The sequence below is a fragment of the Thioalkalivibrio sp. ALJ3 genome (assembly GCF_000377205.1).
Lineage (GTDB): Bacteria > Pseudomonadota > Gammaproteobacteria > Ectothiorhodospirales > Ectothiorhodospiraceae > Thioalkalivibrio.
On record NZ_KB897912.1, the window covers coordinates 1 to 54783 of the forward strand.

General features: G+C 65.9%; 58 protein-coding genes (1 of these 58 only partly in view). 26 read left to right on the plus strand and 32 right to left on the minus strand.

Going from position 1 to position 54783, the window contains the following annotated elements:
* The first annotated feature begins 194 nt into the window (after positions 1-194).
* Both C935_RS0111890 and C935_RS0111895 read left to right on the plus strand, forming a co-directional pair.
* Positions 195-1577, plus strand: a complete 1383-nt coding sequence (locus tag C935_RS0111890) for a sodium-dependent transporter (protein ID WP_018862718.1) — start codon at positions 195-197, stop codon at positions 1575-1577.
* Between the two features lie 101 nt (positions 1578-1678).
* The gene (locus C935_RS0111895; RefSeq protein WP_018862719.1) at positions 1679-3349 is read left to right on the plus strand and encodes a Na/Pi cotransporter family protein; all 1671 of its coding nucleotides are present in this window, start codon (positions 1679-1681) and stop codon (positions 3347-3349) included.
* 670 nt (positions 3350-4019) lie between these two features.
* Here the strand turns inward: C935_RS0111895 and scpB are convergent.
* The 5 genes from scpB to C935_RS0111920 are packed head-to-tail and all read right to left on the minus strand — an operon-like array spanning position 4020 to position 8863.
* Positions 4020-4706, minus strand: a complete 687-nt coding sequence (gene scpB / locus C935_RS0111900; RefSeq protein ID WP_018862720.1) for an SMC-Scp complex subunit ScpB — start codon at positions 4704-4706, stop codon at positions 4020-4022.
* On the minus strand, positions 4703-5560 hold the full coding sequence (locus C935_RS0111905; RefSeq protein WP_018862721.1) for a ScpA family protein: 858 nt from the start codon (positions 5558-5560) through the stop codon (positions 4703-4705). The genes scpB and C935_RS0111905 overlap by 4 nt, the downstream gene beginning before the upstream one ends.
* Before the next feature lie 32 nt (positions 5561-5592).
* Positions 5593-6813 (minus strand): tryptophan--tRNA ligase, encoded by a 1221-nt coding sequence (locus C935_RS0111910; RefSeq protein WP_018862722.1) that lies wholly within the window; start codon positions 6811-6813, stop codon positions 5593-5595.
* A 44-nt stretch (positions 6814-6857) separates the two neighbouring features.
* Positions 6858-8219, minus strand: a complete 1362-nt coding sequence (locus C935_RS0111915; RefSeq protein WP_018862723.1) for a DUF945 family protein — start codon at positions 8217-8219, stop codon at positions 6858-6860.
* A gap of 26 nt (positions 8220-8245) precedes the next feature.
* Positions 8246-8863: an L-threonylcarbamoyladenylate synthase gene (locus tag C935_RS0111920; RefSeq protein ID WP_018862724.1), complete on the minus strand. Its 618-nt coding sequence runs from the start codon at positions 8861-8863 to the stop codon at positions 8246-8248.
* A gap of 111 nt (positions 8864-8974) precedes the next feature.
* On the opposite strand from C935_RS0111920, the gene C935_RS0111925 reads away from it, so the two are divergent.
* Positions 8975-9271 (plus strand): YciI family protein, encoded by a 297-nt coding sequence (locus tag C935_RS0111925; protein ID WP_018862725.1) that lies wholly within the window; start codon positions 8975-8977, stop codon positions 9269-9271.
* 2 nt (positions 9272-9273) lie between these two features.
* Positions 9274-10143, plus strand: a complete 870-nt coding sequence (locus tag C935_RS0111930) for a peptidylprolyl isomerase (RefSeq protein ID WP_018862726.1) — start codon at positions 9274-9276, stop codon at positions 10141-10143.
* A 23-nt stretch (positions 10144-10166) separates the two neighbouring features.
* Here the strand turns inward: C935_RS0111930 and C935_RS0111935 are convergent, their stop codons facing one another.
* Positions 10167-10715, minus strand: coding sequence for a copper chaperone PCu(A)C (locus tag C935_RS0111935; RefSeq protein WP_018862727.1), 549 nt, complete (start codon positions 10713-10715; stop codon positions 10167-10169).
* Between the two features lie 437 nt (positions 10716-11152).
* Here C935_RS0111935 and C935_RS0111940 point away from each other — a divergent pair, with 437 nt between their 5' ends.
* From C935_RS0111940 to C935_RS0111960, 5 genes are all read left to right on the plus strand, one after another.
* Positions 11153-12472, plus strand: a complete 1320-nt coding sequence (locus C935_RS0111940; RefSeq protein ID WP_018862728.1) for an efflux RND transporter periplasmic adaptor subunit — start codon at positions 11153-11155, stop codon at positions 12470-12472.
* Positions 12465-15659, plus strand: a complete 3195-nt coding sequence (locus C935_RS0111945) for an efflux RND transporter permease subunit (RefSeq protein WP_018862729.1) — start codon at positions 12465-12467, stop codon at positions 15657-15659. The genes C935_RS0111940 and C935_RS0111945 overlap by 8 nt, the downstream gene beginning before the upstream one ends.
* Before the next feature lie 91 nt (positions 15660-15750).
* Positions 15751-16188: a hypothetical protein gene (locus C935_RS0111950; protein WP_018862730.1), complete on the plus strand. Its 438-nt coding sequence runs from the start codon at positions 15751-15753 to the stop codon at positions 16186-16188.
* Positions 16189-16254: 66 nt separating this feature from the next.
* Complete coding sequence (nth, locus tag C935_RS0111955; RefSeq protein WP_018862731.1) at positions 16255-16902, plus strand: endonuclease III; 648 nt, start codon at positions 16255-16257, stop codon at positions 16900-16902.
* Between the two features lie 28 nt (positions 16903-16930).
* On the plus strand, positions 16931-17356 hold the full coding sequence (locus C935_RS0111960) for a DUF1841 family protein (RefSeq protein WP_018862732.1): 426 nt from the start codon (positions 16931-16933) through the stop codon (positions 17354-17356).
* Between the two features lie 8 nt (positions 17357-17364).
* On the opposite strand, the gene C935_RS0111965 is transcribed toward C935_RS0111960, so the two are convergent.
* Positions 17365-17814 carry a hypothetical protein gene (locus C935_RS0111965; RefSeq protein WP_018862733.1) on the minus strand — a complete coding sequence of 150 codons (450 nt, stop codon included), beginning with the start codon at positions 17812-17814 and terminating at the stop codon, positions 17365-17367.
* A 122-nt stretch (positions 17815-17936) separates the two neighbouring features.
* Here C935_RS0111965 and C935_RS0111970 point away from each other — a divergent pair, with 122 nt between their 5' ends.
* Positions 17937-18371, plus strand: coding sequence for an SRPBCC family protein (locus tag C935_RS0111970; RefSeq protein ID WP_018862734.1), 435 nt, complete (start codon positions 17937-17939; stop codon positions 18369-18371).
* Positions 18372-18389: 18 nt separating this feature from the next.
* Here C935_RS0111970 and C935_RS0111975 read toward each other — a convergent pair whose 3' ends face one another.
* On the minus strand, positions 18390-19547 hold the full coding sequence (locus C935_RS0111975; protein WP_018862735.1) for an MFS transporter: 1158 nt from the start codon (positions 19545-19547) through the stop codon (positions 18390-18392).
* 45 nt (positions 19548-19592) lie between these two features.
* The gene (aroC, locus tag C935_RS0111980; protein ID WP_018862736.1) at positions 19593-20699 is read right to left on the minus strand and encodes a chorismate synthase; all 1107 of its coding nucleotides are present in this window, start codon (positions 20697-20699) and stop codon (positions 19593-19595) included.
* A gap of 122 nt (positions 20700-20821) precedes the next feature.
* Here aroC and C935_RS0111985 point away from each other — a divergent pair, with 122 nt between their 5' ends.
* Together C935_RS0111985 and C935_RS0111990 are read left to right on the plus strand one after the other, a co-directional pair.
* Positions 20822-21328, plus strand: coding sequence for a heme-binding protein (locus C935_RS0111985; protein WP_026278787.1), 507 nt, complete (start codon positions 20822-20824; stop codon positions 21326-21328).
* A gap of 46 nt (positions 21329-21374) precedes the next feature.
* A complete protein-coding gene (locus tag C935_RS0111990; protein WP_018862738.1) occupies positions 21375-21830 on the plus strand; it encodes a rhodanese-like domain-containing protein in 456 nt (151 codons plus the stop codon).
* 30 nt (positions 21831-21860) lie between these two features.
* Here C935_RS0111990 and rnk read toward each other — a convergent pair whose 3' ends face one another.
* The 5 genes from rnk to C935_RS0112015 form a co-directional block, all read right to left on the minus strand.
* Positions 21861-22271 (minus strand): nucleoside diphosphate kinase regulator, encoded by a 411-nt coding sequence (gene rnk / locus C935_RS0111995; RefSeq protein WP_018862739.1) that lies wholly within the window; start codon positions 22269-22271, stop codon positions 21861-21863.
* Between the two features lie 150 nt (positions 22272-22421).
* On the minus strand, positions 22422-22769 hold the full coding sequence (locus tag C935_RS0112000; protein WP_018862740.1) for a rhodanese-like domain-containing protein: 348 nt from the start codon (positions 22767-22769) through the stop codon (positions 22422-22424).
* Positions 22770-22831: 62 nt separating this feature from the next.
* Positions 22832-23500 carry a thioredoxin family protein gene (locus C935_RS0112005; protein ID WP_018862741.1) on the minus strand — a complete coding sequence of 223 codons (669 nt, stop codon included), beginning with the start codon at positions 23498-23500 and terminating at the stop codon, positions 22832-22834.
* Between the two features lie 14 nt (positions 23501-23514).
* A complete protein-coding gene (locus C935_RS0112010) occupies positions 23515-23967 on the minus strand; it encodes a glycine cleavage system protein H (protein ID WP_012983113.1) in 453 nt (150 codons plus the stop codon).
* The gene (locus C935_RS0112015) at positions 23967-24365 is read right to left on the minus strand and encodes a hypothetical protein (RefSeq protein WP_026278788.1); all 399 of its coding nucleotides are present in this window, start codon (positions 24363-24365) and stop codon (positions 23967-23969) included. Before C935_RS0112015 ends, C935_RS0112010 begins: the two co-directional genes overlap by 1 nt.
* A gap of 169 nt (positions 24366-24534) precedes the next feature.
* On the opposite strand from C935_RS0112015, the gene C935_RS0112020 reads away from it, so the two are divergent.
* The 3 genes from C935_RS0112020 to C935_RS0112030 all read left to right on the plus strand — a co-directional run bounded on the left by C935_RS0112020 (position 24535) and on the right by C935_RS0112030 (position 28598).
* Positions 24535-25092: a hemerythrin domain-containing protein gene (locus tag C935_RS0112020; protein WP_018862743.1), complete on the plus strand. Its 558-nt coding sequence runs from the start codon at positions 24535-24537 to the stop codon at positions 25090-25092.
* Positions 25085-25792: a hemerythrin domain-containing protein gene (locus tag C935_RS0112025; RefSeq protein ID WP_018862744.1), complete on the plus strand. Its 708-nt coding sequence runs from the start codon at positions 25085-25087 to the stop codon at positions 25790-25792. The genes C935_RS0112020 and C935_RS0112025 overlap by 8 nt, the downstream gene beginning before the upstream one ends.
* Before the next feature lie 151 nt (positions 25793-25943).
* Positions 25944-28598: a diguanylate cyclase gene (locus C935_RS0112030; RefSeq protein WP_196800540.1), complete on the plus strand. Its 2655-nt coding sequence runs from the start codon at positions 25944-25946 to the stop codon at positions 28596-28598.
* Here the strand turns inward: C935_RS0112030 and C935_RS0112035 are convergent, their stop codons facing one another.
* Together C935_RS0112035 and rluB are read right to left on the minus strand one after the other, a co-directional pair.
* Entirely contained in the window at positions 28599-29258 is a 660-nt protein-coding gene (locus C935_RS0112035; RefSeq protein ID WP_018862746.1) for an endonuclease III domain-containing protein, read from the minus strand.
* Positions 29258-30214, minus strand: a complete 957-nt coding sequence (gene rluB / locus C935_RS0112040; RefSeq protein WP_018862747.1) for a 23S rRNA pseudouridine(2605) synthase RluB — start codon at positions 30212-30214, stop codon at positions 29258-29260. The genes C935_RS0112035 and rluB overlap by 1 nt, the downstream gene beginning before the upstream one ends.
* Before the next feature lie 98 nt (positions 30215-30312).
* On the opposite strand from rluB, the gene moaB reads away from it, so the two are divergent.
* Positions 30313-30849 carry a molybdenum cofactor biosynthesis protein B gene (moaB, locus tag C935_RS0112045; RefSeq protein ID WP_018862748.1) on the plus strand — a complete coding sequence of 179 codons (537 nt, stop codon included), beginning with the start codon at positions 30313-30315 and terminating at the stop codon, positions 30847-30849.
* 4 nt (positions 30850-30853) lie between these two features.
* On the opposite strand, the gene C935_RS0112050 is transcribed toward moaB, so the two are convergent.
* The 4 genes from C935_RS0112050 to C935_RS0112065 all read right to left on the minus strand — a co-directional run bounded on the left by C935_RS0112050 (position 30854) and on the right by C935_RS0112065 (position 34861).
* Positions 30854-31282, minus strand: coding sequence for a DUF488 domain-containing protein (locus tag C935_RS0112050; RefSeq protein WP_018862749.1), 429 nt, complete (start codon positions 31280-31282; stop codon positions 30854-30856).
* A gap of 7 nt (positions 31283-31289) precedes the next feature.
* The gene (locus C935_RS0112055; protein ID WP_018862750.1) at positions 31290-33074 is read right to left on the minus strand and encodes an N-acetylglutaminylglutamine amidotransferase; all 1785 of its coding nucleotides are present in this window, start codon (positions 33072-33074) and stop codon (positions 31290-31292) included.
* An 82-nt stretch (positions 33075-33156) separates the two neighbouring features.
* Positions 33157-34089, minus strand: a complete 933-nt coding sequence (locus C935_RS0112060) for a LysR family transcriptional regulator (RefSeq protein ID WP_018862751.1) — start codon at positions 34087-34089, stop codon at positions 33157-33159.
* A 382-nt stretch (positions 34090-34471) separates the two neighbouring features.
* A complete protein-coding gene (locus C935_RS0112065; protein WP_018862752.1) occupies positions 34472-34861 on the minus strand; it encodes a hypothetical protein in 390 nt (129 codons plus the stop codon).
* A gap of 50 nt (positions 34862-34911) precedes the next feature.
* On the opposite strand from C935_RS0112065, the gene sohB reads away from it, so the two are divergent.
* The 3 genes from sohB to C935_RS0112080 all read left to right on the plus strand — a co-directional run bounded on the left by sohB (position 34912) and on the right by C935_RS0112080 (position 38038).
* A complete protein-coding gene (sohB, locus tag C935_RS0112070) occupies positions 34912-35994 on the plus strand; it encodes a protease SohB (RefSeq protein ID WP_018862753.1) in 1083 nt (360 codons plus the stop codon).
* A gap of 71 nt (positions 35995-36065) precedes the next feature.
* The gene (locus tag C935_RS0112075) at positions 36066-36572 is read left to right on the plus strand and encodes a DsrE family protein (protein ID WP_018862754.1); all 507 of its coding nucleotides are present in this window, start codon (positions 36066-36068) and stop codon (positions 36570-36572) included.
* A gap of 119 nt (positions 36573-36691) precedes the next feature.
* A complete protein-coding gene (locus tag C935_RS0112080; RefSeq protein WP_018862755.1) occupies positions 36692-38038 on the plus strand; it encodes an ethylbenzene dehydrogenase-related protein in 1347 nt (448 codons plus the stop codon).
* 17 nt (positions 38039-38055) lie between these two features.
* Here C935_RS0112080 and C935_RS0112085 read toward each other — a convergent pair whose 3' ends face one another.
* A complete protein-coding gene (locus C935_RS0112085) occupies positions 38056-39030 on the minus strand; it encodes an arsenic resistance protein (protein ID WP_018862756.1) in 975 nt (324 codons plus the stop codon).
* Positions 39031-39150: 120 nt separating this feature from the next.
* Between C935_RS0112085 and arsS the strand changes: the two genes are divergently transcribed.
* The 6 genes from arsS to C935_RS0112115 all read left to right on the plus strand — a co-directional run bounded on the left by arsS (position 39151) and on the right by C935_RS0112115 (position 44573).
* Positions 39151-40110: an arsenosugar biosynthesis radical SAM (seleno)protein ArsS gene (gene arsS, locus C935_RS0112090; protein ID WP_018862757.1), complete on the plus strand. Its 960-nt coding sequence runs from the start codon at positions 39151-39153 to the stop codon at positions 40108-40110.
* Positions 40111-40159: 49 nt separating this feature from the next.
* Positions 40160-40624 (plus strand): DUF302 domain-containing protein, encoded by a 465-nt coding sequence (locus C935_RS0112095; RefSeq protein WP_018862758.1) that lies wholly within the window; start codon positions 40160-40162, stop codon positions 40622-40624.
* 62 nt (positions 40625-40686) lie between these two features.
* Positions 40687-41184, plus strand: a complete 498-nt coding sequence (locus tag C935_RS0112100; RefSeq protein WP_018862759.1) for an ATP-dependent zinc protease — start codon at positions 40687-40689, stop codon at positions 41182-41184.
* Positions 41181-42086 (plus strand): 30S ribosomal protein S6--L-glutamate ligase, encoded by a 906-nt coding sequence (rimK, locus tag C935_RS0112105; protein WP_018862760.1) that lies wholly within the window; start codon positions 41181-41183, stop codon positions 42084-42086. The genes C935_RS0112100 and rimK overlap by 4 nt, the downstream gene beginning before the upstream one ends.
* Complete coding sequence (locus C935_RS0112110; RefSeq protein ID WP_018862761.1) at positions 42086-43156, plus strand: succinylglutamate desuccinylase/aspartoacylase family protein; 1071 nt, start codon at positions 42086-42088, stop codon at positions 43154-43156. The genes rimK and C935_RS0112110 overlap by 1 nt, the downstream gene beginning before the upstream one ends.
* A 76-nt stretch (positions 43157-43232) precedes the next feature.
* A complete protein-coding gene (locus C935_RS0112115; protein WP_018862762.1) occupies positions 43233-44573 on the plus strand; it encodes a TlpA disulfide reductase family protein in 1341 nt (446 codons plus the stop codon).
* On the opposite strand, the gene C935_RS0112120 is transcribed toward C935_RS0112115, so the two are convergent.
* Positions 44570-46165: a hypothetical protein gene (locus tag C935_RS0112120; protein ID WP_018862763.1), complete on the minus strand. Its 1596-nt coding sequence runs from the start codon at positions 46163-46165 to the stop codon at positions 44570-44572. The two genes, C935_RS0112115 and C935_RS0112120, sit on opposite strands and share 4 nt — an antisense overlap.
* Positions 46166-46462: 297 nt before the next feature.
* Positions 46463-47044, minus strand: coding sequence for a cytochrome b (locus C935_RS0112125; protein WP_018862764.1), 582 nt, complete (start codon positions 47042-47044; stop codon positions 46463-46465).
* A 123-nt stretch (positions 47045-47167) separates the two neighbouring features.
* Between C935_RS0112125 and C935_RS0112130 the strand changes: the two genes are divergently transcribed.
* The gene (locus C935_RS0112130) at positions 47168-47893 is read left to right on the plus strand and encodes an HAD family hydrolase (protein WP_026278790.1); all 726 of its coding nucleotides are present in this window, start codon (positions 47168-47170) and stop codon (positions 47891-47893) included.
* 296 nt (positions 47894-48189) lie between these two features.
* Here the strand turns inward: C935_RS0112130 and arfB are convergent, their stop codons facing one another.
* The 9 genes from arfB to ilvC form a co-directional block, all read right to left on the minus strand.
* Complete coding sequence (arfB, locus tag C935_RS0112135; protein WP_018862766.1) at positions 48190-48609, minus strand: alternative ribosome rescue aminoacyl-tRNA hydrolase ArfB; 420 nt, start codon at positions 48607-48609, stop codon at positions 48190-48192.
* Positions 48610-48921 carry a hypothetical protein gene (locus tag C935_RS0112140; protein ID WP_231367716.1) on the minus strand — a complete coding sequence of 104 codons (312 nt, stop codon included), beginning with the start codon at positions 48919-48921 and terminating at the stop codon, positions 48610-48612. It abuts the gene before it with no gap.
* 109 nt (positions 48922-49030) lie between these two features.
* The gene (locus tag C935_RS0112145; protein WP_018862768.1) at positions 49031-50623 is read right to left on the minus strand and encodes a peptide chain release factor 3; all 1593 of its coding nucleotides are present in this window, start codon (positions 50621-50623) and stop codon (positions 49031-49033) included.
* A gap of 144 nt (positions 50624-50767) precedes the next feature.
* The gene (locus tag C935_RS0112150) at positions 50768-51571 is read right to left on the minus strand and encodes a tetratricopeptide repeat protein (protein ID WP_018868740.1); all 804 of its coding nucleotides are present in this window, start codon (positions 51569-51571) and stop codon (positions 50768-50770) included.
* A gap of 157 nt (positions 51572-51728) precedes the next feature.
* Positions 51729-52208: a ribosomal protein S18-alanine N-acetyltransferase gene (rimI, locus tag C935_RS0112155; RefSeq protein WP_026278791.1), complete on the minus strand. Its 480-nt coding sequence runs from the start codon at positions 52206-52208 to the stop codon at positions 51729-51731.
* A 93-nt stretch (positions 52209-52301) separates the two neighbouring features.
* A complete protein-coding gene (locus C935_RS0112160) occupies positions 52302-53093 on the minus strand; it encodes a uracil-DNA glycosylase (RefSeq protein WP_081616611.1) in 792 nt (263 codons plus the stop codon).
* A gap of 3 nt (positions 53094-53096) precedes the next feature.
* Positions 53097-53906: a CDP-diacylglycerol--serine O-phosphatidyltransferase gene (gene pssA / locus C935_RS0112165; RefSeq protein ID WP_018862772.1), complete on the minus strand. Its 810-nt coding sequence runs from the start codon at positions 53904-53906 to the stop codon at positions 53097-53099.
* Positions 53903-54571 carry a phosphatidylserine decarboxylase gene (locus C935_RS0112170; RefSeq protein ID WP_018862773.1) on the minus strand — a complete coding sequence of 223 codons (669 nt, stop codon included), beginning with the start codon at positions 54569-54571 and terminating at the stop codon, positions 53903-53905. The genes pssA and C935_RS0112170 overlap by 4 nt, the downstream gene beginning before the upstream one ends.
* A gap of 64 nt (positions 54572-54635) precedes the next feature.
* A protein-coding gene (gene ilvC, locus C935_RS0112175) for a ketol-acid reductoisomerase (RefSeq protein WP_018862774.1) crosses the window boundary here: on the minus strand, positions 54636-54783 show its final stretch. The gene runs 869 nt beyond the window's last position; the window shows 148 of its 1017 coding nt (coding positions 870-1017); its start codon lies off the right edge, out of view; the stop codon is at positions 54636-54638.

Genomic DNA, 54783 nt, shown 5'->3' on the forward strand with positions numbered 1-54783 from the left:
ATTGAAAGCAGGGGCTCGGCCGCTTTTGCGCGGGAACGGCGTTGCGGCTCCCTTGTGCAGAATGACTGCACGGCAGTCACCGCGCCTTGTTCCCACGCAAAAGCGACTCGAGCGCGGACGCGCGATTAAATCAGCGTCTCCCTAGGCTGTGCCCCACGGGCACCCTTCGCGACAACCCCGCAGCCGAGACGCCCATGGAACCCGCCGCCACCGAACAGCGCTGGGGTCACCGCTACGCCTTTCTCCTCGCCGCCACGGCCTCGGCGGTCGGGCTCGGCAACATCTGGAAGTTTCCCTATGTCCTCGGGGAGAACGGGGGAGGGGCGTTCCTGCTCGTCTATCTGGCCGCGATCGCCGCCATCGGCGTCCCGGTGATGATGGCCGAGGTCATGATCGGGCGACGGGGACGCCACTCGCCCGGCTATGCCGCGCGCCGGGTCGCGCGCGAAACCGGTGCGCGCGAGGCCTGGCAGGTCGTGGGCTGGCTGGGTCTCGCCTCCGCCTTCCTGATTATGAGCTTCTACGTGGTCATCGCCGGCTGGTCACTGGCCTATGTCGGCAAGGCCGCGAGTGGCCAGTTCGCCGGAGCGGACGCCGACCAGGTCGCGGCCATCTTCGCCTCAATGACCGCCAATCCCGGAGAGATGATCCTGTGGACAAGTGTCGCCGTGATCGGGGCCTTCGTGATTGTCGGGTTCGGGCTGCGCCGGGGACTGGAGCGCGGCGTTCGTATCCTGATGCCGCTGTTGCTGTTATTGCTGCTGGTCACCACGCTGATCTCGCTGGCCGTCGGCGATCCGTCCAAGGCGTTCGCCTTCATGTTCCGGCCGGATTTTTCGGCACTGGACATGGGTGCCGTGCTGATCGCCATTGGCCAGGCCTTCTTCACCCTGACGCTCGCCGCCGGCGTGCTGATGATGTTCGGTGCCTATCTGCCGAGCGACAGTTCGATTGCACGCACCGCCGTCGGCGTAGCCCTGGCCGACACCCTGATCGCGATCATCGCCGGGATCGCGATCTTCCCGGTCGTGTTCGGCTTCGGGCTGGACCCGGCCGAGGGCCCGGGCCTGATGTTCCAGACCCTGCCCCTGTCACTGTCCGCGGTCCCGGCTGGTGTCTTGCTGGCCACCCTGTTCTTCGTGATGCTGAGCGTCGCCGGCTTCAGCACCATGATTACGAACGTGCAGGCCTTCGTACACCTGCTGGAGGAACGCCTGCACCTGAATCGCTGGGTCGCGGCGAGCGGGTGCGGGGTCGCCATCTGGCTGCTCAGCCTGGCGACCGTGTTCTCCTTCACCGGTGCTGGCTGGGCGCAACTCGAATGGTCGATCCTCGGGCGCGAGGTCACGAATGTCTTCGAGCTTGTCGAACACCTGTCCATCAACGTCCTGCTGCCACTGGGCGGACTGCTGATCGCGGTGTTCGTCGGCTGGGTAATCAAGCCGGACATCTCCCGCGAGGAGATCGCCACGGGCCCCGTCGCCTACCACGTCTGGCGCCTCTTCCTGCGCTATGTCGCGCCGCTGGCCATTGCCCTGGTCTTTCTCCAGCTCACCGGCCTGATTCCCGGCGCGTGAGGCAACTGGAGGCGCCGATGCGCCGCTGCCGCGGTGCTGCCTGTCACGGGCACCTAACAGGCAAGGACGCAGACCGCACAAGGCCCCGTTAGAATGCGCGGATGAACGGCGAGTGGATGATCACCTTCGAGATCGCGGCGACGCTGTTTGCCGGGCTCGGGCTGTTCTTCGTCGGCATTCGCCTGATCAGCGAGCACCTGCGCCAGCTCGCGGACCAGCGGCTGCGCGCCCTGGTGGGGCGCGCGACAGGCTCCAACCGCGCCGCCGCCTTCCTGGGTCTTGTGGGCGGGGCCATCACACAAAGCATCCACGCGGTCATCTTCGTGCTGATCTCGCTGGTCACCGCCGGTGTACTCGATACCCGGCGTGCCCAGCCGGTGATCAACTACGCCAATCTCGGGACCTCGCTGCTGGTCCTGATCGCCGCGCTCGACCTGACGCTGATGGTCTTTATCCTGGTCGGGATCACCGGGCTGCTGTTCTACTTCGACCGCGACCAGTCCGCCCGTGTACGCCACCTGATCCGCGCCATGCTCGGTATCGGGTTGCTGTTCCTCGGCCTGATGTTCATCAAGGAGGGCGCCAAACCACTGAGCGAGCTCACCTGGATGACCGGCCTGATGTCGCTATCGGCGCAATCCTTGCTGATCGCGTTCGCCACCGGCCTGATCTTTGCGGTCGTCGCGCACTCCGCGTCCAGCATCACCATCGTCACGATGGCACTCGCCGCCAGTGGCGTCATCGACCTCGAGTACGGCCTGATGGTGGTGTATGGAGCAAGCTTCGGGACGGGTGTGTCCACGCTGATCCTCGCCGCCTCGCACAAGGGACTGGGCCGCCAACTGGCGCTTTATCAGTTCATCCTCAAGGGGCTGGGTCTTCTCCTGCTGCTGCCGCTGTTCTGGATCGAGTTCTACGGCGGCGTCCCGCTGATCACCTCGGGCCTGGAAGCGCTCGCGATCGGCATCAGCCTGCAGATCGCGCTTGCCTACATCCTCTACCAGGTCGTCTGCGATCTGGCGATGCACCCGGTCCACGGGCCCGTTGCCCGCTTCCTGGAGCGCACCGCGCCCCCAACGGAGGAAGAGGCCCTGGGCAAGCCGCATTACATTTACGCAGGAGCCCAAAAAGACGCCGGGTCCGCACTGGTCCTGGTGGAGAAGGAGCAGTTGCGCCTGCTCAAGCGACTGCCCGACTATCTCGACAGCGTGCGCGACGACAGCGACGGCGCCCGCCACGAGCGCCTGGCGTTGCATCGCGGCAACCTGCAGGTCACCGAGGCCGTGGAACAGTTTCTCGACGAGATCCTCTCCGGCGCGCTGAGTGGCGCCACCCTCGATCATGCGATCGTGCTGAAGAACCGCAATCAGCTGCTGCTGCAGCTGGAAGACACGCTGAACGACCTCGCCACGGAGATCGAGCGTTCCCTCAATGCCGATGCCTCCGCGGAGGCCCGTGCCCTGACCCACAACCTGGTCGAGACCCTCCACATGATGCTGCTGACGCTGACCGACGCGGCGCGCAGCGGAGATGCCGACGACATCGCCCTGCTGCAGTCGCTGACCCACGACCGCTCAGAACTCATGGACTCGATCCGCCGACGGCTGCTCGCCTCCAGCGATCTCGAGGGCAGCGTACGCGACGCTGTGTTCGGCGCGACCAGCCTGTTCGAGCGAGGCATCTGGGTCCTGCGGCGCTATGCGCTGTTGTTGACGCCGCCGGAGGGGGCCTCCTACGAGGCCGAACCCGCCACCGCCCCCACCAAGTCTTAACGCCATATTTTTGATCACACGGCGAAGCTCATTGCCACGTGAGGCTGGGCCTGGTTCGTCATCCGATGTTTACGTGCCTTCGGTCCACATACTGCCGAGCGCTCACTCGCGAGCGCGCCGCGAGGTACTTTCTTGCTTGCCCAAGAAAGTACCCAAAGAAGGGCACCCGGATTCCGCCCGGGAACCTTGCTCCAGGGCCCTCGGGCCGGCGGCGCTGAAACTCGCTTCGCTCAGACAGTCAGCGCCTCTCTTCCGTCCCGAGGACCCTTCCGCAAGGGGCTGCATACGGGGGGATAAGGTCAAGACAACGGCGATCCAGACGTTCGTGGCAATGGTTGAAGACTAGGTGTTCCGACATCCTGGGCACGCGCGGCCTGCGGCCCTGGCGTGCCGCGCCCGCCAGCGGGCGCCAGACCCCATCGTAGGATGCTGATGAGCGTAGCGAATCGCATCAGGGTTGCCCCGACGTTGGCATGGTGCGTTTCGCTGCGCTCAACGCACCCTACAGCTCGGGACTTTAGGACAGGTGCGGGAACACCGTCGGTTTTGACCTTCCCTCCCGATATGAGCCCCTTGTGGAGGGCGGGACAGGCCGGACGATTCAAAATAGAAACGAGGGCGCTGATTGTCTGAGCGCAGCCGAAGGCGTAGCGAGTTCCAGCGCCGCCGGCTAGCGGGATTCGCCGTCGGATTCGGGGGAAGACTCGAGGCGGAGCTGACCATTGCCGTCGTCCTCGGGCGGTGCCAGCGTGAAGCCTGCGTCGGAGGCAACATCCGCCAGATCGCGGATCGCATCGAGCGGCGGCAGCTCCTCCAGCCGCTTCAGGCCGAGGTCGTCGAGGAACGTCCGCGTCGTCGCATACAGCGCAGGCCGGCCGGGCACCTCCTTGTGCCCCACCACGCGTACCCATTCGCGCTCCTGCAGGGTACGCATGATCCCGGAGCTGACCGCCACGCCACGTACTGCCTCGATCTCGGCGCGCGTCACCGGCTGGCGATAGGCAATGATCGCAAGCGTCTCCAGAAGTGCACGCGACAGCCGCGCGGGGCGCTCGGGCTGCGCCGCCTGCACCGTGGCCGAAAAACGCGTCCGCACGCGGAAGCGGTAGCCGCCAGCGGTGCGCACCAGCTCGATGGCCCGATCCGCATACCGGTCCTGCAGCCGGGCAATCGCCTGATCCAGCGTCTGCTGGTCGATCTCGCCCAGGTCCTCGCAGGCGGCCTTCAGGTCGCGCGGTGCGACCGGCTCGGCGGCGGCGAACAGGACCGCCTCGATCGCGAGTTCGATGGCGCCGAGCGTGTCGGTGTCGATCTCGGTAGCGGCCTGCGGGGCGTCAGGGCTGGTGACGTCGTTCATGCATCCTCCGTGTCCGGCCGGCCACCACGGCGGCGCAGGCGAATCGGGCTGTAGGGTTCGCTCTGGCCCCACTCCACCAGGCCGGACTTGGTCAGTTCCAGCACGGCGAGAAACGAAACCACCACGCCCTGGCGCCCTTCGGAGGCTAACAGGAGCGTGACGAAGTCGGTAAACCGCTCCGGGTGCAGGACCTCGAGGATACTGCTCATGCGCTCGCGCACCGACAACTGCTCGGTGGAGATGTGATGGTGTGCGGAGAGGCTGGCCCGATGCATCACCGCGGCCAGGGCTTCCATCAGCTCGTCCATCGTCGGGGCCGGGGGTGGCGGCCCTTCCAAAGCCTCGACGCTGGCAGCGGCGGCGTACACGTCGCGGTCCATGCGCGGGATCTCGTCCAGCCGCTCGGCCGCGGTCTTGAACTGTTCGTATTCCTGCAACTGCCGGATCAGCGCCATGCGCGGATCCGTGTCCTCGTCCGCGTCGGCCTGCACCGGGCGCGGCAGCAGCATGCGTGACTTGATCTCGGCGAGCAGGGCCGCCATCACCAGATACTCGCCGGCCAGCTCCAGGCGCAGTGCACGCATGACCTCTATATACGCCATGTACTGACGGGTGATCTCGGCGATCGGGATGGCGAGGATGTCGAGGTTCTGCCGCCGGATCAGGTACAGCAGCAGATCCAGCGGGCCCTCGAACGATTCGAGAAAGACCTCCAGCGCATCCGGGGGGATATACAAATCGGCTGGCAGCTCGGCCACCGGCTCGCCATGCACGCGATAGACAAACTCGCCTTCCGCTCCGGTCTCGACCGTCGCGGGGTTGTCCAGGTCCGTCAGCTCATCGCGCGGGTCCATGGCTCATCTCGGTGGGAGCTTCCCGAATGGGGTCATCGGAGGTAGTCCAGGCCCATCACACGGCGCACCTCTTCCAACGTCTCGCGCGCCTCTTCACGCGCGGCCTCGGAGCCCTCAACAATGATCGAGCGCACCAGCGCCGGGTCCTCGGCATACTCCTTGGCACGTTGCTGGATCGGCTCCAGTTCCGCCTGCACCTCTTCGATCAACGGCCGCTTGCAGTCGATGCAGCCGATCCCGGCCGAGGTGCAGCCCTCGTGCAGCTCGGCACGCTTAGCCTCGTCGGTGTAGACCAGATGCAGGTCCCAAACCGGGCATTTTTCCGGCGTGCCGGGATCGGTACGGCGCACGCGCGCCGGATCCGTCGGCATGGTCCGGATCAGCTTTTCCACCTCGGCCGGCTCGGTGCGCAGGCTGATGGTGTTGCCGTAGCTCTTGGACATCTTGCGCCCGTCCAGCCCCGGCATCTTCGCGGTCGGCGTGAGCCTGGCCTGAGGCTCCGGCAGGATGATCTTGCCACCACCTTCAAGGTAGCCGAACAGTCGTTCGCGATCCCCCAGCGAGATATTCTGCTGCGACTCGAGCATCGCCCGGGCGACTTCCAGCGCCTCGTCCTCGCCGTGCTCCTGGAAACGCTTGCGCAGGTCGCGGTAGCGCTTGGCGGCCTTCTTGCCCATCTTATCGATCGCGGCCTCGGCCTTCTCCGCAAACCCCGGCTCGCGACCATAGAGATGGTTGAAGCGACGCGCGATCTCGCGCGTCACCTCCAGATGCGAGACCTGATCCTCGCCGACCGGGACCATGCCGGCACGATAGGCAAGCACATCCGCACTTTGCAGCACGGGGTAGCCCAGAAAACCGTAGGTCGCCAGATCCTTCTCGCGCAGCTGTTCCTGCTGGTCCTTGTACGTGGGCACGCGCTCCAGCCAGCCGAGCGGGGTAATCATCGACAGCAACAGGTGCAGCTCCGCATGCTCCGGCACACGCGACTGCACGAACAGCGTCGCGGAGCCGGGGCTCACCCCGGCCGCCAGCCAGTCGATCACCATCTCGGTCACATGCTGCTGCAGATCGCCCGGGTCTTCGTAGTGCGTGGTCAGCGCGTGCCAGTCGGCGACGAAGAAGAAGCACTCGTAGTTGTGCTGCAGCTCGATCCAGTTTTTCAGGACGCCGTGATAATGGCCCAGATGCAGACGGCCGGTCGGGCGCATGCCCGAGATCACGCGCTGGTTCGTTCCCTGGTTGCTGGTCACGAGTGGTTCCTTCTCCGTTATTCGTGGGGTTCGTTGGGCACGATTCAGAACATTCCACCCGACAAGGCAAACAGCATGCCCAGCAGGGCTGCTGTGCGATCACGTTCATTCACGTACACGCGACCATCCTCCATCGTCAGGTGTCCGCGCCAGAGCTCAGCATCGGCGTCACGCTGCAACCAGCCCTGGGCCGCCAGGGCATGGAGACGCTGGTCCAGCTCCGCGTCGGGATAGGCCGCGTCGAACTCGCGCACCCATTCCAGCCCGAGCCGCAGTTCGCTGTCCAGTACCACCGTCTCCAGCGGCCGGGTGCGGAAGCCGCGCGCATCACCGCGCAGGCCCAGCTCGGTGTCCAGGGCCACCTGATGTGCGGCGGACTCATTGAACGAGGCCTTCAGCTCGACCGCTGGGCTGTGTTCGATCATGCGCTCGATCGCGTCGGTGATCACCGACCCGCCGAGCGCCAGGCGCTGCCCGCGTTCGAGTTCACGCTCCTGCAGCGCCTCCAGGTCCTGGATCATCTGCAACAGTGCCGGGCGATCCCAGCGCAGCACCGCCAACTGGAGATCTACGGTCTCGAGTTCCAGCACGTCGGCATCCGCCTCGCGCAGGCGGACTTCGTCGATCTCCAGACGGAGGCGGCTGTCCAGGCGATCGTTGTTGGTCTTCTGGAAGGCGTTCACCCGCGGCCGGGTCAGCTCCATTTCGCCCTGCTCGTCGCGAAAGTGCAGCTGCGCGGCCGCCAGGCCGCCCTCGTAATCCGGCAGGCGGCCGTAGATGCCATCCGCGTCCGGTTCGAACACGGTCGCAAAACGGGCCTGCTCGATCCGCAGGTCCGCCTCGTCGTCATGCAGACGCAGTGCCGGCAGGTCCAGGCTCAGCAGCAGTTGCTCCGCCGACCAGGCAAAGCGCCCCTGGCCTGCATCCAGCTCGAGCCACAGCGGCCCTTCGCTATCAACACGGTCGGCCACATCCGGAACCTCCATCAGGTCCAGCGTCAGGGGCTCGAACTGCACACGCGTGGTCAGACGCCCACCCATGCCGGCGTGCGTCTGCACAACCAGATCGAGCTCACGCAGCAGATGGGCCGCGAGCGAGCCCTCCGGGGCCTCGAGCGCATCCAGGTCCACGTTCGATTCGCCACGCGCGCCGAGCACCCCGTGGCGCACCCGGTGTTCCAGGGGGATAACCAGCTCGGCCTCGCCGTCGTCGAGCGTCAGCTCGCTGCGCGCGGTGGCAGTGCGATAGCTGCGCCGGTACTCGACCATCTCGTGGCGCAGATCCACCTCGCCGATACGTGCCTGCTGGGCCTCGGTCACGTTGCGCTCGACCTGCCCGCCGACAAACACCGGCCAGGCGGCGACCACGATCAACAGCACCAGTACCAGCACAACCCACTTACGCATCACGCCTCTCCCGAGTCTCCATGCCCTCACGCTTCCTCAAGAAACGCCACGTCGCCGACCCCGTGACGGATGATCTCCGGCACATCACCGGTAAGGTCGATCACGCTCGTCGGCTCCAGGGTACCGGCCCCACCATCAACGACCTCGTCCACGACCTTCGACAACCGCTCGTCGATCACCCAGGGCTCGCTCAGCGGCAGATCCTCGCCCGGAAGCTGCAGGGTCGCGGTCATCAACGGCGACCCCAGCTCCTCCAGCAGCGACGAGACAATGCGGCTGTCCGGAACGCGCAGACCAATGGTGCGTCGCTTGGGGTGCTGCAGGCGGCGTGGGACCTCGCGCGTAGCGGGCAAAATGAAGGTATAGGGCCCGGGTGTCAGCCCCTTCATCAGGCGAAAGGCCGTGTTGTCCACCTTGGCATAGACGCCGAGCTCCGAGAGATCCCGGCACAGCAGCGTGAGGTGATGGGTCTCGTCGACCTGGCGGATGCGGCGGATACGGTCGGCGCCCGCCTTGTCGCCTGGCAGACAGGCCAGGGCATAGCAGGCATCGGTCGGGATCGCGATCACGGCACCCTCGTGCAGCCGCTCCAGGACTTGCCGGATCAGCCGGGGCTGCGGGTTTTCGGGGTGTATCGCGATCATGAAGTCGGGCCACTGATGACAAGGCGCGCAGTGTAGCGCATGGTGGGCGCCGCTTATAAGGCGCCCCGGCTGCGTTAGAATTCACGTTCCAACCCACGGAGACCTCGCTTCATGCTCTACATGATCCAGGGCCAGGATGCCCCCGACTCGCTGGATGCCCGCCTGGCCGCACGGCCGGAACACGTAGCCCGCCTGCAGGCACTGCACGAGGCCGGCCGCCTGGTCCTGGCCGGCCCGTTACCGGCGATCGACAGCAACGACCCGGGCCCCGCCGGCTTCACCGGCAGCCTGATCGTGGCCGAGTTTCCGTCGCTTGAGGCCGCCCACGAGTGGGCCGACGCCGATCCCTATGTCGCCTCGGGGGTCTATGCCTCGGTGGATGTTCGCCCCTTCAAGCAGGTGTTTTGAGCATGCGTACCCGTTCCGCCACGTTCGTTGCCGCCCTCGCCCTCGCGGGCCTTCTGGCCGCCTGCGGGAATGGCGACGAGGGCCTGCCGCTGCCCGACGAAGAGGCCAGCGAGAACGACGAAGTCATCACCGATACCGATGACGAGGACACCGTCGCCATCGTCAACGGCCGCGCGATCACCCGCGCCGACCTGTTCACCTATGCCGGCATGGACGAGGATCCGGGGCTGGCCGCGCAGGGCGAAGGCGTACTGGACGAGGTCATCAGCCTGGAGCTGCTGCGCCAGGAGGCATTGGAACGCGGGCTGGGCGACGACCCCGAGATCCAGCGCATCCTGAAGATGGTCGAGACCAACCTGCTGGCTTCCACGCTGATGGAACGCATCGCCGAGGAACTGGACATCACCGACGAGGACGTGGAAGCGGAATACGAGCGCCAGGTCGAGTACCTGCGCGGCACCGAGTACCGCGCCCGTCACATCCTGGTCGAGGACGAGGACAGCGCCCGTGAGCTGCTGGCACAACTGGACGACGGGGCCGATTTTGCGGAGCTGGCCGAGGAGCACTCCATCGACCCGGGGTCCGCCGCACGGGGCGGAGACCTGGGCTGGTTCACGCCCGATGGCATGGTGCCGGAATTCGCGGCCGCCACCGAGGCCCTGGAACCCGGCGAGACGACCGACGCGCCCGTGCAGTCACAGTTTGGCTGGCACCTGATCCGTCTGGACGACACCCGCGAGGCTGAAGTCCCGCCGCTGGACGAGGTGCGCGCCGAGATCATCGAGATCCTGGAAAGCCGCGCCATTCAGGAAAAGCTGGAGGCCCTGCGCGCCGAGGCGACGATCGAGATCCCGAACCGGCCGGAGAACTGATTCGGCCCGTTCGGGCGGGCTCGTCAGTGCCCGTGACCGCCGTGCCCGTGACCCGCGTCATCGTGTTCCATGTGGTCGTGCCCGGCACCCTCCTCGGCTTCGCCGCGGCGGACCTGCATGTGCAGATCCATCGTCTCGCCGTCCTCGAAGGTCACCCGCACGGCGACCCAGTCACCGGCCGTCAACGGTTCGTGCAGATCGATGAACATCAGGTGCAGGCCGCCCGGCTCCAGCACCAGGGCCTCGCCCGCGGGCAGGTCCAGGTACTCGACCTCGCGCATGCGCATCACGCCATCTTCATAGGTGTGCTCGTGCAATTCGGTGGTCTCGGCAATCGGCGACTCTGCGGCCACGATTCGACGGTCGGACTCGCCGGTGTTTCGCAGCTCCAGGTACCCGGCGGTCGTATCCCCCGGCACCAGGCGCACCCACGGCGTGCCTTCCATCTCCAGCCCTTCCAGGCATTCGCACACGTTCGGTTCGTCGTCGGCCATCGCGGTGCCACCACCCACACCGAGGCCAAGGACCAGGGCGAAGGCCCCGAGGTGTCGTAATACGCCAAATTTGGTCATCGCTCTCTCCAAACATCTGACGGGCCGCATACTAAGGAAACACTGATCAATGTACACACTCGCGCTCGAGTCACTTTTGCGTGCGAACAAGGCGCGGTGACTGCCGTGCAGTCATTCTGCACAAGGGAGCCGCAACGCCGTTCCCGCGCAAAAGCGGCCGAGCCCCTCCGGGGTTGGTACCCCAGGTTCCCCGATCCTGCGTTGCGCCGCTTGCGGGTAGAACCACTACCCGCTGCACGACGCGTCTTGCCTCGGAAAACCTGGGATACCAACGCGAGTGTGTACATTGATCAGTGTTTCCTTAACCCAGCAGGGATCATCGGCGAGGCAGGGTCGCGCACACAGACAATTCGCTTAAAATGACGCTCCGGGAAGGAACCCTCCGCCCTCCACGTGCCTCCAAGCGACCGGCCCTGCCCCATCCGACCGAGAATACGATGCCGCGCCTACTTCGACGTGCCCTGCCCCCTTTGCTGATCCTCGCCGCCGCGATCGTGGGCTTCCTCGTATTGCGCGCGACCGGCCCCGAGGCGCCTGCGCCAGAGGCCACCGAACGGACCTGGCCGGTGCAGGGGCTGGTGGCCGAACTCGGCGAACACCACCCGGGCATCCTGCTGAACGGGCGCAGCGCGTCGGCCCAGACGGCCACGCTGCGCGCAGCCGTGGAGGGCGAGATCGAGGCCGTCCCGGCCCGGATCGGGGCGCACATGGAGGCTGGCGAAACCCTGGTACGCATCGACCCGCGCGAGGCAGAACTGCTGCTGGCCCAGCGCACGGCCGAACGCCGTGAGCTCGAGGGAGCGAAGGAGAGCGAGGAGATCCGTGCCCGCTTCGATCGCGAGGCCCTGGTGCGCGAGCGCGAGCTCCTGGAGATCGCCGAGCGTGGGCTGCGCCGGGCTCAGAACCTGCGTGAACGCGATCTTGGTTCCGAAACCGACGTGGACACGGCCCGGGAGGCCCTGGAGCAGGCCAGCCTGACGGTGGACAACCGCGAACAGGCGGTGGCCGATGCCCCGATGCGCATGGCCCAGGCAGAGGCCCGCCTGGAGCGCGCACGGGCTGCCGAGGACCAGGCACGCATCGATCTCGAGCGCACCACGATCACCGCACCCTTCGATGCCCGCGTGGTCGAGGTCGAGGTGGCAGCCGGCGAGCGCGCCCGCTCGGGCGACCCGCTCGTGCGCCTGTTCGCGCTCGACGACCTGGAGATTCGCGCCAGCATCCCGGCCTACATCCTCCCGCGCATCGAAGATCTGCTGGACGCGGGCGAGCAGCTGACCGCCCATGCCCGGGTGGGCGGGCGGACGGTGCGTACCGAACTGACGCGCCTGGAAGGCGAAACGCGTGCGGGCGAGGCCGGCACGCGCGGCATCTTCGAGGTGCGCGAAGGGCATTCCGCGCTGAACCTCAACCGCTTCGTCGAACTGACGCTGCGGTTACCGGCCGAGGCCGACAGCGTGGCCGTGCCCTACGAGGCCCTCTATGGCCGTGACCAGGTATTCCGCGTGGTGGATGACCGCATGCAGTCGCTGCGGGTCGAGCGCCTCGGCGAGTTCGTGACCGACGCCGGGGACGTCCGGGCGCTGATCCGTCATCCGGATCTGGAGACGGGCGACATCCTGGTCGCCACCCGCCTGCCCAATGCCGTGGACGGACTGAAGGTCGAGGTCGAGGAGCCTGGCGAACGCCCGGACCGCGATGCCGCGATCCCGCGCGCCTCCGGCAGCAACGAGGAACAGGATCCAAACGATGGCTGACGCCGATCCCGGCCAGCGCGCCGGCGACGGCCCGGACGAGCGCCCGATGCCCGGCGGGGGGACACGCGACAACGGCCAGCCACCGCGCGGTCCCATTCAGCTGTTCCTGGAACACCGCCTGGCCGCGAATCTCCTGATCGCACTGATGGTGTTGGCCGGGGCGTTCGCACTGACCAAACTGAACACCCAGTTCTTCCCGAACTTCGAGCTGGACTTCATGACCGTGGAAGTGGTCTGGAGCGGGGCCAGTGCGGAGGACGTGGAACAGGCGATCATCGATCCGCTGGAACAGGACCTGCGCACCGTGGACGGCCTGCGCAACATGACCTCGACCTCCGCGCTGGGGGTCGGCGTGGTCACGCTGGAGTTCGAAGCGGGCACCGACATGACGCGGGCCGCCGAACAGGTCAACGACCGCGTTGACCAGCAGCGCAATCTGCCGGAAGACGCCGAAACCCCCGTGGTCAAACGGATCATCCGCTACGAACCCGTGGCGCGGCTGCTGATTACCGGCCCGGAAGACCCGCAGCAGCTGCGCCGGCTGGCACGCCAGTTCGAGCGGGAATTGCTGGATGCCGGCATCGCCCAGATCGAGTTTACCGGGCTGACCGAAGACGAGATGGCCATCCAGGTGCCGGCCCGCGAGCTTTACCGCCTGGATATGACCCTGGACCAGATCGGTGCGCAGGTCCGCGAGATGGCACAGGACTTCCCCGCCGGCTCGGTCGGCCGTGACGATACCGCGCGTCAGATCCGCAGTCTGGAGCAGGCGCGCGACGTTATCGGCTTCGAGCGGCTGATCCTGCGTGGCGACACCGATCTGGGACGAATCAGGCTGGGCGATATCGCCGACATCGAACTGCGCCCGCGCGATGGCGAGGTGCGCAGTCGTGCCAACGGCAAGCCCGCGATCGAGATGCAGCTGCTGCGTTCGGAGACGGGCGACTCGCTGGAGGCCGCGCGCGTCCTCGAGGACTGGCTGGAGGCGACCAGGCCCACCCTGCCCCCGGGCGTGGATGTCCAGGTGATGGATGCCTTCTGGGAACTGCTGGCCGAGCGCATCAACCTGTTGCTGAAAAATGGCCTTGGCGGCCTGATGCTGGTGCTGGGGATCCTGTTTTTGTTCCTCAACCGACATGTCGCGCTGCGCGTGGCGCTGGGTATCCCGATCGCGTTTACCGCCGCCTTTGTCGTGCTGTGGGTCGTGGGTGGCTCGATCAACATGATCTCGCTGTTCGGCTTCATCATGTCGCTGGGGATCATCGTCGACAACGCGATCGTGGTCTCGGAGCACGCCTACAGCCTGCACCAGCGCGGGCTGGACGCGGGCCGGGCCGCGCGCGACGGCGCCCGGCGCATGGTCGGGCCGGTGATTGCAGCCTCGTTGACCACGGTCGCCGCCTTCATGCCGCTGATGCTGATTGGCGGAGTGATCGGCAACATCCTGTTCGACATCCCGCTGGTGGTGATCTGCGTGATCGTGGCAACCCTGCTGATCGCGTTCCTGATCCTGCCGGCCCACTTGAAGGGGGTGATGCACCGACTGAAGGAACCGCCCGAAAACAGCCTGCGGGCACGCTTCGATGCCGGCTTCGAACATCTGCGTAACGGCCCGTTCCGCCGTGCCGTTACGCGCTCGGTGGACCACGCGGGTGTCACGCTGGCGCTGGCCGTGGGCGCGCTGATTCTCGCCATTGGCCTGGCCGCCAGTGGCCGCATCGGCTTCACCTTCTTCCCCTCGCCCGAGGGCACCATCGTCAACGCCGGGGTGAACTTCGTCGCCGGCACGCCGCCGGAGCGGGTGGAGTCGTTCCTGATCCACGCCGAACGCGCCCTCGAGGAGACCGAGGAGGCGCTGGGCGGCAATCTGGTCCGCACCTCCGTGACCCGTCTCGGCAAGGGGATCGACCCGGGCGATGGCAATGCACCCAAGGGGGAGCAGTTCGGCAACATCCAGGTGGAGCTGGTCTCGCCGGAAGAACGGACCGTGCGCAACCGCGAGTTCATCCGCGAATGGGAAGACCGCATCCAGCAGGCCCCCGGCATCGAGAACTTCTCCATCGACGAGCGCCAGACCGGCCCGCCCGGGCGGGACCTCGATATCCGCCTGACCGGGGACGACCCGCATGTACTGAAGGAGGCGGCGCTGGAGCTGGCCGACATGCTGGACGACTTCCCCGGGACCTTCGCCACCAGCGACGACACTCCGTTCGGGCGCGAGCAGTTCGTGTTTCAGGTGAAGCCCGAGGGCCGTGCGGTCGGGCTGACGACCGAATCGGTCGGGATACAGTTGCGCAACGCCTTTGATGGCTACCTTGCCCAGCTCTATCAGGATGGGCTGGAAGAAGTGGAGGTGCGCGTGCGTCTGCCGGATGGCGAACGCCACCGCAGCGAAAGTCTGGAACGGCTGAACCTGCGTCTCCCGGACGGGGCCTTCGTGCCACTGGACGACGTCGTGGAATTGCGCTCGCGCCAGGGGTTCGAGACCCTGCGCCACGCCGATACACGACTGGCCATCCAGGTTTCGACCGAGGTAGACCGGGCGATCAACAACGCCGCCCGTATCCGGGCGGCACTCGAGGACGGGCCACTGGACGAACTGGCCAACCGCTATGGTGTCGAGTACTCGTTCGAGGGGCGCGCGGCCGACCAGGAGGAGACCTTTGCCGACATGCAGATGGGCCTGATCCTGGCGCTTGGCCTGATGTACATCGTGCTCGCCTGGGTGTTCGCCTCCTGGGGCTGGCCACTGATCGTGATGGCGATCATCCCCTTCGGGATCCTCGGTGCGCTGTTCGGGCACTGGGTGATGGGTGTGGAGCTCACCATCCTGTCGCTGTTCGGCCTGTTCGGGCTGACCGGGATCGTGGTCAACAACTCGATTATCCTGGTCAGCTTCTACCAGGGATTGCGCGAAACCGGCCTCGCCCTGCGCGAGGCCATCGTGGAGGCCGCCTGTCAGCGCCTGCGCGCGGTCATCCTGACCTCGGTCACCACCATCGCCGGTCTTACCCCGCTGCTGTTCGAGCGCTCGGTGCAGGCCCAGTTCCTGATCCCAATGGCGATCTCGATCGTCTTCGGGCTGGCCTTCGCCACCCTGTTGGTGCTGTTCGTGATCCCCGCCCTGCTGCGTCTGTACGAGGGTCGATTCGGGCGTGCTGAGGCCACCGAGGCACCCGTTTCTTGATTCTCGCTCGCCAGCGAGTAAACTTCCGGCGCCACGAATTCCGTTTCACCGGGGCCCGGCCCCGGCAATCCAAACGTCCCAGGAGATTGGCATGGCTGGACATTTCCCGTTTGCTGGTAAGCGCGGCACGCGCTACGGCCTCGCCCCGCGCGGCACCATCGCCGCCTTTTTCGAAAACCACGGGTTCAACGAGGACCTGCAGGAGAAGTACTACAAGTGGTGGTACGACTGGGCCAAGGACTTCGTCGAGAAGGACGCCGACCTCTCCTACACCATGATCACCAAGTTCGACAGCTATCCGATGGGCACCCATGCCCACCACTCGTTCCATCTGAACGGCAAGTACTGGCCGAGCTGCCTGGACGAGCTGGGCTCGTTCATCCGTGACGTCATCTTCCCGAAGATGGACGAAAAGGCGATGCACGATCTCGAAGAGAAGCACGCCAAGCTGATCAAGGACCTGGAGAAGGAAGCCGAGTCCAACCCGCGCGAAGCGGCCCCGGACGTCGGTCTGTTCCGCCACGTCTGACCGGCACCCTCGCCGCAGCATCCGGCCCCGCCCTGCGGGGCCGGTTTGTTTAGGGAAACCTGCTTAATGAACGCCGCGAAGCGTGAAGCCATCTTCGAACGCCTGAAGGCGGCGAACCCCGAGCCGACCACCGAGCTCGAGTACAACACCCCCTTCGAGCTACTGATCGCGGTCATCCTGTCGGCCCAGGCCACGGATGTCGGCGTGAACAAGGCCACCCGCCGCCTCTACCCCGTCGCCAACACGCCCGAGGCCATCCTCGCGCTGGGCCTCGACGGGCTGAAGGAACACATCAAGACCATCGGCCTGTACAACGCCAAGGCCGAGAACGTGATCAAGACCTGCCGCATCCTGGTGGAACAGCACGGGAGCGAGGTTCCACGCGACCGCAAATCGCTGGAGGCCCTTCCGGGTGTGGGGCGCAAGACCGCCAACGTGATCCTGAATACGGCATTCGGCATTCCGACGATTGCAGTGGACACCCACATCTTCAGGGTCGCCAACCGCACCGGACTGGCGCCCGGCAAGAACGTGCTGGACGTCGAAAAGCGACTGATGCGGCTAACACCGAAGCCCTATTTGCAGGACGCCCATCACTGGCTGATCCTGCATGGACGTTATGTCTGCAAGGCCCGCAAGCCCGAATGCTGGCGCTGTCCGATCGAGGACCTGTGTGAATACAAGGCGAAGACGCCACCCCCAGCCGGGGCCTGAACGCCCCCATACCTTCGAGGAACACCCCATGTACGGCAACCGCGACCAGATCCGCACCCAGTTCGTCGACGCCTGGCATAAGGCACAAGCTGGCGAGACGTTGACCGACCTGGAACAGCAGCTGGTGGACGTGATCTCGGAACACCCCGAGTACCACGAGTTCATCAAGGACCGCGAGACTGCCCTGACCGGCGAGTTTCCGCCGGAACTGGGCACCTCCAATCCATTCCTGCACATGGCCATGCACCTGAGCCTGCGCGACCAGGCTCGCACTGACCGCCCCACTGGCATTCAGGCCGCACACGCGAGCCTGTGTGCCCGTTTTGGCGTGATGGATGCCGAGCACCGGATGATGGAGTGCCTGGGCCAGGCCCTGTGGGAGGCCCAGCGCAACAACACGCCGCCGGACCAGAATGCCTACCTCGAATGCATCCAGCGCCTCGCGGCGCGCTAGGGACGGATCTAACGCGCAAACAGGCGCTGCCACCAGCGCCGGCGGCTTCCGGTTGGCGGCATCACGGCTTGCAGATCCACAGGAGGGACCCGCGAGAGCACCCAACCGGGCAGAATCCGCAGGCCCGAAGAACCACAACTGGCGCCCAGATGGTTGGGATCAAAGATCTTCACGAAAGTGGGGGCATCACGGTCGTCGACATAGACGATTCCGCAGTAATCTTCGTCGTGGTCGCGGCGCAGCAGCCGATCGACCTCTTCGATGAAATGCAGAAAATCGGCGCGCGCCGCTGGCTCGGGGGGCACCGACTCCCCAACCGCATAGATATACCAGTGATCGTCCGCCTGCTCGCGCAAGCGTGCCCACACGGCATCCAGATCGCTCCAGTGCAACACGCCCGTACTGCCCGCCTGGAAACGCTGGAGAAAGTCGTGGTCGACAGCAGGCGGGGCGGGCATCGCAGTGGCCGGTTGAGGATGAGTCATCATCGTAGCCCGCCGTGGATCTGGTTGCATGGAACCCCTGGCCTGCGCGAGCCTCTGATCAGCAAGTACCGCTCACTCTCCCCAGCGCCTGGACGATGCGTCAGCTTACTCACAATACCTCTCTTCGCGCGAAGCCGGAGCAGGTCTTCGACCTGTTGAGCCACGTGCCCAATTTTGTCGATCTGTGCGACAACGTGGAGCATATCGAGCCGCTGGGGGACGAGCGCTACCGCTGGACCATCCGCGCGGCGGGAATGAAGCTGCATTTCGATGTGGAGGTCTGCGAAGCCGAACGCCCGGAGTACTTCGCGTGGCGCTCGATCCGCGGCATCCAGAATCGCGGCAGCTACCGCCTGAGCCCCGGCGAACCCGGCCACACGCAGGTGGAGTTCGAGTTGCAGTACCGCCTGGGCAGCCCGCTGCTCGAAGCCGCGGTGCGCCGCGCCGCGCACTCGCTGGTCGAACGCGTGTCCGGCCAGCTGATGACCCGCGTACAGCACCGCCTCGATGTCGAGAACGGTCGCGCCTGACAATCCGGAGGACGCGCCCTAAAGCGTGCGCACCGGCGTCTTGTGCCGCCACTCCCCGTACACCGAGGCGAGCAAGCCGGCAGCCGCCAGAAACGCTGCAAACACATAGACCGAGGCCGGGCTGATTCCGTCCCACAGATAGCCCGCGACCAGGCTCCCCGCCGCACCCCCCATCCCGAATGCCAGGGAGGAGTACAGGGCCTGTCCGCGCCCTTGTAGCCGCCCCGGAAAGAAATAATGGATCAGCGAGATGGCGGCCGCGTGATACACGCCATAGCTGGCCGCGTGCAGCGCCTGGATGAACAGCAGCATGGGCAACGAGTCGGGTATCGCAGCCAGAAGCCCCCAGCGCAGGGTGGTCAGCACCAGTGCCACGGATACCAGAAACCACGCCCCGAAGCGCAGGATCAGCTTGGGCATCAGCAGGAACAGGACCACCTCCGCCGCCACTCCGAGCGCCCACAACTGCCCGGCCACCGCCCGCGAGAATCCGGCCTCCTCCAGATACAGCGTGAAGAACGCGTAGTACGGCCCATGGCTCGCCTGCATGAAGAAGCAGGCCAGAAACAGCGCGATCACCTCGGGCCGCTTCAATACCGCGACCAGCGCCGGGACATTGTTGTCCTGCTCCATATCGCGCACCGGCTCGCGCACCCAAAGCGTCGCCAGCCAGAGTGCGGCGAAGATCCCGAGGACAATCCAGGGCAGCCAGGCGATGTCGATATGGTCGAACGCCCAGCCCAGCAGCGCGACCGCGACGATAAACCCGACCGACCCCCAGAGCCGTACCAGCGCGTAGCGATGGGCATCGCGGCCCAGGGTGCGCATGGTGGTGGCCTCGAACTGCGGGAGGATTGCATTCCAGAAAAAGCTGAAGGCGGCCATCACCACGGCCAGCCACCAGTAGCCGGTGTACAGCAACACCCCGGCAAAGGCGACGACACCGCCAAAGGCCCCCCAACGAGTGATCGGCATGTGCGCGCCGGCGCGATCCGCGAGCCAGCCCCAGACGTTGGGCGCGATGATCTTGGTGGCGAGCACGATCGCCATCAGCTCGCCGATCTGCGATCCGCTAAAGCCGGCCTCGGCCAGATACGGGCCCCAGAACGGCATGAACGCGCCGAGGCTCGCGAAATAGAAAAAGTAGACCGTGGAGAGGCGTGCGCTGGGGATCACCAGAGCGGACCTCCGGAGGCACGGGCACGGCGGAGCGCGCCCATGTCAGTCGTGCGGCAGGTCGCGCAGTTCCGGCAGGCCGGTGTCACCGACGTCGGCGTTCTGCCCGCGATGGCGCAAGGCATGATCCATCAGCACGAGTGCCATCATCGCTTCGGCGATCGGGGTCGCGCGGATGCCCACGCAGGGGTCATGCCGACCCTTGGTGACCACCTCCACCGGCTCGCCGGCGGTGTTGATGCTGCGCCCGGGCAGACGGATGCTCGAGGTCGGCTTGAGCGCGATGCTCGCGCGCACGGCCTGGCCGGTGCTGATCCCGCCCAGCACGCCGCCAGCGTGGTTCGAGAGAAAGCCCTCGGGGGTGATCTCGTCGCGGTGCTCGGTACCCCGCTGGTTGACCGACTCGAAACCGGCCCCGATCTCCACGCCCTTGACCGCGTTGATGCTCATCAGCGCATGCGCCAGTTCGGCATCCAGGCGGTCGAACACCGGCTCGCCCCAGCCCGCCGGCACACCGACGGCCTCGACGGTCACCCGCGCGCCGATCGAATCGCCGGACTTGCGCAGGGCATCCATGTATTCCTCCAGCTCCGCGACCTTGTCCGGGTCGGGGCAGAAGAACGGGTTGTCGTTGACGATCTCCGGCTGCTTCGCCTCCAACTCGATCGGGCCCAGCTGTGACAGCCAGCCACGGATCTCGATCCCGTAGCGTTGCTGAAGGTAACGCCGGGCGATGCCACCGGCCGCTACGCGCAGCGCGGTCTCGCGCGCGGAGCTGCGCCCGCCGCCGCGGTAATCGCGCAGGCCGTATTTGCGGTGATAGGTGTAGTCCGCGTGCCCCGGACGGAAGCGATCCATGATCTCGCTGTAGTCCTTGGAGCGCTGATCGACATTCTCGATCAGCAGTCCGATCGGGGTACCGGTGGTTCGACCCTCGAACACCCCGGACAGGATGCGTACCTGGTCCGGCTCGCGGCGCTGGGTGGTGTGGCGCGACTGTCCCGGCCGGCGGCGATCCAGATCAAACTGCAGGTCCGCCTCGCAAAGCTCCAGACCCGGCGGACAGCCGTCCACCACCGCGCCCAGGGCCGGCCCGTGACTCTCACCAAAGGTACTGACGACGAACAGTCGTCCAAAGCTGTTTCCCGACATGCGCGATAGTGTATCCGCGCCGAGCGGTGCTGTCGCCTGTTGCTGCTCCGACCGGACGGCAAAGCCACGAAGTTTCTGCCATGATCGGCAGCGCAGCATCCAACAAGCAAAAGGAGATGGATATGTCGCGTTCGATCAAGCGCCTGGCCGCCGGTACCGCCGCCGCAACCTGTCTGGGACTGGCCAGCGTCGCCCAGGCCGACGTGTTCAATCAGCGCATGATGAGCATGGAGCTGGCCAACGACATCGCCGAGGCTGCGGTGCTCGCCTGCCGCGAGAAGGGACACCAGACCAGCGCCGTGGTCGTCGACCGATCCGGGAACGATCGCTCCGTAATGCGTGACAATCTGGCCGCCGTGCAAACCATCCAGATTGCCGGCGACAAGGCCCGCGCCACGGTCATGTCCGGTACCAGTTCTGGCAACTTCCGTGATAACCGCGAAGAAATCCGCATGGAGATGAACCACGTGGACGGCATCATCATGCTGGCGGGCGGGCTGCCGATCGAGGTGGCCGGCAGCATGATCGGCGCGGTGGGCGTATCCGGTGCCCCTGGTGGTGATCTGGATGAAGAATGCGCCCAGGCCGCGCTAGACTCGGTTCAGGAGCGACTCGACTTCGCGATGTAAGTTGCGCGTGGCCAGGGACGGCCGCCAACCCACGCCCGGAGCCTCAATGAAAGATCCACTCGCCAGCCAGAAAGCGGTTGCCGCACCCGGTGTACACCGGATCAGCCCGCAGGAGGCCCACCAGCGGCTGCAGCAGCGCCCGCGCGACCTGCTGATCGACATCCGCTCCACGATGGAATTCCTGTTCGTCGGGCATCCGCAGGGCGCCATCCATATCCCGTGGATCGACGAACCGGACTGGACCGTGAACCCTCACTTTGTGCCTCAGGTGCGCAAACTGCTGCTGGGGGGGGCCGAGGATCACAGCGAGGATGCCCCCGCGCTCTACCTGATCTGCCGCAGCGGCAAGCGCACACTGTCCGCCGGCCAGGCCCTGGTCGATGCCGGCATCGAGAACGTGTATTCGGTGGAAGAAGGCTTTGAAGGGCCGCTGGACGAACACCACCAGCGTTCCACCCGCGGTGGCTGGCGCTACCACGGGCTCCCCTGGGAACAGTGCTGAGCGAGTCAGCGCCTGGCGCAACCGAGCTCGCTAGCGGTGATACTCGCCGGCGCGCTCCGGCTGATACTCGACGGCCTCGATACGCACATGCATCTGCCCTCCGCCCGGGCGCGGCCATTCGATCTCGTCCCCCTCGGACAGCCCCAGCAGCGCACTGCCCACCGGCGCCAGAATCGACAGCGTGCCGCCGCTGTCGTCTACATCGCGCGGGTAGACCAGCGTCAGCGAGAACTCCTCGCCGGATTCGACCACCCGGAACCGGACCTTCGAATTCATCGTGACAACCGAACCCGGGATCTCGCGCGAATCCACGACATCCGCGCGGTCCAGCTCGGCCTCCAGGTCTCCCTTGCCGGGAAAGCTGTCGTCCGGCAGCGATTCCAGCAGCTTGTCCAGACGCTCAATGTCCGTGCTGGAGACGACAATCTTCGGCTTTTTCACTTTCACACTCCAGAATGCAGAACGCGCCTCCGGGGAGACGCGCCAGGCAAGAAACTTTCGAGACTTTCCGGAAACCGGAACACGAGGCTCGGAGACTAGCCAAGACGAGACGGAAAAGCCATCCCACGGCTCGGCACGGTCCTCAGCAGACTATGGAGTCCGGGTCTCCCGCCATGCGGCGTAACCACCGCGCAGGACATGGGCATCGATACCCATCGCGCGCAGGCTTTCGGCCACCAGCTGGGACCGGCCACGGCCCCCACAGAACACCACGACGGGCTGCTGGGGGTCCTGCATGTGGGATTCGATGCTGGCCTCCAGCTTGGGCCGGGGGATATTCACCGCGCCTTCAATACTGCCTTCGGCCGCCTCCTCCTGCTGGCGCACATCCACCAGCAGAAAGGACCGCCCCGCCTGGCGCCAGTCGACCAGTTCCGCGGGGTCCAGATGCGGCAGCTTTGCTTCCAGTTCGGCGATGCGTTTGTCGAAAAGACTCACTGTCAGCGGCTCCGTTGAATGCCCATGTGCAGCATTCTACCGCCTCGGCAGGAGCAGGACCTTCACAGGGACGGGCGCAGCAGGAACGGCGCGATGCGCAGCGTGAACAGCGCAAGCCCAACAAATGCGGCCACCGCACCGACTACGGTCAGCATCGGCACGCTCAGCAACCAGCCGAGGCCCATGCCCAGCGCCGCGACATGCACAAGCACCTGCGGCGTCCAGGCCCAAAGCCAGCCACCCGCAATCGGGTGCCCGGTAAAGCGCGGCAGCATGTGCTCGCCGAGGCCCATGATCAGCAGCAGCAGGAATCCAAGCGTAAAGCCATGCAGCGCGGCTGGGCGCGCCGCGCCATCCAGAAAAAAACCGCCCAGTGGCAGCGCGGCCCCCGCGATCAGCAGCCAGATCATGGCACCCAGTACCGAGGCACGGCTGGAGGCCGAAAGTCCCAGCCCGACATGACGCGCGGCCTTCTGCGTACGTTCTGGGGCATCGGCGACCAGCTCGGTCGCGGCCGTGCGGTCCAGCAGCCCGATGTGCTTCAGCTCGCCGTCCACGACCACGGCCGGGATGGAGCGTATGCGCAACCGGGTCGCCAGTTGACGCCCCTCCGGCTGCCCCATGTCGACCACCGCGAAATCGATCTGCTTCTTCTGGGCCACCTCGCGCCAGATGCGCTCGGCATCGTGGCAGGAGGCACACCATTCGGACACCAGCAGTTCCACCTTCATGAATCGAGTCCCCGTCAGTCCGCGCAGCGCATGCAGTGGATGTCGTAGCGGTCGATCCACTGCTTGAGCCCGTCGACGGCTTCGGGCCCTGTATGCAGCCGTTCCAGGGCCTTTTGCGGGTCGTCCGGGCGCATCACCACCACCCAGGCATCGGTATAGGGGGCGACATTCACCAGTCCGGGGTCGGCCTCCACGGCGGGGTTAATGCGCTCGATGGTGCCGTCGAAGGGCGTGGGGATGCCCCCCGCCCACTTGCCGGATTCCAGGCGCGCGACCGGCTTGCCCGCGGCCCGGTGCGAACCCGGCTTGCGAAAGCGGAAGTACTGTACCCGCCCCGCCATGGTCTGGGCGGGGTCGGTGATACCGAGGGTAAAGGTGCCGTCGTCCTCCGGGCGGACCCAGACGTAGTCGAGGTCGTAGAACAGGTCATCCGGGAGCTCGCAGCCGTTGTATTCGGTATGGCTCATTACGCCCCCTTCGGACCGTAGTGGCGCACGGTGAGTGCGATATTCAGTGCGAACAGGATCATCGCGCCCCAGGCCACCGCCCCGCCGACCGCAACCGTCGGGTTATGGAACATCATCCAGCCGGCGATCATCACCCAGAGACCAAGATTGGCCAGCACGAACTGCACATGCCCCAGCCGTTCCGAGAACAGTGAACGACCGGAAAACCGCGGCAGCACGTGCAGCCCCACGCCGTAAATCATCATGATCACGAATCCCAGCAGCATCAGATGGCCATGGATACGCGGCACATTGCCAGGGATCAGCCCCGGGTGAGCCAGCCAGAGGATGCCGATGAGCCCACCCAGCAGCGCATAGGCCAGCGCGGCCAGGATGAACATCCGGTTACGTGGATGCATATCGCGTTCGCTCCCTTTTCTTGTTTGTTCTGCAGCGAGAACAGACTACGATAAGATGCATAATAAATGCATTGATCGAGATCAACACGGACACGAGCGCTTTCAGGGACAGTGACCCTGCCTGTGATTCAAACGCAGCCGATTGTCCCGTCGTCACCCGAGCCTATTGATGAAACTGCAGCTCCACGAACCCGCTCCCGGCTTCCACCGCCCGATCGACCTCCTGCGGGCCTGTCACCGTCGGATCACGAGCTGCCTCGACACGCTGGAACGGCTGCCGGGACATCTTGAACAGCACGGGGCCGACGCGCAGGCCCAGTCCGCGGCACGCCGTGTGCTGGCCTACTTCGAGCAGGCCGCCCCACAACACCACGCCGACGAAGACGAGGACCTGTTCCCGATCCTGAATGCGTACCGCAACCACCCCGAGGCCCACCCGCAGCTGGGTGAATGGATCGATCGCCTCAGTGCCGAGCACCCCCACCTTGAAGCCGACTGGGACGCCCTGGAACCGGCCCTGCAGATCATCGCATCCGGGCACACGGACCCGCTGCAGGGCGCGGGAGACTGGATCCGGCACTACCGGGCACATCTCGAATTGGAGGATAACGCGGTGCTGCCCCTGGCCGATCATCTGCTCAGCGCCGAGGAACGCACCCGGATAGGCCGCTCCATGGCGCGCCGGCGGGGCATCCCGACTGTGCACGCGGAACCAGCCGATGAGTGACTTCCTGCTGGATCTGCGGGGACTGGCCGACCACGCGCACACGCGCGCTTACTACACGCTGCGTGAACTGCAGCCGAGTCAGGTCTTCGACGTCTGGCTGGATCAGGAACCGCAGTTGCTGATGGATGCGGTCAGCCTGCAGCTGCGCCACGCCATCCACTGGCAGGTGCAGGAGAGTGGTCCGCCGCTGTGGAAGCTGCGCGTCCAGCGCCGCGAGGATGTCGCACCCGTGGACCTCGTCGATCTCCTGCTGCGCGACCACCTGCGCATTGACCGCCTGTTCGCCAGCGCGCTGCACAAGGTCAATGCGGGCGATCTCGAGGGTGCGGCCCCCGATTTCCAGGCCTATGTAGAAGGCCTGCGCCTACACGTTCATGTAGAAAATGAGCTGATCGTTCCGGCACTGGAGGTCTCGCGCGGGACCGGCGGCCAGGACCCGGTGGCCATCATGCTGCGCGAGCACGACCAAATCCTGGAACAAACGGCCCTGCTGGAACACGAGTTTCAGGAAGGGGTCGAGGATACCTGGATGGTGGCGCCATTCTTTGCCCTGATCTCCGGGGCCCTCGCCAAGCACGAAAGTCGCGAGGAACAAAACGTCTTCCCCGACTGGGGACACCGCCTGCGGCACGATCCCGGCCTGGCGGCCGAACTACTGGAGAAGGCCCGTCAGCAGTTGGAGTACAGGGCCAACAACTGAGCGGGGTCGGCAATACAAAACGAGTGTGTCAGGATAGTCCACCGCTACGGCCCGACACGACGTGACACCACTCCTCCTCAAGACCGGCTTCCCCCGACCTTTCCAGTGGCTTCGCGAGTGGCTCGCGGCATGGCCGGCGGGCGTGCTGGCCGTGGGCCTCCTGCTCCTTGGCAGCGCCAACCTTCAGGCCGATGAACCATCGGAGCCCCTGATCGTATCCCAGGACCATGCCTGGCCGCCTTTTGCCTTCGCAGACAGGGGTGGCGAACCGCGTGGGCTCCTCATCGATTTGTGGCGGGCGATCGCCGACGAACTCGACCGCCCGGTTGAATTCCGCCTGGTCGACTGGCCGCGCACCCTGGATCTCGTGCGCGACGGCGAGGCCGATGTCCATGGCGGGCTGATTCGGTCGCCCGAACGCGAACAGACACTGGCGTTCAGCGAAGGGTTGCTCCCCTTGCGAACCTTCGTGTTCGTGCGTACCGGAGCCCCGGTGGCCAGCCTCGATGAGTTGACCCACAAACCGGCTGGTGTGGTCGACGGCAGCTTCGAACTCGAGTTCATGCAGCGCGAACGCCCCGAACACCCCTTGCAGATTTTCGATAACAACGAGCAGATGATGCGCGCCGCGGTGGACGGCACGATCGATGTCTTCGTCGGTGACTACCCGGTCGCCATGTACCTGCTGGACCGGTATGGCGAACCGGGCATGTTTCACCCCCTCGACTTGCTCTATGAACAACCCCTGCGCGCGGCAGTCGCTCATGGCGACGAGGCACTACTGAACGAGATCGATACCGCAATTGCACAGCTGGACGACGAGTTACTGCGCCAAATTACCCAACGCTGGATCCAATCGAACACCGTCGAGGTAATCCCGGCCTGGCTGGCCCCCACGGTTATTGGCATGGTTCTGCTTGCCCTGCTCCTGTATGCCGTCCTGCTCCTTCGGCAACGTCGCACGCTCGAAAGGCGGGTACGTGAGCGCACCGCCGAGCTCGAGGACGAGCGCGAACTGCTGCGCACTCTGAGCGAACATGCCGCCGCTGGCGTGTTCATCCTGCAGAACGACCGCTTCAAGACCGTGAACCGAGCGCTCACACGCATCCTTCAGCGCCCGGAATCCCAGCTGCTGTCCAACCCCTTCTACGAGATCATCCACCCGGACCAGCGCGCGGCCATGACCCAGCGGGCTCGCGACCGCATCGCTGGCAAGACGGTACCGGATCATTTCGAGATGAAAGTCATCACTGGCGAAGGCACGACCCGCTGGGTGGAACTGACCGCCGGGCGCGTGGAACTGCAAAGCGGCCCGGCAAGCATCGGCACGATGTACGACGTGACTCAGCGGCGGGCGCTGGAGGATCAGTTGCGTGCCAGCGAAAGCCAGTATCGTCAACTGGTCGAGAACATCGGTGACATCGTTTACACCCTCACACCCGAGGGCGTGATCTCCTACGTCTCGCCGCAATGGACTCGTGTGCTGGGCTATAGCGCCGAAGAAGTCACCGGAACTCCCATAGTTGACTACGTGCACTCGGATGACCGCGAGGAGTTCGGCCGCTTCCTGAAACGCACGGTTCGTTCGAGCAATGGCGAGCACGAAATCGAATATCGCATCCGTCATCACGGCGGGGAGTGGCGCTGGCACGTCTCGAGCGGTGCGTCGATCCGCGACACGTCCGGCCAGTTGACCGGATATGTAGGCGTGGCCCGGGACATCACCGAGCGACGCCACATGCATGACGAAATACGGTATCAGGCCCGTTTCAATGCCATGCTCGCGCGTCTTTCATCCGATTTCGTAACGGCGAACGCGGACCTCATGGACGAACGCATCGATACCGCCCTCGCCGACATCGGGCGCTTTTTCGAGAGTGATCGCTGCTACCTGTTCGAGTTGTCGCCAGAAGGCGACCAAATGGACAACACCCACGAATGGTGTGCCCGCGGCGTGTTCTCCGTGATGGGCCAGTTGCGGCAAGTGGATCTGCGCGAACTCCCCTGGTGGCGTGCACGCATGCTGGAGATGCTCGAACAACGCACGCCGGTTGTCATCCCCGCGGTGGACGACCTCCCCGAGGAGGCCGCCACCGAACGCAAGTTGTTCCAGCAACAGGCGATCAAGACCCTGATCTGCGTACCCATCCTGACCGGGCAACAGGTGACCGGCTTTCTCGGCATGGACATGCTGCGCCACCGTAGCTGGCGCAATGATCAGGCGGAGCTGCTGCTGGTGCTCGGCAACCTGATCTCCGAGGCCTTGCAACGCAACCACCTGGAGATTCAGCTACGTGACCTGGGAATCACGGATCCATTGACCGGTCTCTACAATCGCCGCTACCTGATAGAGCGTCTGCGTGAACAGATCGAGGCCTGGCGCCGCCATGGCGAAAGCTTTGCCCTGGCGATCCTCGATCTGGATCATTTCAAGGCGCTCAACGACACCTGCGGGCACCTGGCCGGCGACGAGGTCCTGCGCAACTTTGGCGACGTGCTTCGGCGCCAGCGTCGGGCCTTCGATATCGCGGCACGCTTCGGTGGCGAGGAATTCATCGTGGTGCTCACCCATGTCAATCGCGAGGCCGCCATGATCGCCATCGAGCGTCTGTTGCAGGCTGCCCGGGAACTCGACACCCATTTCGAAGGCGAGTCACTGGCGTTCACGGTCAGTGCCGGCCTCGCCTGGTCCGAGGAATGCGATCCCGCGAACCTGACACCCGAGGCGTTGATCGATCTGGCGGACGAACGCCTGTATCGCGCAAAGGCAAAGGGGCGCGACCGGCTGGTGGCCGGGGACGAGTAATCAGCGTTTCTCAGGGTCCTCGCGCCCCGGACAGGCATCACTGAGAGGACATTCCTGACAAAGCGGTTTGGGACGGCAGCGCTGCTTGCCGTGCTCCACGATCAGCGCGTGCAGATCGTTGAAGGCCTGCGCATCCGGCCCCAGTTCCGACTCCACCCAGGCCCGCAGGTCGTCGTAGGAACCACGGGCATGCGGCAGGCCCAGCCGTTCGAACAGCCGCCGGGTGTAGGCATCGACCACGAACACGGGCCGCTCAAAGGCGTACAGCACGATGTCGTCCGCCGTCTCCGGCCCCACGCCCTTGACGCCCAGAAGGGCCGATCGCAGGGCTTCGGTTTCCATGCGGGCCAGGGCTTCCACCCCGCCCTGCTGTTCCAGAAAGCGCAGCAGGTGCCGCAGGCGCTCGGCCTTCACGTTGAAGTACCCGCTGGGGCGGATGTGCTCGGCCAGGGTCTCGTGCGGGAGTTCCAGCAGGGCTTCCGGGTCCAGCACATCCGCCGCGCGCAGATTGGCGATCGCACGTTCGACATTGGTCCAGCTGGTGTTCTGCGTGAGCACCGCGCCCACCATGACCTCGAACGCCGACTCCGCCGGCCACCACTGCAGGTCGCCGTAGGCGTCCTGCAGGCGCTGCCGAACCTCGACCACGCGCAACGGCATCAGGACCGCGCCCGACCACCCGGCTTGCGTGGCCCGCCCTTGCGCCCGGACCGTCCTGGCGCCCCGCGCCCGGTCTTGCCGCCCTTGCCGGGGCCGCTCCCCGGCTTGGTGGAGGTCCAGCGATCCGCTTCGCGTACGCGCCCCCCCGACTTGCCCCGCTTGCCACGCGCGGGCCGGGTGTTGCGGCCCGGCCCGCGGCGCCGACCCCGCTCGCGAATGGATTCCGGCACTGGCAGCTCGACCGCCTCGTACAGCGCCTCGACCTCGCTCACCTCCAGATCACGGGAGGCGCCCGTCTTCAGGCCACGCCCGAGCACCACCGGCCCGTAGCGCACCCGGATCAGCCGACTGACGGTCACCCCGACCGCGTCCCACAGGCGGCGCACCAGGCGGTTGCGTCCTTCGCTGACCACGACATGAAACCAGTGGTTGGCGCCATCGCCGCCGCGCTCTTCCAGGACATCGAAACGCGCGGGACCATCCTCCAGCTCGACCCCTTCCAGCAGCATGCGCCGCGTATCGTCGGGGACCTCGCCGAGCACCCGCACCGCATATTCGCGCTCCAGCGAATGGCTGGGGTGCATCAGGCGATTGGCCAGTTCGCCATCAGTGGTGAACAGCAAAAGCCCTGAGGTATTCAGGTCGAGACGCCCAACCGCCACCCAGCGCTGCCCCTTCAGGCGCGGCAGGCTGGCGAACACGGGCTTGCGGCCCTCGGGATCGCTACGACTGCAGATCTCGCCGACCGGCTTGTGATACACGAGCCAGCGATGGGCATGCTCCGCCATGTGGATCACGCGCCCGCGCACGCGGATCACGTCATTCGGCCCCACCTGATCGCCCAGCTTGGCCGTGCGCTGGTTGACCTTCACCTCGCCGCGCTCGATCCAGCCCTCGATCTCGCGCCGCGAACCGAGGCCGCGCGCCGCCAGGACCTTTTGTACCCGTTCCGACATTCCTGCTGACTCCAGACGTCTCGACCCGGCCGCATTGCCGCGACCGGACCCGCATTCATTATGATGGGCGCTCACGATACACCAACAGGACGTTGCCCATGAGCGCCCAGAGCCCGGAAACCACCCCCGTCCAGACCCCGCTGAACATCGCCGTCCTCACGGTATCCGACAGCCGAACGCTGGCCGAGGACCGCTCGGGGGATGCCCTCGTGGAGCGGCTGGAGGGCGCAGGGCACCGCCTGGCCGAGCGCCGCGTGGTCCGGGACGACATCTACGCGATCCGCGCCGAACTCTCGCGCTGGATTGCCGACCCGGAGATCGACGCGGTGCTGACCACTGGCGGCACCGGCATCACCGGCCGCGACGGCACGCCGGAAGCCGCCTCGGTGCTGCTGGACAAGACGATCGAGGGCTTCGGCGAGCTGTTCCGCATGCTGTCCTATGAAGAGATCGGTACCTCCAGCCTGCAGTCCCGCGCCCTGTCGGGCGTGGCCAACGGCACTTATGTCTTCGTGCTGCCCGGCTCCACCGGCGCCTGCCGCACCGCCTGGGACCGCATCATCCAGGCCCAGCTGGACGCCCGCACCATGCCCTGCAACCTGACCATGCTGATGCCGCGCCTGAAGGAGTCCTGAGCGGTCAATCCGGATCGGCCCCGGGCTCGTCGGGGGCGAAGCACACCGGCGAAGCGTGTCCGCCGGTTCGCTCCTCCTCGGCCCTCTCGGCATTGAGGAGATCGCGCAACACCGCCGCGTGGCTGTGCTCCACATCCCGCGTCGCCGTCAGCAGGGTCAGGCGGCCACGGCGGGCATACCCCAGCAACCGGCCAAAGGCCTCGGGGCCCGCGTCCAGTTCCGCCTGATAACGACGGCTGAAGTCACGCCAGCGACCCGGGTCATGCGCGAACCAGCGGCGCAGGTCCGCCGATGGCGCGACAGACTTCTCCCAGGCGTCCAATGCGAGCGTGGATTTCTTCACCCCGCGCGGCCACAGGCGGTCAACCAGCACGCGGAACCCGTCCTCGGGATCGACCGGATCGTAGACGCGCCGAATCCACACCCGGTCCATGCAGCGCTTACCGATCCACGTGTGTCTGCAGCCAGTACTCGAGCAGGGCCGCGTGCCAGAGCTTGGAGCCCTGGATGCGGGTGAAGTACTGGTCCGGGGCGTCCAGCAGCTTGTCGATGTAGGCCGGCTGGTACAGCCCGCGCTCGCGCGAGGCGCGCGAGGTGAGGATGTCGCGCATGAACTCGAGGAATTCCCCGCGCACGTATTTCAGCGCCGGCACCGGGAAATAACCCTTGGGCCGGTCCAGCACCGCATCCGGCAGGCGCCCGCGGGCGATGCGGCGCAGCACGTCCTTGCCGCCGTCACCGAGCTTCAGGTGCGGCGGCATCGCGGCGGCCGTCTCCACCAGCTCGTGATCCAGGAACGGCACCCGCGCCTCCAGGCCGAAGGCCATCGTCATGTTGTCCACACGCTTGACCGGATCGTCCACGATCAACGTGGTCACATCCAGCGCCAGCACCGCGTCGATGAAGGAATCCGCGCGGTCGGTCTCGAGTTCGGCAAACTGCTCGCGCAGCCAGTCGCCGGTCACGTCGTTCGCCGGCGGGTGGCGCAGCGTTTCGGCCATCTCGGGGTGGTCGCGGTCGAAGTAGTGGCGGCGGAAACGTTCCACCCAGTCGCCATGGCGGTCCTCGGCCATCTGCGGGTACCAGAAGTAGCCGCCGAAGACCTCGTCCGCGCCCTGGCCGGACTGCACCACCTTCACATGCTGCGAGACCTGCTCGGACAGCAGGTAGAAGGCCACCGCGTCCTGGCCGAACATTGGCTCGGCCATCGCCCCAACCGCCTCCGGCAATCGGGCCAGCACCTGGTCGTTGGGGATCAGCGTGGCCTGGTGGTCGGTGGCGTAGCGCTCGGCGACCGGATCGGAGTATTCGAACTCCGAGCCCTTCTCCTCCGGCTGGTCCTCGAAGCCGACGGTAAAGGTGCGCAGGTCCTGGGCCCCCTCCTCCATCGCCAACGCCACCAGCAGGGAGGAATCCAGTCCGCCGGAGAGCAGCACGCCCACCGGCACGTCGGCCACCTCCAGGCGCTTTCGCACGGCCGCGCGGAGGCCATGTTCAATACGCTCCTGCCACTCGGCATCGGAGACCGGGTGATCCGGGCGACGGGCTTGCAGCGTCCAGTAGCGCTGCAGCCGTTCCTGCCCTCGCGCATCGATGCTCAGGTAATGCCCCGGCTCCAGCTTGCGGATGCCGCGCAGCACGGTACGCGGCGCGGGCACCACCGCGTGCAGCGAGAACAGCATGTGCAGCGCCTCGGCATCCAGCTCGGTGTCCACGTCGCCCGGCGCCAGCAGCGCCTGGGTGTTGGAGGCGAAGCGGATGCCGTCGCCGGTGCGCGCCAGGTACAACGGCTTGATGCCCATGCGGTCGCGCGCCAGCAACAGGCGCTGCGCATGGCCGTCATACAAGGCAAAGGCGAACATGCCGTGCAGCCGGGCCACGATGCCCTCGCCCCACTCAGCGTAGCCGCGCAGGATGACCTCGGTATCGCCGGTGGAAAAGAAGCGATGGCCGCGGCCCTCCAGCTCGCTGCGCAGAGCGCGGAAGTTGTAGATCGCGCCATTGAACACCAACGCGAGCCCGGTCTCCGGGTCGAACATCGGCTGATGCGCGCGCTGCGACAGGTCCAGGATCGACAGGCGCCGGTGCCCCAGCGCGACCCGCCCGGAGGCCCACAGCCCGTCGGCATCCGGCCCGCGCCGTTCCAGGCAGGGCAGCATGCGCGCCACGATCTCGCCGCTGGCGCGCCGCTCACCCCAGACGAATTCTCCCGCGATCCCGCACATCGAGTTTTTCCTTGCTGGTTGGATTGGGGTCGAATTGCCACCCTGCCCGACACGAACAGGGCTTCGCCCCGCAAGCAGACTCCTACTGATTGGGGGCCTCTTCCGGGGCCGTGCCGAAGGCTGTCTCCAGCGCCTCCATCAGGGCCTCACTGGCGGCCCCGGCGCGGTCGCGATCCGCGTGCGCCATGTAGAACGGAACCTCGTGTCGCGTACCCGCCTCCAGGCTAAGTTCGACCAGTCGCCCCTGGTCGAGATCCTCCGCGACACGATCTAGCGGCAGCCAGGCGAAACCGATCCCGGAGCGCAGAATGTCTCGCGCGGTACTCATGTGCGACACGGTCCAGCGCTGATCGGCCTCGACCCAGCCACCCTGCCCGGCCTGCCGTTCGCCGGAGTCGCGCACCACGATCTGGCGCTGAGTCTGAAGGTCCCGCCGCGTCAGCCGCCGACCGCCGGCCAGCGGGTGCCCAGGGTGTGCCACGCACACCATGATCTGATCCGTCAGCCAGGCGCCCAGATAGCCGCCGGGCAGCTCCGGCGCGATCAATATATCCACGCGGCCTTCGTGCAGGAGTTCCGGGCCGCCGCTCAGGACGACCTCCTCCAGCTGAACACGCGTGGCCGGATAGGCACGGGAAAAGCGCTCCAGCGCCTGGATCACCGGGCCGCGCGGCAGGATCTGGTCTACCGCCAGCCGCACCTCGGACTCCACACCGGCCGCGAGCGCTCCGGCCAGGGCCTCGATCTCGGCGGCCTCCTCCAGCAGGTGCTCGGCCCGGCGCAGTAGCGCCACGCCCGCCGGGGTCAAGACCGCCTTGCGGCCCTGGACTTCGAAGACCTCGACGCCCAGGCGCTCTTCCAGCTTCTGCACCGCATGGTTCACGCTGGAGGGGCTCTTGTGTACCTGTTCCGCGGCACGGGCAAAGCCGCCGGCGGCCACTACCGCCTGCAGCATGCGCCATTGCTCCAGGGAGACGCGGATCAACAGACTCGCCCGCGCCGAGATTCCGGCCATCCCGCCCCGACGCGGCGTTCCGGTTCTGGCGAGAGGCTGCATCGCCACTGCCGTGGCTTGGCCTCACGCAGCCTCGAACGGCACGCCTCCGGATTCATCCTAGGGAAACACTGATCCATGTACACGCTCGCGCTCGAGTCGCTTTTGCGTGCGAACAAGGCGCGGTGACTGCCGTGCAGCATTCTGCACAAGGGAACCGCAACGCCGTTCCCGCGCAAAAGCGGCCGAGCCCCTGCTTTAAAAGGATCGTGGGGTTGGCACCCCAGGTTCCCCGATCCTGCGTTGCGGCCCTTGCCGGTAGAACCACTACCGGCTACGCACCGCGCCTTGTCTCGGAAAACCTGGGGTACCAACGCGAGCGTGTACATGGATCAGTGTTTCCCTACTGTTCTTCCGGGCACCCGCAGCCGGTCTTGTGGATACGCCGATGCCACTCCTCGCGCATCCGCGCGTAAGCGGTCGTGGTCATCAGCAGCAGATGGACCGTGGAGGGGTAGATCCGGCCATCCATGCGCAGGGTCTCGGTCAGCTCCGGGTACTTGCCCTCGGGGATGTAGAAAAAGTCCTGCCCCTCGCGCAGCTGGTCCTTTTGCGCCTTGAACAGGCGAAAGGCCGTGCCCTTGGGCACGCCGTTCCATTCGTCGATCTGGCGCAGGCTCAGGGTGGCGTACCCCGCGTGGATGATCGGGTCCGGCAGGGCGGCGCTGGCGGAACCCTCGCGCCCGGGAAACAGTCCTGCACTACGGGGGTCTTCGTCGCTTTCAATCCTCATGCTGGCATTATGGCATGCCGAAAGCCGGCCGACGGAACAGGACGACACGAATGGAATTGTTACAGGAATACGGGCTGTTCTTCGCCAAACTCGTGACCGCCCTCGTGGTGGTGCTGATCTTCGTGAGCGCCGTGGCGGGGGTGATCGCCAAGAGCCGCGAGCGGCGGCCCGACCGCCTGACGGTACGCAAGCTGAACGATCGTTATCGCCGTATGGAGAAGACCATTCGCCACGCGGTCGAGGGAAGCGCCAACTGGCGAGAGCGGCTGCGCAAGAAGCTGGGATGGCAACGCGGCGACTCCTCCTCCAGCAAAGGTGAGTCCGCCGAACCGCCAAAGCCGGATACACCGACCGAACATCCCGGCCAGGATTCCGGCGAACAGGACCGACCAAGGGTTTACGTACTTCGCTTCACCGGCGACATCCGCGCCTCCAGCGTCGACAGTCTGCGCGAGGAGGTGACCGCGATCCTGACCCTCGCCCGCCCCGAGCAGGACCGGGTCATCGTATGCCTGGAGAGCCCGGGCGGGCTCGTCCCGTCGTACGGCCTGGCCGCCTCGCAACTGGCCCGCCTGCGCGACCAGGGGCTGGACCTGACCGTTGCCGTGGATCGTGTCGCCGCCAGCGGCGGGTACATGATGGCCGCGGTGGCGCACCGGATCGTGGCCGCGCCCTTCGCGGTGCTGGGGTCGATCGGGGTCGTGGCCCAGATTCCGAATCTGCACCGCTGGCTGGAGCGCCATGACATCGATGTCGAACTACTGACCGCCGGCGAATACAAACGCACCCTGACTGTACTCGGGGAGAACACGGACGAGGGCCGCCGCAAGTTCCGCGAGCAGCTGGAAGAGGCTCACGATCAGTTCAAGACGTTTCTCTCTCGTTACCGGCCGTCACTGGACCTGGAAAAATTGGCGACCGGCGAACACTGGTACGGCGAACAGGCACACGAACTGGGCCTGGCCGACGAACTGCGAACCAGCGATGATCTGCTGCTGGAGACCAGCCGCGAGGCTGACCTGTTCGAGATTACCTATACCCGCCCGCAGCGCCTGAGCCGGCGCATCACGCTGGCGATGGAGTCCATTGTCGAGCGTGTGCTGCGCAGCCAGGGACCCGAGGCACGGCTTTGAGCCATCTCGGCATAAAGGGAAGAAGAACACGTCCCTGCCCGTCGACCATGCAAAGGACCAATTCGGAGGATATGACCATGCAAAACCGTTCCCACACCCCCGCGTTGCTGTTGTGTCTGCTCGCCAGCCTGGCCTTCTTTGCCCTGCCGCTGAAGGCGGCCGCCGACGACCAGATGCCCTGGGGCTCGGCCGAGATGATGGACCGCGAATACCAGCCACGAAAGGTGGTCTACGACGTCTACGTGGACACCGAGGACGAACTGAACATGGTTCTGGACCGCGTCAGCATGCTGAACAACGTCTACGAGTCCGATCCGTTCGAAGCCCACATCGTGCTGGTTCTGCACGGGCGCGAGGTGCCGTTCTTCACTCGTGATCAGTTCGACGAGCGCGAGGAGACCATGCGCCGAGCCAAGTCCCTTACCGAAGGTGGCGTGGTGGAATTCCGGATGTGCGAGGCCTCCGCCCGGCTGCGGGGTATCGAGCACGAAGAGATCCACGGCTTCGTGAATCTGGTGCCCATGGCCGACGCCGAGATCGTCGAGCTGCAGCACGAGGGCTACCTGCTGATGCAGTGAGGCCCGCCTTCAGGCAGACGCCAGCACCCTGGCGTCTGCCTGGTCACGCCCCCTCAAAGTCCCCGTGTCGACGGCCTTGCCCTCGTCCCATGCGATCGCATCCCGAGGAGTTCCCGCTCATGAAACGACGCCTGTTCGCCTTTCTGCTCGCGGCCACCGGCCCCACCCTGGTCATGGCCGACGAACCGCGGATGAGCGACCCTGATCGCAATGTCTATATCCCGGGGGCCGAGGACAGCGAGGGCGTATTGCGCGTGGCTGCGGTCTACAACAGCGACCGCATTCGGATTCACTACGAGTACGAGACTCACAGCCCCAGCTGGTATCACCAATACTGGCGCTACGAGGATGGCGAATGGGTGCGTTATGGCTCCGGCGGCCCGGAGCCGGACGAACACGGCCTGTACGAAGACCGGATCTCGATGATGCTGGATGACGGCTCGGTCGACGACTTCATGCGCCTCGGTGGCTGGATGACGGCGCACGAGGGCATGCGCAGCCTGAGTTCGGAGGTGGATCACGACGACGTACGCGAACACCCCAAGCTGGGCGAGGAGATGGGCCGTAGCGACGTGCGCAAGTACCTGCCGCAGACCCGCGAGACCGATGACCCGGAAGACGTCTCCTGGGACGCCATCCGCGATGATGACGAACTCGAGGCGATGCGCGAGAACGGCGAATTCCTCGATCTCTGGCAGTGGCGGGCACACCGCAGCCACCCGGTCGGATATGCGGACAACGGCTATGTGCTGCACTACCGCCTCGCCTCCGAGGGCGACAGCATGTTCACCACCAACTGGGACGACGACGCCGACCAGCCCGCCTATATGTTCGACCCCGACCAGGTGGGCGCCCCGGCCCTCGACTGGAAGCGCCTGGTCGCGGGCGAATACGGCCAGAACGACCCCTACTTCCTGTCGGAAGACAACTCGATGGCATTCGATCCAGACTACGACTGGCAGGAGGGTGACACACTACCCCAGCGCTTCCTGCGCGAGCCCAGTGGCAGCCGCGGCGCGATCGAGGCTTCGGGCGGCTACCAGGACGGGGCCTGGCGCATCGCGTTGACCCGCTCACTCGACGCCCCGGACCCGCGCGACAGCAAGGCACTCGAGCAAGGCAATACCTACAACGTCGCCTTCGCCGTGCACCACGGCACGGGAGCCCGCTGGCATCTGGTCTCGCTGCCCATGACACTGGGTCTGGACGATGGCGAGGCCGACATCAAGGCCCAGTACACGGACGGGCATCTGGACGACGCCGATCTTGAGTGGACCGAGGTCCCGGTGTTCTATCCGGGACAGATGACTTACCAGGACCTGCACGGCGACACGCACGGGGCCGGTGGCCCGCTCGTGCGCGACGGCGACCTGGGCGTGCTTGATGCCCACGATCCGGAGGGGCTCGCGGACGTGATCATCGAGCACGAGCTGCGCCAGCTGGAGGACCAGGGAGACACTGACTGAACGCCGCACGAGGCCGCCTACAGGGTGCCGGCTGGCGGCGAACCTCTCCTTGAGGATGGGAACAGTCGCGGCATCCAGCGCAGGTAGCCGAGCATCCCGAACAGTTCGACCAGCGACTGCAGCACGATGACCATGACGGCCGCGTGTAACGCCTCGGGCAGCGCAAGGGCCACCGGCAGAACGACAAACGAGTTGCGCGTACCCAGGCTGAACGCCAGCGTGCGCCCCTGCTCGCCGGGCAGGCCGAAGACCCGGGCCAGAACCCATGCCAGCGCTGCCGCACCGAGCAGGTACAGCAGGTACACCGGGATCACGCCCATTAACTCCAGTCCGCCCTCGAACACCACGTGGGCCTCCGCCAGGGTGATCAGCCCCACCACCAGCGCCAGTAGCGGAACGGTGGCAACTGCAAAGCGGTTCTGCCAGAACTGTACGCGGCCCCGCAGCCTGAGCGCCTGTTCCAGCAGTATTGCCGCAAGCAGCGGCAGGCCGATCAGCAGCGCAGCCGCGGCGAACACGGTCGGCGACATCAGGCCGAGGGCCTCCCCCGGCCCCAGGATGATGGTCAGGTAAACGGGCAGCATCAGAAACTGTGCCGCCAGGCTCACCGGCGTAAATGCCGCCGCACGCGCACCATCCCCGCCGCCCTGTCGCGCAAAGGTGATGAACCAGTCGGTGCAGGGCATCAGCAGGACCAGCAGGATGCCCAGCCGTATCGCCGGATCGTCGGGGGCCAGCGGCAGCAGCGCGACCAGCAGCAGGGGCACCAGCACGAAGTTCCCCACCAGCGCGGCGACCAGGAAACGCCGGTCGTTGAAGGCGAGCCGGATCGCCTCCCACGGGATTTGCGCGAAGGTGACGAACAGCAACAGCCCGAGCGCGACCCACACCCAGGCGGTCAGTCCCTCGCCAAGCCCCGGCCAGAGGCCGGCCAGCACCAGACCCATCACAATGGCGGCAAGATAGATCCATACCTGAAGGCGTTCCAGCATCGAGACACGTTACCAGAACCCCACGCTGTATCCGGGCTTCGTTGCCCTCGGCATCGGGACGGTTCAGGCTTGGAAATAATCGATATATCGATACATCTCCTTCAGTCGGCCGCCGATGTCATGCCTCACCAAGAGCTTCTGATTGCCTACCACGATTTCCCTCCGGTCACGCGCGATCGGGTAGAGACCCTGCAGGCCAACCTCGGCTATGTCTGTAACCAGACCTGCTTTCATTGCCATGTGAACGCCGGGCCGAACCGGCGCGAGATCATGCCGCCGGAAGTGATCGACGAGCTGCTCGCCTGCTGTGATCGCTGCGACATCCAGACCCTCGACCTGACCGGTGGCGCCCCGGAACTGAATCCCGGGTTTCGCGACCTGGTCCGCAACGCCCGCCAGCGTGGAATACACGTGATCGATCGCTGCAACCTGACCATCCTCGGCGAACCCGGGCAGGACGACCTGGCAGCGTTCCTGGCCGAACAGGGCGTCGAGATCGTGGCCTCTCTGCCCTGTTATCTGGAAGAGAACGTCGATGCCCAGCGTGGCGACGGTGTGTTCGAACGCAGCATTGCAGGTCTGAAGCAGCTCAATGCCCTGGGTTACGGCCAGCCCGGCAGCGGGCTCGGTCTCAACCTGGTCTACAACCCGCAAGGGCCGAGTCTGCCGCCCCCGCAGGCCGAACTGGAAGCCGCCTACCACGAGCACCTCGAACGCGAGTACGGCATCCGTTTCAACGCGCTGTTCACGATCACCAACATGCCCATTCACCGCTTCGCCAAGACGCTTGCGCGTGAAGGCCGTTACAACGCCTACATGCAGACGCTGCGAAACGCCCATCAGTCGTCTAACCTCGCGGGCGTCATGTGTCGGACACTCGTCTCGGTCGACTGGCAGGGATACGTACACGACTGTGACTTCAACCAGATGCTGGAGTTGCCCCTGGGGGCCGGCCGGGGCCGCCGCGTGCACATCGGCGAGCTGACGCCCGACTATCTGGCGCAGGCACCGATTGCGGTCGGCGACCACTGCTACGGGTGCACGGCCGGCCAGGGTTCCAGCTGCGGCGGGGCACTTTGAGTACCCTGCGACCATTCAAATCCTCAACCACGATGAAAAGGAGTTCGTCATGAAAAAGACCCTTCTGGCCACCACACTGTCGCTCGCCCTCGCCGCTACGTCCGCGCAGGCATTCGATGTGGACGGCATGATCACCAAGGCCAGCCCGCACTCGGCCTCGGAAACACTGGACCGCCTCGAGTCCGCCTTGGAGGCGAACGATGTCAACGTCGCCCTGCGCTGGGATCACGCCAGCAAGGCCGCGGGCGAGGACATTGATCTTGGCCCGACCGAGCTGCTGCTGTTCGGCAATCCGGCCCTGGGCAGCCACATGTTCACCAGCCGCCAGCACGCCGGTATCGACCTGCCGATGAAGGCGCTGGCCTGGACCGATGCGGACGGGCAGACCTGGCTGGCCTATAACGACCCCGAATGGCTGGCCGCGCGCCACGGGATCGACGATCGCGAGGAAATCGTCGAACAGATGAGCAACGCGCTCGACAACCTGTCCAGCGCGGCGATCGCCGACGACTGAGCACCAGCACCCGGCGGGCGATTCGTTATAGTGGGGGCCGGACCCAATTCACCGGGGGACTCATGGATCGCCCGCCTCATTTCAATCCTTCGGCGCGTGCCGAAGATGTGCTCGGCTGGCGCGAATGGGTCGGCCTGCCGGATCTCGGCCTCGGGGCCATCAAGTGCAAGGTGGACACCGGCGCACGCAGTTCCGCGCTGCACGCCTTTTATGTCGAGAGTTTCACCCGCGACGGGCGTGAGTGGGTGCGCTTTGGCATCCATCCCTATCAGCAGGATGACCAGACCGAGGCCTGGTGCGAGGCCCCGGTGCTGGATGTCCGCAACGTGACCGACTCCGGCGGCCATACCGGGGAGCGCTATTTCATCGCCACCCGTGCAAAAATCGGTGATCGAGTGGTCCCTCTGGAACTTTCCCTGACCAGCCGCGATACCATGCGCTTTCGTATGCTGCTCGGACGCGAGGCCATGCGGGGGCGCTTTCTGGTCGACCCCCGGGCGTCGTTCTTGCTCGGGCGCCCCACTCCACATCTCGCAACACCGGAATCCACGCCCGAATGAAGCTCGGAATCCTCTCGCGCAACAGCAAGCTCTACTCCACCCGGCGCCTGGTGGAGGCAGCCCAGCAACGCGGCCACGAAATCCGCGTGGTGGACCCGCTGCGCTGCTACATGAACATCACGGCACACAAGCCGCAAATCCACTACAAGGGCGATGTCCTCGACCAGTTCAACGCGGTGATCCCGCGTATCGGTGCCTCCATTACCTTCTACGGTACCGCGGTGCTGCGTCAGTTCGAGATGATGAGCGTCTATCCCCTGAACGAATCGGTGGCCATTTCGCGCTCGCGCGACAAGCTGCGCAGCCTGCAACTGCTGTCGCGCCGCGGCATCGGGCTCCCGGTGACCGGGTTTGCCCACTCCCCCGACGATATCGACGACCTGCTCGAGACCGTCGGCGGCGCACCCTGCGTAATCAAGCTGCTGGAAGGGACCCAGGGCCTGGGGGTCGTGCTGGCCGAGACCAAGCAGGCCGCCGATAGCGTGATCCAGGCGTTCATGGGTCTCAGGCAGCATATTCTGGTGCAGGAATACATCAAGGAGGCCAAGGGATCGGATATCCGCTGTTTCGTGATCGGCGAGAAGGTCGTCGCCTCGATGAAGCGCCAGGCGAAAGACGGCGAGTTTCGCTCCAATCTGCATCGCGGTGGCACGGCGACACTGTGCCGTATCACCCCCGAGGAACGGGCCACGGCCGTCCGCGCGGCCAAGGTAATGGGGCTGAACGTCTGCGGCGTGGACCTCCTGCGCTCCAACCATGGAGCGGTGGTAATGGAGGTCAACTCCTCGCCGGGCCTGGAGGGGATCGAAAACGCGTCCGGCAAGGATGTCGCCGGCATGATCATCGAGTTCATCGAGAAGAACGCCAAGCCGAACCGCACCAAGACCAAGGGCCGTGGTTGATGGCCACGCCCAGAGCCGACCGTAACGACCCTATCACCATTGGCGGGACGACTGTCCGCCCGGGCGAACGGCGCACGGTGGAGTTGCAGCTCGGCGCCCTGTACACCCACACCCCGACCAATATGCCCGTGCAGGTCCTGTGCGGCCGGCGCAAAGGGCCGATTCTGTTCGTCAGCGCCGCCATACATGGCGACGAGATCAACGGCGTGGAGATCATCCGCCGCCTGCTGAAGATCCCGGCGCTGCGGCGCATGCGGGGCACACTGCTGGCGGTCCCCGTGGTCAACATGCACGGCTTCATCAACCAAAGCCGCTACCTGCCCGACCGGCGCGACCTGAATCGCTGTTTCCCGGGCTCGCCCAAAGGTTCGCTGGGTGCCCGGATTGCACGGCTGTTCATGCGCGAGATCGTCCACCGCAGTACCCACGGGATCGACCTGCACACCGGGGCGATCCATCGCTCCAACCTGCCGCAGATCCGGGCCAACCTCGACCACGCGGAGACACAGGAACTGGCGCGTGCCTTCGGCGCACCGGTGGTCCTGAATTCCGCACTGCGCGACGGATCCCTGCGCGAAGCCGCTGCTGAGCGGGATACGCCGATCCTGCTGTACGAGGCCGGCGAGGCCCTGCGCTTCGACGAGCTGTCCATCCGCGGCGGTGTGCACGGGATCATCGAGGTGATGCGGCATCTCGGCATGCTGCCGGCGATCCGGCGCCGCAGCCCACGCGAGCCTATCATGGCCCGCACCAGCGGCTGGGTACGTGCCCCCCAAAGCGGCATCCTGCGCAGCTTCGTGCGCCAGGGCGACCGCGTGGTCCGCGACCAGACGCGCCTGGCGATCGTCTCCGATCCCTTCGGCGAGACCGAGACCGAGGTCCTCGCCCCGGCCTCGGGGATCGTCATCGGGCAGCTCAACCTGCCCCTGATCAACGAGGGCGACGCCCTGTTCCATATCGCGCAGTTCAACCGGACCGATCTGGCGGTGGAGCGCCTGGAGACCTTCCAGGAGAACCTCGAGGCCAGCGACTACCCCTACGCCGACGCCCCGCGCCCGGAAACGCCCTGACGTTCACACTCGCGGGGGATCAAAACCCGCTGTCACCACGTCTACGGCTTGAACCCATTCAACCAGACCTCTGTCCATGACCCGTTTGCCCCTGTGGCTCAACGCCCTGCTCCTGACTGGCGCCCTGTGTGCCAGCCCCGCCCTGGCCCAAGAGATTGCCGAACAGACCCCGGACGATGCCCAGACCGGTGCGGTCTCCGCCGCCACCAGCATCGATGCTGGCGGGGCCGAGATCCCGGTCGAGCGCTATCCCGCCGATGGCGAGGCCGTACTGCTGTGGTTCCCGTCCGAGCACGGGCTGCTGGACGGCCATCGGCAGCAGGCCCTGGCGCTGCAGGCCGCCGGCGTCGAAGTCTGGCTGGCGGACCCGTTCGCCGGGCACTTCCTCCCCGAGGCCGCCTCCAGCTTCGACGAGATGCCGACCGAGACCGTGGGCGACCTGATTGAGACCGCGCACGCCGAGGACGAGCGTGCGGTTTTCGTGTTCGGCAATGACCGTGCCCTGCCCTGGCTGCTGACGGGCCTGTATCACTGGCAGGAGGAGCACCCCGAGGCAGAACACCTCCTGGGGCTGATCATGATGAGTCCGTACCTGCATACCGGCGTTGACACCGACGAGGCCGAGATGCAGCCCATCGTCGGCGTCACCAACCTGCCGGTCTACATCATCCAGCCCATGCTGTCCCCGCAATTCCAGCACCTCGGGCTGATCCGCTCGACCCTGAGCGACGGGGGCAGCACCGTCGGCGCGCGCCTGCTACCCGAGCTACGGGACCGGTTCTTTTTCCGCCCCGATGCGATGGAAGCCGAACTCCTGGCACGCGAAACCTTCCACCAGGAACTCGTCTATGGCATGGACCTGTTGCGGCGCCTGCCCGCCGCGCGCACCGCCGCCGCATCCGACGACCTGGATCTGAGCGTGAACACGCCCACCGGCGGCGACGTCCAGCTGGATGCACTGGACGAGCCGGTCGCGGCGCCCGAACTGGTCCGCCCGGACCTGGCCGGCGAGGAACACCGTCTGGAGGACTATCGTGGCGAGGTCGTGCTGATCAATTTCTGGGCCAGCTGGTGCCCGCCCTGCGTGCACGAAATGCCTTCCATGCAGCTACTGGAAGACGAGCTGCGCGAAGAGGGCTTTCGCATCCTCGCCGTGAATCTTGGCGAAGACGAAGAGACCATCCGCGACTTCATCGAAAACGAGGTGCAAACCGAGTTTACCATCCTGCTCGACCCGGACCAGGAGTCGCTGAACGACTGGCGCGCGATGGCCTACCCCACCAGCTATGTCGTCGACCGCGAGGGCAACCTGCGCTACTACCTGTTCGGCGCGATCGAGTGGACCGAACCCGGCGTCATCGACCAGATGCGCGAGCTGCTCGAGGAAGACTACGAAGCCCCGGAAGGCGACGATTAGTCCGAGCCGGGCGGCGTCCCGAACGCCTCGCGCAGCCAGCCGCGCAGGGCGTCAAAGCCATGCTCCGCCCGCTCCGAGGGCGGCTGCATGCCCGGGACGAACCCGTACTCGCGAAACGGCTCCAGCAAGGCTGGATCGCCGCTGATGACGTGCACGGGCACGGCCCAGCTGGCGTCCTGACCGGTCACCAGGGCGGCCGGCTGGTGATCGCCCAGCATGAAAAACAGCGTGTCCTCGTCCACGTACCGCGCCGCATAGCCCCCGGTCACCTCCAGCGAATAGCGCACCGACTCCGCGTAGTACTCGCGCACGCGATCGAAGTCCCGCCACAACGACTCCGGGGTCGGTCCCTTGCCGGCCCACTCGTCGAAGACCGCGCCGTCCCCGATCGCCTCCCAGTCCTCCAGCACCGGCAGGATCGGGGTCCACGGCGCATGCGAACTGATCAGGGCCAGCATCGCGAATACCGGACGTTCCGAGGGCCCGCGGATCTCGCGTTCGAAGAACGACCAGGTGTACTGATCCGGCATGGTCACCCAGAAAAACGGTGGCCCGGCGTACTCGAACCCGTGCTTGTCGACGATCCGGTCCCAGCGAAACCACTGACCCTCCGGCCAGTCGAGCTGGATCGCCGGGGCCAGCATGGCCGTCTCGTGTCCGGTGGCCTGAAAGTCCTGCACCAGGGTGTCGCGGGTCTGTGCCTGCAGGGCGTCGTAATGCCCGGCATAGCGCACTTGCAGGCCCGTGAGCAGCGAAGCCTGCGCCAACCAGGACTGCCCACCGGCGATCGGGGCCTCCAGTACGCCAGTCACGACATGCAGGTCCGCGTCGTCGAGTTGCTCGCCGATAAAATCCAGGCTCGGCACGATCACCGGTGCATAACGCTCGTCGAACACGGCCGAGACCCCGTAGGACTCTACCAGTCCCAGGATCACATCCACGTCGCCAAGACCCGGCAAGGGACGCCCCTCGGCCTGCTCGCGGGTCTGTTCCAGGCGCTCGCGAAATGCGCGGTTCTCCGCCAATGCCCCCTGCCCAGCCACAATCTGCTCCTGGACCGAAACCATCCCGGGCGCGGCCGTACCCGGCGGAGCCGCCCCTCGCATGGAGCCGAGCGCCCCCACCAGCCCGAGCGTGAACAGCCCGACCGCGACGGACAGGGGTATCCGGCGCCCTGGTGCCGACTGCACGGTCAGCGCGAACAGGCCACGAGCAGCGCCTGCGATGATCGCGACCAGCCCCGCGACCAGGACGACCACCAGCCCCACCGTGGCCCAAACATCCAGATTGCCGGTCACCAGCCGCCAGACCGCGTCCAGCAGGATCCAGTCCTGGATCACGTTCAGGGGACGTACCAGGCTGATGCGGGTCAGGGCATCGAACAGCGCCAGAACCACCAGCGCCAGCAGAATAAAACCAGCCAGCCAGGCCAACGCGCGTGCCAGCCGCCCGGCGGGCAGCAGCGCGAACAGCCCTACCAGCAAGACCGCTTCCCAGGCCAGCCAGTGGGGTCCGATTCCCGCGTGACGGGGCACGTCCAGCCCCAGCAGCACGACGTTGAGTGCCGCGAGGGTCAGCAGCAGTCGGATCACGGGCGGACGGACATTAGGGAAACACTGATCTATGTACACGCTCGCGCTCGAGTCGCTTTTGCGTGCGAACGAGGCGCGGCGACCGCCGTGCAGTCATTCTGCACAAGGGAACCGCAACGCCGTGCGCGCGCCCGTTTTTGATAACAACAGGCGGCCGAGCCCCTTCGGGGTTGGCACCCCAGGTTTTCCGAGACAAGGCGCGGTGCGCAGCCGGTAGTGGCTCTACCGGCAAGGGCCGCAACGCAGGATCGGGGAACCTGGGGTGCCAACGCGAGCGTGTACATTAATAGTGTCTCCCTAGCGCCGCGGGGAACCGAACGTCATCCGCTGCAGGACACCATCCCGGCGCACACGCCAGTGGTACAGGGCCGCCGAGATATGGCCCAGTGCCAGCACCAGAATGGTGATCCCCAGGATCTGGTGCCAGGCGAACAGGGTCTCCGACAGCGCCTCGTTTTCCGGGAACAGGCCCGGCAGGATCAGCGGACCCAGTTGCACCGGGTAGCCGCCGGCCGCCGTCGCCCACCAGCCGATCACCGGCATCACGATCAGCAGCAGATACAGCAGCCCGTGGACCGACTCGGCCGCGATGCGCTGGGCCGAAGGCAACGCGACCGCGTAGGGCGGCTTGCCGTGACGCAGACGCAGGCCCACACGCACCAGCATCAGCAGCAAAATCAGCACCCCGAAGCTCTTGTGCCAGGTATAGATAGTGTCGGTCATGCCCTCGCCAAAGCGGTCCTGCAACCCGTCGAAGCCAAACCAGCCGATGGTGCCGCCCAGCGCCAGCGCACCCAGCACCAGCACGGCGACCGCCCAGTGCACAATCCGCTGGCTCAGGGCGTAACGCGGCCACTCTCCAGTATTGCCCGTATCCATCCCGCACTCCCGTTCGTGTATGTCCCCAACATGCCGCCCACACACGATACCTGCAACCCGTCGTTCCCCCACCTCGCCTGGCGAGATACACCCGTCACCGTGCAGGGCCAGTATGCTTTGAACATGCGCTCACCCGAACCCACTACCCCATCGCTGGCCGGCGTACGCTGCCTGACGTTCGACCTCGACGACACCCTGTGGCCGGTGATGCCGGTGATCCAACATGCGGAGGCGCGCTTCTACGCCTGGCTGCGCGAGCATGCGCCGGTCATCTGCGAACGGTTTGATCCGCAGGCGCTGATTGCCGAACGGGCCGCCTTCATGCGCGCCGCACCTGAGGATGAACGCCACGATCTGACGCGGCTGCGCAAGCACTGGCTGCGCGAGCTGGCCACGGACTGTGGCTGCTGTCCTGATTTGTTGTCCGACGAGGGATTCGAGGTGTTCTGGCATGCGCGCAACGAGGTGACGCCCTTCCCCGAGGCTGACGGCGTACTCGCCACGCTGTCGCGTCACTTTCGGCTGGGCGCGATCAGTAACGGCAATGCCGATGTCTTTCGCACGCCCCTGGGGCGTCATTTCGACTTCGCGATCGCGGCGGGCGAGGCCGGCGCGGCCAAGCCCGACCCGGTAATCTTCGCACAAGCCCGCGAGCAGGCCGGCGTCGACCCCGAACGGATCCTGCATGTGGGCGATGACAGCACCAGCGACGTCCTCGGGGCCCTGAACGCCGGGTTCCATGCGGCCTGGTTCAACCCCGACGCGCTGCCCTGGGAACACGGGCGGCCCCGACCGGTGCTGACACTGGGCCGCCTGGGCCAGTTGCCCCGACATCTCGGGATCGACTAGGGAGACGCTGATTTAATCGCACGTCCGCGTTGGTGCCCCCTGTTTTCCGAGACAAGGCGCGTCGTGCAGCGGGTAGTGGTTCTACCCGCAAGCGGCGCAACGCAGGATCGGGGAACAGGGGGCACCAACCCCGAAGGGGCTCGGCCGCTTTTGCGCGCGAACAGCGTTGCGGTTCCCTTGTGCAGAATGACTGCACGGCAGTCACCGCGCCTTGTTCGCACGCAAAAGCGACTCGAGCGCGGACGTGCGATTAAATCAGCGTCTCCCTAGGCGTCCATCGCCGCAGCCCCACCCCCTCAGTCGGGATCAACGCGGCCGCGCAGGGCCTTCTTGCGGCCACGGTGGGTCTTGCCCTCAAGACGACGCAGCTTGGAGGCGCGTGTAGGCCGGGTCGGCTTGCGCGTCTTGATCGGGCGGCCCGCCTCGCGCAGGAGTTCGCTCAGGCGCTCCAGCGCATCCTCGCGGTTGGCCTCCTGGGTGCGGTGCTGCTGAGCCTTGATCACCACCACACCATCCTTGCTGATGCGCTGGTCACGACGGCGCAGCAGGCGCTGCTTGTAGACGTCGGGCAGGCTGGAGGCGCGGATGTCGAAACGCAGGTGGATGGCCGAGGCGACCTTGTTCACATTCTGTCCGCCCGCGCCCTGGGCCCGGATCGCCGTCAGTTCGATCTCGTCTTCGGGCACCGCGACGCTGTTGGAGATGCGAAGAACCATTCAGCGAAAGTCGCCGTCCTTGATTCGGCCCTCGTCATCCAGCTCCGCGAAAAAGCGCGAGTTGTCCTGGCGGTACTCGTGGGTCGCAATCTCGCCCGGCAGCACGAGGGTCACGTCCGGGTAGACGCGTTCGAACTCCTCCGGACTCGGCCGGGTTTCCAGGAAGTGCAGAAACGGGTTCATCTGCTGGACCGTCCCCGGACGAGGCTCCGGCCCGTCCGCCCGCGTCTCGGTCTTGTGCACCGCGCAACCGCTGATCCCCAGCGCCAGAAGCACTGCCACTACCGGCATCCATCGAAGTCGTCGTGCCATACATCCCTCCGGCGTCTGTCATGTCCACCGTCAGCGCGAGGCGCCACAGGTGCTGCGGCGATGTCCTGGAACCAGTCCGGCACCAGGGCCCCGCCCCACAGTCGAGCCCCTACTCCGTTGGCTGGCCGTGCTCGCGCGTGGCCTCGAAACGGATCTCCGGCCACTTCTCCTGAGCCATCTGAAGGTTCACCCGCGTGGGGGCGATATAGACCAGATCGCCACCATGGTCGATCGCCAGGTTGGCCGCGGCCTTCTCCTTGAACTCCTCGAGTTTCTTCGGATCGTCACATTCGACCCAGCGAGCGGTCTGGACGTTCACGTTCTCGAACTGCGCCTCCACCTTGTACTCGGTGCGCAGGCGCTCGGCGACCACGTCGAACTGCAGCACGCCAACCGCGCCAAGGATCAGGTCGTTACTGGTCAGCGGACGGTAGAGCTGCGTCGCGCCCTCCTCGCACAACTCCTGCAACCCCTTGGAGAGCTGTTTCATCTTCAGCGGGTCCTTCAGCTGCGCCCGGCGGAACAGCTCCGGCGCGAAGTTCGGCACACCCGTAAAGGTCAGCTCCTCGCCCTGGGTGAAAGTATCACCAATGCGGATGGTGCCATGGTTGTGGATGCCGATAATGTCGCCGGGGTATGCGGTTTCTACATGCTCGCGGTCAGACGCCATGAACGTCAGGGCATCCGGGATCTTCACGTCGCGCCCGATGCGCACATGGCGGAGTTTGGCACCCTTGTCGAAGGTGCCCGAGCAGATGCGCATAAACGCGATGCGGTCGCGATGATTCGGGTCCATGTTCGCCTGGATCTTGAACACGAAGCCGGTGAACTTCTCCTCGGTGGGTTCGACCCTGCGCGAATGGGTTGGGCGCGGCAGCGGGCCCGGGGCGTACTCGACGAAGTCGTCGAGCAGCTCCTCGATGCCGAAGTTGTTGATCGCGGAGCCGAAAAACACCGGGGTCTGCTCACCGCGAAGGTAGGCCCCCGGGTCGAATTCGTGCGAGGCACCCTGCACCAGCTCCATTTCGTCACGCAGCTCCTGCGCCTGATCGCCGAGCACCTCGTCCAGCCGCGGGTTGTCCAGCCCCTCGATGATCTCGCCGGTGGACTTCTTTCCGCCCTCTTCCGGGTCGTACAGGTGCACCGCATCACGGCGCAGATGGTAGACACCGCGAAAGCGCTTGCCGGAACCGATCGGCCAAGTGATCGGGGCGCACTGGATCTTCAGCACCTCTTCGACCTCGTCGAGCAGCTCGATCGGATCTCGGCCCTCGCGGTCCATCTTGTTGACGAAGGTCATGATCGGTGTGTCACGCAGCCGGCAGACCTCCATCAGCTTGATGGTGCGTTCCTCCACGCCCTTGGCCGCGTCAATCACCATTAACGCGGAGTCCACGGCGGTCAGCGTACGGTACGTGTCCTCCGAGAAGTCGGCATGGCCCGGAGTGTCCAGCAGGTTCACGATGCGTCCCTTGTACGGGTACTGCATCACCGACGAGGTCACCGAGATGCCGCGCGATTTCTCCATCTCCATCCAGTCGGAGGTGGCGTGGCGCGAGGACTTGCGCCCCTTGACCGTACCGGCGAGCTGGATCGCGCCGCCGTACAGCAGGAGCTTTTCGGTCATGGTGGTCTTGCCCGCGTCCGGGTGCGAGATGATCGCGAACGTCCGGCGCCGGGCGGTTTCCTCGGGAAAGGACATTTTCTTGGGCCGCCTGAATGAAGCGCGGCAGTTTAACGCGAAAACGGGCCTGGCGTGGCGTTTACCCGGTGCCCCTGACGCAAACGGCCCCGGACCGAAACCCGGGGCCGTTCGTATCTGCCGGGAACAGCAGGACGGGGAGAATCAGCGTGCAGAAGCTCGCTGGATCGCGGCGGACTGTTCGTCCAGGCGGCCCTGGGCAAGATCCAGATCGCGCTGACTCATGCGCGTCTTGACGGCCTCCAGGCGCTCGCTGTCCTCGGCCAGGGAATACCAGACGTAGGCTTCGACCAGATCGCGCTCCACACCCTGCCCGTTCTGATGCAGACGCCCCAGGCCGATCTGCGAGTTGCGATCACCGCGTTCCGCAGCCTTGGTATACCACTGGGCGGCCTTGGCCGGATCCGGGTTCGTCCCCCGTCCCGTTTCATGCAGGAAGCCGTAGTAGTACTTGGCCGAGACCTGTCCCTGTTCCGCCGCCTTGCCCAGCCACTCCAGGGCCTCGCCGTTCGACCGTTCGTTACGGGCGTAGTGACTGCCCAGCCAGTATTGCGCGTCCGCATAGCCCAGTTCGGCCGAGCGGGTGTAGTGCTCAAGAGCCTTGTCTTCATCCACTGACGTACCACGCCCGGAGGAAAACATGAAACCGAGATAGTAATGCGCCCCCGCATGGTCCTCGTCCGCCGCACGCGCGAACCAGCGCAGCGCCGCGTCATAGTCCACGTCGGTGCCACGCCCCACGTAGTTGGCCATTCCAACGTCGAACATCGCCCGCGTATCACCCCGCTGGGCATTGCTCTCGCGAATCTCGTACCAGACCCCGAGCAACTCCTGCTGGCGCTCAACCTCGTCGTAGCCAAAATCCTGGGCCTGGACGACACCAGCTCCAAGGGCCAGCGGTAATGTCAGGGGGAGAGAAACAAACAACGCACGCAGGGATCGGGACATGAGGGCAGCCTCGCAGGGAATTCCGGCATCAATGCCGGCTATGATCATAGACTGCCCCCCGTCCTGCGCGCAAAACGAACGCACCGGGACGTGAACCCGGCTTCGCAAAACGCCCGCGAAAGCCCGCAAAACGCGTTTGATGTCACGAATCCTGGCGTCACGCCCCGGCCGGCGCCGCGCAGCGGCGGCTCAGCACCCAGGCATCCTCGCGTCCGCTGTGCAGCGGGTAATAGCGCGGCCGGGTGCCGATGTGTTCGAACCCCTCCGAGCGGTAGAGCTGGAGCGCCGCGACATTGGAGGGGCGCACCTCCAGAAACAGAGCCTCGGCCTGCTGCTCGCAGGCATAGTCGAGCAGACGGCGCAGCATGTAGCGCCCCAGCCCATACCCCTGCCAGCGTCGGTCGATCGTCAGGTTCAGCAGATGTGCCTCGCCGGCCGCCACCGTCAGTACGGCATGACCCACCTGGCGCTCGTCGACCTCCAGGATCCAGCAGTCGTAGCCGACCCGGATGCAGTCCTCGAAGATGCGCGCGGTCCAGGGATAGTGGTAGGCCTCGCGCTCGATGCCCATTACACGCTCGACATCCTCGGCCAGCATGCGGCGCATCCGGGGTTGTACTTGCGGCTCGGCACTCATGACGCGGGGCTGGGTCTCCTGGGGTGAATTCCTGTCTGAAGATATAGGTGGGTAGCTGTTGGCGACGTTCCCGAATACACACCCCAGGTGGGGTCAAGAGCCGGGAGCACTGGTCAGACACCCCCGCGCGCGCCGCAGATCCTGCCAGACCTTGGCCTTGTCCTGCGGCTTCCGCAAAAGATAGGCCGGATGATAGGTCACCACCAACGGCACTTCCCGATACCGATGCGGGCCGCCACGCAGACGGCCCAGCGGCTGATCGGTCTCCAGCAGATGCTGGGCGGCGATACGCCCCAGCGCAACGATCACCTCGGGCTGCACCAGCGCGATCTGGCGGTCGAGGAAGCCACGGCAGGCCCGGGACTCCTCGGGGCTGGGGTCGCGGTTGTTCGGCGGCCGGCACTTCAGCACGTTGGCGATAAACACATCCTGTCGCCGATCAAGGCCCAGTGCCGCCAGCATGTTGTCCAGCAACTGGCCGGCACGCCCGACAAACGGCTCGCCTCGACGGTCTTCCTCGGCCCCGGGGGCCTCGCCGACAAACAGCCACCGGGCGCGGCGATCGCCCACGCCAAACACCGTCTGCGTACGCTGACTGGCAAGCTCGGCGCAGGCCGTGCAGTCGCGCACTCGTGCTTCGAGTTCCGGCCAGCCGAGTGCCGCGACCTCGCCTTCAACCGGCGTATTCACGGGAGGCGCGAGCGCCTCGGAAGGCTCGGGGGGCACGGCTGACGCAGAGGCCACATCGACCCGGGGGCCTATCGCCGGTGAAGCTGGCTCGGACGCCGGGGCTTCCACCGCGGTATCCAAAGCCCCCTCCCGGGCACGCCAGACCGGAATCCCCATATCGGCCAGGATACGGCGTTTGCGCGCCGACAGATCCACGCGTCAATCCCCCGATGGTGTACGGCGACGATGGCGGCGCCAACGTTCCAGCGTCAGCAGGGGCCCGGAGAGGCCATAGATCACGAATCCCGCCCACAGGACCTTGGGCGGGTCCAGCGCCAGTAGCATCAGTGCCCCCACCACCCCGACGATCGCCAGGAAGGGCACGCGATGCTTGAAGTCCATGTCCTTGAAACTGAAGTAGGTCAGATTACTGACCATCGCCGCACCCGCGAGCACCGTCACGATCAGGATCGCGATCACGTACGGATCGGCCAGGTCTGCCGGAATCCCTAGGTCTTCCAGCACCCAGACCATCCCCACCACCAATGCAGCGGCGGCGGGGCTCGGCAGCCCCTGGAAGAACCGCTTGTCGACGACGGCCAGACGGCTGTTGAAGCGCGCCAGCCGCAGTGCCGCGGCGGTGGCAAAGAAGAAGGCCGCTACCCAGCCGAGATTGCCCAGATCCTGCAGCTGCCACAGGTACACGACCAGGGCCGGGGCCACCCCGAAGGAAACCAGGTCGGAGAGCGAGTCGTACTGCGCACCGAACTCGCTTTGCGTGTCCGTCATCCGCGCCACGCGGCCATCCAGCGTATCCAGGACCATGGCAACGAACACTGCGATCGCGGCGGTCGTAAACTCGCCATTGATCGCGGAGACGATGGCGAAAAAGCCGGAGAACAGCACCCCGGTGGTAAACAGGTTGGGCAACAGGAAGATCCCGCGACGACGTCGGGCACGGCCCTCGTGCCGGTCGTCGCCCCCGTTCATCTCGTCAATATCGCTTGATCCCTCGTCATCCGGCGTCACTCCAGCACCTCCACGGTCGCGCCCACCTCGCCACTGGCCTCCGGCAGACCCCCAATCACGGTAGAGCCCGCCAGCACCTTCTGGCCAACCTGGGCCATCACCTGGGACCCGGCGGGCAGCCAGACTTCGAAGGTAGCACCGAATCCGGCGAAACCCATGCGTTTGCCGCGCCCGAGTCGGTTGCCAGGCACCACGTTCTGCAGACGGATCATGCGTGGCCAGTGGTTGACCGACAGGGCAAGCGTCAGGCGTGTGCCCTCGTCCGTCACCAACGCGAAAGCCGCGCGATGATCCAGTTGTCCATCCGGCGGGCTGTCCGTTTCCTTGCCCGGCCAGATCCGCTCCACCACTTTCGATTCCTGTGGTGCATGGACATTGTATTCCCCCAGACGCCGCTGACGAATGCGGATACGCCGGGCGGGCTTGCCGGTAAAGGGATCGGTTGCCTCGTCAATCGCCTCCACCGTGCCGTCGGCCGGGGCGATCACTCCAAGCGCCGGTGCCGCCGCCTTGCGCCGAAGATCGCGGAAGAGCCCCATCAGCGCCACGGTCAGCAGCACCATGAAAACGCCCAGCTCCGCCTCTCCGACCAGCAGCGAGATCACTGCCATCCAGGCAGCAATGATCACGAACAGGCGGCCTTCGGGGGCAAGCGGAAACAGCATGGGGTTCTCGGAGGGAGCGCGGGTGCGCGACCCGAGGCCAGCGCCCCGGGCCGACCCCGACGGATCAGTTGCGGGACTTGTCGACCAGCTGGTTGGCCTTGATCCACGGCATCATCGCACGCAGGCGTTCGCCCACCTGCTCGATCTCGTGGGCGGCGTTCAGGCGGCGGTTGGCGGTCATCGACGGGTAGTTCATCGCGCCTTCCAGGATG

What these genes read in the sequence shown, in the direction of transcription:
- C935_RS0112085 (WP_018862756.1), bottom strand. Translation starts at nt 39,030, where the DNA reads ATGCTGGAACGCCTTCAGGTATGGATCTATCTTGCCGCCATTGTGATG.
- C935_RS0112100 (WP_018862759.1), top strand. Translation starts at nt 40,687, where the DNA reads ATGGATCGCCCGCCTCATTTCAATCCTTCGGCGCGTGCCGAAGATGTG.
- C935_RS0111950 (WP_018862730.1), top strand. Translation starts at nt 15,751, where the DNA reads ATGGCTGGACATTTCCCGTTTGCTGGTAAGCGCGGCACGCGCTACGGC.
- arfB (WP_018862766.1), bottom strand. Translation starts at nt 48,609, where the DNA reads ATGGTTCTTCGCATCTCCAACAGCGTCGCGGTGCCCGAAGACGAGATC.
- C935_RS0111925 (WP_018862725.1), top strand. Translation starts at nt 8,975, where the DNA reads ATGCTCTACATGATCCAGGGCCAGGATGCCCCCGACTCGCTGGATGCC.
- C935_RS0112025 (WP_018862744.1), top strand. Translation starts at nt 25,085, where the DNA reads ATGAGTGACTTCCTGCTGGATCTGCGGGGACTGGCCGACCACGCGCAC.
- arsS (WP_018862757.1), top strand. Translation starts at nt 39,151, where the DNA reads ATGCCTCACCAAGAGCTTCTGATTGCCTACCACGATTTCCCTCCGGTC.
- C935_RS0111970 (WP_018862734.1), top strand. Translation starts at nt 17,937, where the DNA reads ATGCGTCAGCTTACTCACAATACCTCTCTTCGCGCGAAGCCGGAGCAG.
- C935_RS0112115 (WP_018862762.1), top strand. Translation starts at nt 43,233, where the DNA reads ATGACCCGTTTGCCCCTGTGGCTCAACGCCCTGCTCCTGACTGGCGCC.
- rluB (WP_018862747.1), bottom strand. Translation starts at nt 30,214, where the DNA reads ATGTCGGAACGGGTACAAAAGGTCCTGGCGGCGCGCGGCCTCGGTTCG.
- C935_RS0112150 (WP_018868740.1), bottom strand. Translation starts at nt 51,571, where the DNA reads ATGTCCCGATCCCTGCGTGCGTTGTTTGTTTCTCTCCCCCTGACATTA.
- C935_RS0111945 (WP_018862729.1), top strand. Translation starts at nt 12,465, where the DNA reads ATGGCTGACGCCGATCCCGGCCAGCGCGCCGGCGACGGCCCGGACGAG.
- C935_RS0112125 (WP_018862764.1), bottom strand. Translation starts at nt 47,044, where the DNA reads ATGGATACGGGCAATACTGGAGAGTGGCCGCGTTACGCCCTGAGCCAG.
- C935_RS0112035 (WP_018862746.1), bottom strand. Translation starts at nt 29,258, where the DNA reads ATGCCGTTGCGCGTGGTCGAGGTTCGGCAGCGCCTGCAGGACGCCTAC.
- C935_RS0111940 (WP_018862728.1), top strand. Translation starts at nt 11,153, where the DNA reads ATGCCGCGCCTACTTCGACGTGCCCTGCCCCCTTTGCTGATCCTCGCC.
- nth (WP_018862731.1), top strand. Translation starts at nt 16,255, where the DNA reads ATGAACGCCGCGAAGCGTGAAGCCATCTTCGAACGCCTGAAGGCGGCG.
- C935_RS0111985 (WP_026278787.1), top strand. Translation starts at nt 20,822, where the DNA reads ATGTCGCGTTCGATCAAGCGCCTGGCCGCCGGTACCGCCGCCGCAACC.
- C935_RS0111960 (WP_018862732.1), top strand. Translation starts at nt 16,931, where the DNA reads ATGTACGGCAACCGCGACCAGATCCGCACCCAGTTCGTCGACGCCTGG.
- C935_RS0112145 (WP_018862768.1), bottom strand. Translation starts at nt 50,623, where the DNA reads ATGTCCTTTCCCGAGGAAACCGCCCGGCGCCGGACGTTCGCGATCATC.
- C935_RS0111920 (WP_018862724.1), bottom strand. Translation starts at nt 8,863, where the DNA reads ATGATCGCGATACACCCCGAAAACCCGCAGCCCCGGCTGATCCGGCAA.
- C935_RS0112010 (WP_012983113.1), bottom strand. Translation starts at nt 23,967, where the DNA reads ATGAGCCATACCGAATACAACGGCTGCGAGCTCCCGGATGACCTGTTC.
- C935_RS0111935 (WP_018862727.1), bottom strand. Translation starts at nt 10,715, where the DNA reads ATGACCAAATTTGGCGTATTACGACACCTCGGGGCCTTCGCCCTGGTC.
- C935_RS0112095 (WP_018862758.1), top strand. Translation starts at nt 40,160, where the DNA reads ATGAAAAAGACCCTTCTGGCCACCACACTGTCGCTCGCCCTCGCCGCT.
- C935_RS0111965 (WP_018862733.1), bottom strand. Translation starts at nt 17,814, where the DNA reads ATGCCCGCCCCGCCTGCTGTCGACCACGACTTTCTCCAGCGTTTCCAG.
- rimI (WP_026278791.1), bottom strand. Translation starts at nt 52,208, where the DNA reads ATGAGTGCCGAGCCGCAAGTACAACCCCGGATGCGCCGCATGCTGGCC.
- C935_RS0112005 (WP_018862741.1), bottom strand. Translation starts at nt 23,500, where the DNA reads ATGAAGGTGGAACTGCTGGTGTCCGAATGGTGTGCCTCCTGCCACGAT.
- C935_RS0111895 (WP_018862719.1), top strand. Translation starts at nt 1,679, where the DNA reads ATGAACGGCGAGTGGATGATCACCTTCGAGATCGCGGCGACGCTGTTT.
- aroC (WP_018862736.1), bottom strand. Translation starts at nt 20,699, where the DNA reads ATGTCGGGAAACAGCTTTGGACGACTGTTCGTCGTCAGTACCTTTGGT.
- C935_RS0112050 (WP_018862749.1), bottom strand. Translation starts at nt 31,282, where the DNA reads ATGGACCGGGTGTGGATTCGGCGCGTCTACGATCCGGTCGATCCCGAG.
- C935_RS0111890 (WP_018862718.1), top strand. Translation starts at nt 195, where the DNA reads ATGGAACCCGCCGCCACCGAACAGCGCTGGGGTCACCGCTACGCCTTT.
- C935_RS0112080 (WP_018862755.1), top strand. Translation starts at nt 36,692, where the DNA reads ATGAAACGACGCCTGTTCGCCTTTCTGCTCGCGGCCACCGGCCCCACC.
- C935_RS0112065 (WP_018862752.1), bottom strand. Translation starts at nt 34,861, where the DNA reads ATGAGGATTGAAAGCGACGAAGACCCCCGTAGTGCAGGACTGTTTCCC.
- C935_RS0111905 (WP_018862721.1), bottom strand. Translation starts at nt 5,560, where the DNA reads ATGGACCCGCGCGATGAGCTGACGGACCTGGACAACCCCGCGACGGTC.
- sohB (WP_018862753.1), top strand. Translation starts at nt 34,912, where the DNA reads ATGGAATTGTTACAGGAATACGGGCTGTTCTTCGCCAAACTCGTGACC.
- C935_RS0112130 (WP_026278790.1), top strand. Translation starts at nt 47,168, where the DNA reads ATGCGCTCACCCGAACCCACTACCCCATCGCTGGCCGGCGTACGCTGC.
- moaB (WP_018862748.1), top strand. Translation starts at nt 30,313, where the DNA reads ATGAGCGCCCAGAGCCCGGAAACCACCCCCGTCCAGACCCCGCTGAAC.
- C935_RS0112060 (WP_018862751.1), bottom strand. Translation starts at nt 34,089, where the DNA reads ATGGCCGGAATCTCGGCGCGGGCGAGTCTGTTGATCCGCGTCTCCCTG.
- C935_RS0111915 (WP_018862723.1), bottom strand. Translation starts at nt 8,219, where the DNA reads ATGCGTAAGTGGGTTGTGCTGGTACTGGTGCTGTTGATCGTGGTCGCC.
- C935_RS0111930 (WP_018862726.1), top strand. Translation starts at nt 9,274, where the DNA reads ATGCGTACCCGTTCCGCCACGTTCGTTGCCGCCCTCGCCCTCGCGGGC.
- C935_RS0112015 (WP_026278788.1), bottom strand. Translation starts at nt 24,365, where the DNA reads ATGCATCCACGTAACCGGATGTTCATCCTGGCCGCGCTGGCCTATGCG.
- C935_RS0111990 (WP_018862738.1), top strand. Translation starts at nt 21,375, where the DNA reads ATGAAAGATCCACTCGCCAGCCAGAAAGCGGTTGCCGCACCCGGTGTA.
- C935_RS0112140 (WP_231367716.1), bottom strand. Translation starts at nt 48,921, where the DNA reads ATGGCACGACGACTTCGATGGATGCCGGTAGTGGCAGTGCTTCTGGCG.
- C935_RS0112110 (WP_018862761.1), top strand. Translation starts at nt 42,086, where the DNA reads ATGGCCACGCCCAGAGCCGACCGTAACGACCCTATCACCATTGGCGGG.
- rimK (WP_018862760.1), top strand. Translation starts at nt 41,181, where the DNA reads ATGAAGCTCGGAATCCTCTCGCGCAACAGCAAGCTCTACTCCACCCGG.
- C935_RS0112055 (WP_018862750.1), bottom strand. Translation starts at nt 33,074, where the DNA reads ATGTGCGGGATCGCGGGAGAATTCGTCTGGGGTGAGCGGCGCGCCAGC.
- C935_RS0112020 (WP_018862743.1), top strand. Translation starts at nt 24,535, where the DNA reads ATGAAACTGCAGCTCCACGAACCCGCTCCCGGCTTCCACCGCCCGATC.
- scpB (WP_018862720.1), bottom strand. Translation starts at nt 4,706, where the DNA reads ATGAACGACGTCACCAGCCCTGACGCCCCGCAGGCCGCTACCGAGATC.
- C935_RS0112075 (WP_018862754.1), top strand. Translation starts at nt 36,066, where the DNA reads ATGACCATGCAAAACCGTTCCCACACCCCCGCGTTGCTGTTGTGTCTG.
- C935_RS0112170 (WP_018862773.1), bottom strand. Translation starts at nt 54,571, where the DNA reads ATGCTGTTTCCGCTTGCCCCCGAAGGCCGCCTGTTCGTGATCATTGCT.